Below are 56,419 nucleotides of genomic sequence, written 5' to 3' on the forward strand. Positions count from 1 at the left end.
GCCTATATCGGCAAATACGCCATCGATCGCGACCGGCCGGATTTCCTCACCTTCGCCAGCGCCAGCACGCCGTCTTTTCCCAGCGGTCATGCGACCGGCGCGATCGCCGTCTACGGCTTCATCGTCTATGCCATCGCCCGCGACATGCCCGGCGTGCGCCGGCGCTTCGAGCTGGGCTACTGGGGCTGTGCGCTCATCGCTTCGATCGCCGCCAGCCGGGCGATTCTGTCGGTGCATTTCGCCAGCGATATCGCCGCCGGGCTGCTGGTGGGCGGCTTCTGGCTATTGTCCGGTTTTGCGCTGACCGAATTCCTGCGTCAGCGCGAACATTGACCGCAAACGCTTATTTGCGCGCCTCGTCGTCGGCGTGATCGGCGGCATCGCGCTCGAACTGTTCCTCGAGCTCCTGGGCGGCTTCCATCACCAGCTTGGCATAGCGGGTATCGTCGTCGGCCGCTTCGTAATGCTCGAACAGCCGTTTTTCATCATGGCTGCGAAACATGCGTTTGGCGCGGTCGATTTCGTCGGACTTGAAGCCGAGCATGCGCATTGCGTCGCCCGCCAGTTCCAGACTGGATAGAAACGTTTCGCGCTGGAGCACGGTAATACCCAGATCCATCAGCTCGTAGGCATGGCGGCGATTGCGTGCCCGCGCAATGATCTTGAGATGCGGAAAATGCTCGCGCACGGTACGCGCGGTGGCCAGCGACGCCTCGCGATTGCCAATGGCCAGCACGAACACACTGGCCTCGTCGGCGCGGGCGGCACGCAACAGCTCCAGGCGCGATGCATCGCCGTAATAGACCTTGTTGCCGTACTTGCGCACGAAATCGACCTGATGGACATTGATTTCGAGCGCGGTAAAGCCGATATGCTTGGCCCGCAGCAAGCGGGCCACGATCTGGCCGACACGCCCGAAACCGGCGATGAGCACCGGATGCTCGGAGCCGTCCGGGGTATCGAAGGTCGGCTCGCTCTTGGGCGTACGCCAGTCGTTGTAATAGGCCACGAGTTTCACGAACAACGGCGTGAGCACCATCGACAGGGTCACCGTCGCCACCAGCAGATCGGCCTCGGCCTGCACGAACAGGCCGCCGGCCACGGCCGTCGACAGAATGACGAACGCGAATTCACCGCCCTGCGGCAGAAAGGCGGCCAGCCCGCGCGAGGCGCTCCAGCTCAGGCGGTGGCGGCGCCCCAGAATGAACAGAATGGCGGCCTTGACCGCGATCAGCCCCAGGGTCAGCCCGAGCAGGAACAACGGCTGGGCCGCGATCAGCCCCAGGTTGATCGACATGCCCACGGCAATGAAGAAAAGTCCCAGCAGCAGATCCTTGAACGGATCGACATTGGCTTCGAGCTCGTGGCGATATTCCGAATCGGCCAGCAGCACCCCGGCCACGAACGCGCCGAGCGCGACCGAAATACCGGTCGCATTCATCACCACGGCCGTGCCCACCACGATGAGCAGGGTCATGGCGGTGAATATCTCGGGCATGCGCGTAGCCGCGACCAGCCGGAAGATCGGGCGCAACAGATAGTGACCGCCAACCACCATCGCCGCCATCACCAGCGCGATCTTGCTGGTTTCCCACAGGGCACCGAGAAAGCTCACCGACTCGCTGCCCGACGACAGCAACGGCAAGAGCGCGAGAATGGGAATGACGGCCAGATCCTGAAACAACAGGATCGCGAATGCCGCACGCCCGTGCTTGGCGGTCAGTTCACCGCGCTCGGCCAGCAGTTGCAGGGCAAAGGCGGTCGAGGATAACGCCAGCGCCAGCCCGGCCACGATCGCCGGCGCGGGCGGCAGCGACAGCAGCAACGAGGCTGCCAGCGCCAGCGCGGCCGCGCTCAGACCGACCTGCAACCCGCCCAGACCGATGATGGCCTTGCGTAGCGCCCATAATCGTTTGGGCTGCATCTCCAGGCCGATGATGAACAACAACAGCACAACGCCGAATTCGGCAATATGCAGCACTTCCTCGACTTCGCTGATCAGCCCCAGACACCAGGGGCCAATGACCACGCCCGCGCCCAGATAGCCCAGCACCGAACCCAGGCCCAGGCGCTGGGCGATCGGCACGGCCACCACCGCCGCAGCCAGAAAAATCGCGATTTCCTCGAGTAACGGCTCCACCCTGTCTCCCGGTCGATCGCCAGTACGGCGTTACTTCAGGCATGATTCTAGCGGAAGCTCGACAAGAGAAAGACGCGATGCCGGCAACGAGAATTCATCACCTGAACTGCGCGAGCATGCATCCGCTGGGCCGGCCGTTACTGGAGCACCCGGGCCAACTGCAGGACTTCCATGGCCTGGTCTGTCATTGTCTGCTTATCGAAACCGAGGCCGGGCTGATTCTGGTCGATACCGGGCTCGGCGTGGCCGATGTCACGCAGGGGCGCAGCCGCCTCGGCGGCATGTTCTCGCATGTCGTACGCCCGGCGCTGCGCCACGAGGAAACCGCGCGCCACCAGATCGAGGCGCTCGGCTTTTCGGCCGACGACGTACGCCATATCGTACTCACCCATCTGGATGTCGATCATGCCGGCGGCATTGGCGATTTTCCGCAGGCACGCGTACACGTACTGGCCAGCGAATATGCCGCGGCGCAGGCACGTCGCCATATCAAGGAACGCGATCGCTACCGGCCAGCCCAATGGGCGGCAACCGACGACTGGAAACGCTACGAAGTCGATGGCGAGCGCTGGCAGGGTTTCGACGCGGTGCGTGCGATCGTCGATAGCGAGCCCGATATTCTGCTGGTGCCGTTGACCGGGCATACCCGCGGGCATGCCGCGATCGCCGTACGCGCCGAAACCGGCTGGCTGCTGCATGCCGGCGATGCCTATTTTCATCGCGACGAAATCGGCCAGCGCCCCTGTTGCCCGTTCGGACTCAAAATGTTCGAGCGCCTGATGGCCGTCGACAACCGTGACCGCGCCCGTAATCAGGCACGGCTGCGTGAACTCGCACTCAGCGCATCGGATATCGACATATTCTGTAGCCACGATCCGGTCGAATTCGCCCGCGCCAGCGGCAGCCGTTGAGTCGCAGTTGCTAAGCTCGTGGCCACGGCCCGACAACAACAATACCCATGAGCCAGCCCCCGCAACCCACCGGCGCGCTTGCCCGTCAGCAGGCGATCTATAGCAACGGCATGTCCGGCGCCCGGCCGACGGTGCCGACCGACTATGCCGCGCTGGAAGCCGCGGCCGAAAAGGCGATGTCGGAACAGGCCTATGCCTATATCGCCGGCGGCGCCGGGCGCGAATCCACCATGACCGCCAACCGGCGTGCCTTCGAGCGCTGGCGCATCGTGCCGCGCATGCTGCGCGATGTCGAAGCACGCGACACGACGACGACATTGTTCGGCCGGCGCCTGAATACCCCGTTCGTGCTGTGCCCGATCGGCGTGCTCGAAATGGCCCATGCCGATGCGGATATCGCGGTCGCGCGGGCCGCGGCCGCGCGCGGTGTGCCGATGCTGTTCTCCAATCAGGCCAGCCGCTCGATGGAGGAGTGCACCGCGGCCATGCAGGACATCAATCCCGATGCGCCGCGCTGGTTCCAGCTCTACTGGTCGAAATCCGACGCGCTGGTGGAATCGCTGGTGGCGCGGGCCGAGGCCTGCGGCTGCGAAGCGATCGTGGTGACCCTGGATACCACTTTGCTGGGCTGGCGCTCACGCGACCTGGATCTGGCCCATCTGCCGTTTCTGCTCGGTCAGGGCATCGCCCAGTACACATCGGACCCGGTATTTCGGGCCAGCCTCGCCGACGTGCCCGACGATGGCCCGCGCCCGAAGATCAACACGCGCACGCTGCGTAACGTCCTCGCCGCGGCCCGACATTATCCGGGCTCGAGCCTGCGCGCGCTGACCAGCGGACAGGCGCTGGCGGCCGTGCGTCAGTTCATCGCCACCTATTCACGCCCGAATATCACCTGGGCCGATCTGGCCTGGCTACGCCAGCGCACCAAGCTGCCGATCGTGCTCAAGGGCATTCTCGATGGCGAGGATGCGCGGCTCGCCGTCGAACACGGCGTGGACGGGCTGATTGTGTCCAATCACGGCGGCCGCCAGGTCGACGGCGCACGGGCCAGCCTGGATGCGCTGGTCGAAGTGGTGGCCGCCGCGCCCGAGCTGCCGGTCATCCTCGACTCGGGCGTGCGCGGCGGCGCCGACGTATTCAAGGCACTGGCGCTGGGCGCGAGCGCGGTAGGCATCGGCCGGCCCTATGCCTATGGTCTGGCCATCGACGGCGAAGCCGGCGTGGGCGCGGTGCTCGATAACCTGGCGGCCGATTTCGAACTGACCATGGCCCTGGCCGGCTGTCGCGATATCGATGCCATTCGCGCGGGCGCGAGCCGGCTGGTGCGCGACGACCACCGCGCGGACTGAGCCGGCCGGCGATGTTCGAGTTCTTTCCTTGGCTGATCGGCCTGGCGCTGGTCGCCCTGTTCTGGTGGCAATCGCTGGGCGCGCGCTCGGCGGCCCGGCGCGCTGCGCTCGCGGCCTGCGAACAGGCCGAGGTGACGTTTATCGACGAACTGGCCTTTCAGCGCATCTGGATCGGGCGCGGCGCGCTGCGGCGCCGCTATCGCTTCGAGTTCTATCGCCGCGGCGACCGACGCTATTCAGGCCATGTGGACATGCACGGCCAGCGCGTCGCCCATATCGAAATGGAACCCTACCCCGTTTGATCGCGGCGCCTATCCCGCCTGACGCGGATCGGTTTCGGCCACCATCGGCTTGTCCTTGAACCGATTCTTGAGCGCGAGGAGCGCGCCATGATCGGCGAAGTCGAACAACTCGCGCATTTCGGCCCAGTCGATCAGGCAATACAGACAGATGCTCGGATAATGCCATTCGTCGAATGCGCCGGCCGTGGCCATCTCCGACAGGGCATCAATACAGCGTTCGATGCGCTCATGCTGGAGGCGGTAGAACAGGATGTCGGGCCCGGTGGCCAGACCGGATTTCTTGGACAGCGCGATGGTCACCATGGAATCGTTGGCGCCGTCGATGAGGGTGAGCTGGTTTTCCTGGGCCCATGACAGCGCGGCAAACCCCATCTTCTCGGACAGATAGCGCGCAATCACCCGCGAGTCGTAGATTGAATGATCCGCGTCGATGAGCATCGGCACCTTGAGCGCGGGGTTGTTGCGACGCAGTTCGTCGCGATCGGCGCCATAGATATCCAGGGCCTCGAACGCATAGTCGCTGCCACCGAGCAGCAGGCGTATGCGGCGTACATAGGGCGAAGTCGAAGAACCAATGAGTTTCATGAGCGATGCCTCGTTTTCGCACAGGCGTTTGGGGTGTCCCAGTCTACAGCTTCGTCTGGATTGCGCGTGCGGCTCGGGAATCTCTGTGTCACCCCTCGCGGATCGCGTTCGAGTCCTCAAAATGCGTTGCGACAAGACGTGCGAGCGCAGCGCCTGCCTCATTGGCAGGTCAAGCCCGCACAACGCGGTGGCAGCGCATTTGAGGCCGAACCCCGTAGGGGCCGTCGGCGCGACCACGACAGGTTGTGCAGAGATTCCCTAAACTACGACCAAAGCCTTTAATCGCCATGCGCATGAACGACAGCCAGAACGGCCACGGGGACGTCAACGACAACACCGAGATCACGCTGCGTTTTCTCGCCGAACCATCCGACGTGAATTTCGGCGGCAACGTGCATGGCGGCAACGTCATGAAATGGATCGACCATGCCGGCTATACCTGTGCCGCCAACTGGAGTTCGGCCTATTGCGTGACCGTCTATGTCGGCGGCATCCGCTTTCTCAAGCCCATCAGCGTGGGAGACCTGGTCGAACTCAAGGCCGAACTCATGCATACCGGACGTACCAGCATGCATATCTCGGTCAGCGTGCATGCGCGTAACCCGCGCGACCGGCAGCGGCGCTTCACCACCCACTGTATTCTCGTGTTCGTGGCCCTCGACGATAGCGGCAAACCGCAACGCATACCCGCCTTCGAGCCCGCCAGCGAACGCGCGCATCACCTCAATGCCTATGCCCGACGCATGATCGAACTGCGCGAACAGCTACGCAGCGAGTCCGAATCCTTTCTCGGTGCAGTCAAGGCCTGAGGCGCGATTGGCGAGCGCGGGCCTGCGCCTGGCGCCAAACGCGATGGGGAACCCTCCCGGCCACTGCCTGTCTTGTCTTTCGAATTCATCACGAGCGACCCATGAATCGACGCAACCTGTTGAAGGCATCGCTGGCCTTGAGCGCCCTCGGCCTGCCCGCATTCCCGACATTCGCCCAGAACGTACGTACCGATGAGCACGGCGAACCCTTCGATTTCGATCGCCTGAAACAGCGCGCCAAGGCATTGGCCGCCAAGCCGTATCACGACAACGCAGAAACGCTGCCGCCGACGCTGGCCAATCTCGAACCGCTGAAATACCAGCAGATTCAGTACGATCCCAAATACGCGATCTGGCGCGACGCGCCCAACACCGACCTGAGCCTGCGTTTTTTCCATGTCGGCATGCAGTTCAACCTGCCGGTGCGCATGCACGTGATCGACCCGGACACGCAGCGCGCTCACGAGATTCATTTCGACCCGAAACGTTTCGACTACGACGGCTCCGGTGTCGATCAGGCCCAGCTCAAGGGCCACGATTTCGGCTATGCCGGCTTCAAGCTGATGCGCCGTGACGACGCCGACCATATCGGCGAGATCGGCGCCTTTCTCGGGGCGAGCTATTTCCGGTTTCTCGACAAGAACCAGCAGTACGGCCTGTCGGCCCGCGGGCTGGCGATTGATACCGCCACCGAGCAGACCGAGGAATTTCCGGATTTCACCGCCTTCTGGTTCGAGCAGCCGCACGACGGCCAGCAGGCCATCGTCTATGCCCTGCTGGACTCGCCAGGCGTGACCGGCGCCTATCGCTTCAAGATCGATCTGGTCGAAGACGGCACGGTCATGGACGTGGACATGCAGCTGCATACCCGCCATCAGATCGGTCGTCTGGGGATCGCGCCCATGACGAGCATGTTTCTCAAGGGCACCAGCCAGGCCCAGGCGCGCGATACCATTCATCCGCAGGTTCACGACTCCGACCGCCTGGAAATGTGGCGTGGCAACGGCGAATGGGTCTGCCGTCCGCTGTTCAACCCGAAGACTTTGCAATACAACGCGTTTCCGGACGAGAACCCCCGTGGTTTCGGACTCGTGCAGCACGATCACGATTTCGACAACTATCGCGACGACGTCGCCTGGTACAACCGCCGGCCCAGCCTGTGGGTGGAACCCACCAGCGATTGGGGCAAGGGTCAGATCGCGCTGTTCGAGCTGCCGACCGTGGGCGAAACGGTGGACAACATCGGCGCATTCTGGATTCCGGACGCCCCGGTCAAAGGCGGTCAACAACTCGACTTCAGCTACAAGCTCTACTGGCTGCCACTGCCGCCGGTTCAACCCACCCTGGCCCAGGTGGAAAAAACCTGGTCGGGCATGGGTAACGTGCCCGAGGGCTGGATTCCCGGCGACAAGTCACCGTCGGAATACGCCCGCCGCTTTGCGGTGGACTTCGTCGGCGACCCACTCGACAACTTGCCCGAAGATACACAGGTCGAAGTGGAGGTCGAGGTGTCGCGTGGCAAGCTCGGCATGGTTCAGGCGCGCCGCTTCGAGCCGATCAAGGGCTATCGCGCCATCTTCGACTGGGTGCCGGAGACCCATTCCGACGAAGCGGTATCGATTCGGCTGTATCTGCGCGCCGGCGATCGGGCGCTCACCGAAACCTGGCTGTATCAGTGGGTACCGCCCAAAGCCGACGAACGCTATTACTAGGGCCTGTTAACACTAACGCCAACCGTCGCGTTGCCTTCCAGAAATTCGCCAGGCGAGGCGCGAGGAGAGATGTTTGGTGAGCCAAATGAACGACGAGCAACGCTGCATGGTGGATTTCTGGACGCAACCCGTAGGGACGCGGGCCATTTTTGCGCAATCCGGCATTGCAGCTCGCTCGTGTCGCAAAGGCAGATCTCGCTCACCGCGCATTGTCTTGCACGAAAATGGGCCGCGGCGCGGCGATTTCGTTAGCGTTAACAGGTCCTAGCCAGCGGCATGCATGACAGCCCGACGCCGCCGACCGAGGCGCATCCGTTGCCGGCCCCAGTACCGACAGCACGCGATTCGGCGCGCTCTGCATGAATACGCTGTGGTTCCACCTGCTCTGGCAGGCGCCGCTCGCGCTGGGCGTGCTGTTGCTCGCTGTCTGGGGCGCGCTGGCTCTGTATTTTCGCGGTCCCGACGCGCAGATACTGCGTATGCTCATCATCGCCCTGTGGGGATTCGCGGCCGTGGCCGGGCTTGCCGGTATCGTGGGCATCCGTACCGGCACGCCGGCCATCGCGGCGCTGTCGTCGTTCGTGCTGGCGACGTGCATGCTCGCCCTCTGGTGGCATACGATCCAGCCGCGCCAGGATCGCGACTGGGCGCCGGATGTGGCCCGCCTGCTCCACGCACGCATGGACGGCGATATCGTCACCCTGGACAACGTGCGCAACTTCGCCTGGCGTAGCCGCGAGGATTTCGACGCGCACTGGGAAACGCGCCAATACGATCTATCGCAGCTGAGCAGTGCCGATCTGATCGTGTCCTACTGGATGGGCCCGGCCATTGCCCATACGCTGGTCAGCTTCGGCTTTCGCGATGGCCGCCATCTGGTGTTTTCGGTGGAGGTGCGGCGCACCCGCGGGCAGAAGTTTTCCGCTATTGGCGGTTTTTTTCGCCAATCCGAACTGGTGCTGGTGGCCGCCGACGAACGCGATATCGTGCGCACCCGCAGCAACGTGCGCGGCGAAACGGTGTATCTCTACTCGGTCGCACTCTCGAGGGCGGCCATGCGCTCGCTGTTCGAAGCCTATGTGGCCGAGGCCGACCAGCTCGAAGACGCGCCGCGTTTCTACAACACACTCACCTCCAACTGCACGACGCTGGTCTACGACATGGTCAAGCGCATCGTGCCGGGCCTGCCCTGGGACTACCGACTCCTGGCCTCGGGCCGGCTGCCGGACTATATCTACGACCTGGGCGCACTCAATACCGCCTACCCGCTGGCCGAGCTCAAGCGCCGCGGCTATATCAACGAGCGCGCACAGGCCAGCGATCGCGACGGCCGGTCCACGCCCGGATTTTCGCGCGCCATTCGCGAAACCGTGCCGCCCGCCCCCGAGCCGGGTACGACAAGCCAGGCCTCAGGCGCGTAGAAACGCCTCGATTTCGTCGCAGCGTTCATGGGCATCGCGATAGCCGATATCGATCAGCGCGCGGGTGTACTCGGGGTCGAATAGCAGATAGCTGGTCAGATCCGCGCTCTTCGGGTCGGGGCTGCCCAGCGTTTCCAGCATGAAACGCACCGAGCGCGGCATGCGCGAAACCAGCTGGCTGGCGATATCGGCGAAATCCTCGGAGGGCGAGACGACCAACGGCTCGACCACGCGCATGGGCTCGTGCACCTGCACGTCCACCGCCTGCGACTCGCTGCCGCCATAGGCACGTACCAGTTCGTTCATGCGCCGCAAATGGTCGAGATCGGCATCGAGATGATCGAGAAAGATCGCGTTCAGAAATACCCCGCAGATCTGCGACAGCGGCGGGCGCGGCGGCAAGCGACGGGCATCGAGGCTGTCGACATGGGTGGCGAGTTCGGCCTCGGTGAGTTCCTTTTCGCTGGCACTGCAGCGAATACCGATCGCCAGCACGCGCCGCGCGCCCAGGCGGATCGCCGGGCTCAAGGGATTGGTCAGACGCATGGCGCCGTCGCCGAACCAGGCCTGGGTGCCGCCGGTATTGAGCGCGACCGGGGCGAACACCAGCGGAATGGCCGCCGAAGCACAGACATGGTCGACCGTGATCGTCGCCGGCAGGGCGATACGCCGGCTCTTATGCCACAACGGATGGTGGGCCCGGCCTTCGATAAAGGTATAGGACTTGCCCGAGTGATAGCCGGTCGCGGTAATCGCCAGCGCATAGAGCCGGCCCTGGGCGATCGCGCGGCGAATACCGGCGACCGGCAGTTCGCGTTCGAGCAAGCGCTTGAGCGGTGCGGCATCGAGCAAGGACTGCATACGCCCGGCGCCCAGCCAGGGCCGCAGGGCGGCATCGCCCAACAGGCGCCCGACATTGCCGGCCAGGGCGCGCAGATCGGTGCGATAAACCTGATCGGCACTCAATGCCGACCATAGCGCAGCCAGATGCGAGGTGGCCTCGTGCAGGCGCTCGCCGCGGGCCGCGAGTGCCGCGCCGTTGATCGCCCCCGCCGAGGCGCCGGCAATGATATCGAACGGCGCGGGCGCCTCGCGCAGGGCCGGTATCTCGCCGATACGCTTGAGCACGCCGGCCTGATAGGCACCGCGTGCGCCGCCGGCCGTCAGGGCCAGCGCCGTGAGATTGGACGGCACACCGGACTGGCGAACCTCATGCGCACTCATGCCGACCCCGATCGCCATTCGTTATAACCGCGCATCGACACCCACACTCCAACCTGCAACGCGTTGAACGCCAGGCTTTGAACCAGAGTTCTGATCAAGCAAGTTGGATGCCAGAATGCTGCAGCGCGGCATAATCGTGGCAATAGGCGCGCGCAGGCAGGTTTCAGCCGCTGGTCATGGCGCGTTCAAACGTGGCCGCGTCCGGGCGCCGGCATCGGCAGCCACCGGACTGCGTTCGGCGCCATCCGGAATGCCGTGCACACGATCGCGCCCGGCCTGTTTGGCTTCGTAGAGCGCCTCGTCGGCATTCTGGATCAGCACATCGATATCCGGGGTCTGGCGCGCACCGGGCCGGTAGCTGGCCACGCCGATACTCACGGTCAGCGCCAGCGTGTGCGGTGCCTCGGGTAACCCCTCGAACGGCTTGTCGGCCACCGCACAACGCATGCGCTCAGCGGCCACGAGTGCGGCCCGATGCGAGGTTTCGGGCAGTAGCACCACGAATTCTTCACCGCCGTAACGCGCGATCAGGTCGCTTTTGCGCACATGGGGTTCGATTGCATCCACCACATGGCACAACGCGGCATCGCCGACGATATGGCCGTAGGTATCGTTGACCTGCTTGAAATGATCGATGTCGATGAACAGCAGACTCGCTCGACGCTGGCTGCGCCGGTGGCCTTCCAGAATACGCTCGCTTTCGATGAAGAAACGGCGCCGATTGGCCAGCCCGGTCAGCGCATCGGTCACCGCCAGCCGCTCGACGCGTCCGCGATAGACAAACACGCGCCAGTACAGGTATTCGCATAGCAGCTGAATACCCACCACCGGCACGAAACCCATCCACACATAGGCGTTATAGATGTCCCAGGGCAGCGCGGCCAGACCGAACGGCGCCAGCATGAGCGGAAACACACAGACACCGGTCATCACGGCCAGCGCGAAACGAATCGACTGGCCGACCAGCAAAAACGGCAGGAAGATGAAGAAGTAGAGATAACCGCCGATGCCGTATTGCGCGCCGTTATCGAGGCGCGACAGCACCATGATGAACGTCAGCGATACCAGCAGGGGCACGCAAACCGCCGCGATTTTCGCCAGCCGGGCATGGATATTGTTCCAGCTCGCCGCCAACCAGACGCATACCGACAGCGACTCGATCAGACGCAGCCCGATGGTATCGCGGGCATGCAGTGGATCGATCGCGTGATCCCAGATGATGGTCGTACACAGGAATGCCGCGGTGATCACCAGCGCCCCGCGGGCGAACATACGAAAATCGTTACGCTTGGCCGCGAGATAATCGCCACGATGGATACGGCCCAGCCAGAACATCACGTTCCTGAACTGTCCCGCCGTTTGTTCGGCTCGATGCTCCCGGCCCATGCACTCCCCTCGTGCCGCCCCACGCGCGTACGCGATCACCCCTGTTGATATCTTGTTATCGGCCGGACCGCGAAATTATCTTCACGCCCGCCCGGCTGCCACGCTCGGACTTATCGATCCGCCAGGTCGACGAGACGCTTGTACATGACCAGCGCATCCACCTCGCCCTCGATGGGATGACGAAACGCGCCCGGCAGCCGACCGGCGATGTCGAAGCCGTGCCGCTGCCATAGCCGAATCGCACCGGTATTGGTGGCCACCACAAGATTGTATTGCATGGCACGAAAGCCGAGCGCGATGGCCTCGCGTTGCGAATGCTCGCACAGGGCGCTGGCCACGCCACGACCGCGCGCGTCAGCGGCGACGATATAGCCGCAATTGCAGACGTGATTGCCGCCGCCGGGCTGATTGAACTTGAGAAAATAACTGCCAAGTATCGTACCGTCCGCCGCGTTCACGGCCACGAACGTTCGCAGCGGCGTATCCATCCAGAGCGTGCGGGCGTCGGCTTCTTCGATATCCACGGCCACTGCATAGGTTTCACCCGCGCGAAATACGGGCTCGATGATCGGCCATAGCGCGGGCCAGTCTTCGGCTCGGGCCTGTCGTATCGCAATCATTCGGGGCGTTCCGGACCGGCGTGATCGATCAGCACGTCCGGCGCGCCGCGTTCGAAGCGCTCGCGCAGGTCGTCGGGAATCGGCGTCTTGACCAGCGGCTCGGCCTGCATCATCACGTACACCGCTTCGGCCTGGCATACCGGCTTGGCATCGGCCGCGCGTACGATCGTGTAGCCGATGGTGAACGAGGTCCGGCCGAGTTTGATCACTTCGACCCGCGCTTCGAGCACGTCGTCGAAATGCGCCGGGCCCTGCCACTCGAGGGTGAGCTTGACCACCTGATTATCCAGCCCCCGGGCAAGCAGCGCACGATAGTCGCGCCCGAGTGCACGCATGAACTCGGTCATCGCAAGATCGACATAATCCGCATATCGCGCATTGAAGACCACACGCTGGGCGTCGCATTCGTTATAGCGCACGCGAAATCGGTAACGAAACGGCATCGAGGACATGGCATTCTGAGTGTTGACGTGAACATGCGCCGCGGCTCGCGGCCTGTACCGGCCGCAGTCTTTACGCGCACCGATACCGCCGCGCACATTAGCAGGCCGTGCCAATCGTCGCAGTTCGCCCCGACCTGTTTGCTGCCCATGAACGATTTCCAAGACGCCCCCACGCCCCCCACAGCAGCGAATGCGCCAGAGCGCCTGTGGTTCGAGGACGACGGCCGCACGCCGAACAGCCGTTACCCGGTACTGTGCTATCGCGGTCTGACACTGGCTGATGGCTCGCCGGCCGACGCGCTAGAAGCGCTGTTCGCCCACAACGGCTGGCCGCCGCAATGGCGTGGCGGCGTGTTCGATTACCACCACTACCACGCCCGCGCCCATGAAACTCTGGGCGTGGCGCGCGGCCAGGCCACCCTCGTGCTGGGCGGCGAGGGCGGACGCGCCATCGACCTCCGCGCCCGCGATGTGCTCGTACTGCCGGCCGGGACCGGCCATTGTCGGCACAGCGCGAGCGAGGACTTCGAACTGGTCGCTGCCTATCCACCCGACCAGCAGAACTGGGATCTGTGCCGACCGGGCGACACCGATATCGCCACCGCCCGGGCCACGATCGCCGCCCTGACCACGCCGGGAAACGACCCGGTCGGCGGACCACACGGCGCGCTGACCCGCGACTGGTGCGAAACCAACAAACCATGAGAGCTATGACATGAGCTGGCAAAGCGAATTGACCACCCGGCTGGGCATCGACCATCCGATCATCCAGGCGCCCATGGCCGGCGGCACGACCACCCCGGCCCTGGTGGCTGCCGTTTCCAATGCCGGCGCGCTGGGCGCGATCGGTGGCGGTTATATGGCCGCCGACGATCTGGCCGCGACCATCGCCGAAACGCAGACCGCCACGGATCGGCCCTTCGCTGTCAACCTGTTCATTCCACAGCCGTTTCAGATCGATAACACGCGCATCGAACAGGCCAACGCCCGGCTGAATATGTTCCGCAGCGAGCTGGGTATCGAACGGCCGGCCGCACCGCGACGCTACGCGCAGCCGTTTGCCGATCAGTTCGATGCCGTGCTCGAAGCCGGCGTGGCCGTTTTCAGCTCGACGTTCGGCCAGCTCGAGCGCACGCGCATCCAGGCGCTACAACAACGCGGCATCTGTGTGATGGGCACGGCCACGACCGTTGCCGAGGCCCAGGCCCTGGCCGAAGACGGGGTCGACATGATCGTCGCCCAGGGCAGCGATGCGGGCGGGCATCGTGGCAGCTTTCTCGCCAGCGCCGAACAGTCGATGATCGGCACCCTGTCGCTGGTGCCGCAGATCGTGGACCGCGTCGATGTGCCGGTGATCGCTTCCGGCGGCGTCATGGACGGACGCGGCATGGCCGCCTGCCGCATGCTCGGCGCGGCCGGCGTACAGATGGGCAGCTCGTTTCTGACCTGTGCCGAAAGCGGTGCCAAACCGGCCCACAAACAGGCGCTGCTCGAATCGGCCGACCGGCCGACCAGCGTCACGCGTGCGTTTTCGGGCAAAGCCGCACGCGGACTCACGAACCGCTTCATCCAGCATATGGCGCCGATCGAATCCGCCCTGCCGGATTATCCGGTGCTCAATGCCTGGACCAAGGATATTCGGGCTGCGGCCGGCCAAGCCGACCGCGACGAGTTCATGTCGCTATGGGCCGGCCAGGCCGCAAGCCTGGCGCGTACCATGAGCGCCGGCGAACTCGTGGACACCCTCATGCGCGAATACGACGCCTGTTTTTGACTATGTATGAACCGCCACGATTACTTAGGCAAGCAGGTTGTCCGCAAATGCACGCCAATAAGACGAAAGACAGATGGTTTGACGGCCACTTAGGCTGCTGCGCGCACCGCATGCTGAAAGCCATCCGCAGACGCGGCACGATAGGTGCGAATGTCGGTAATCGACTCTGTGATGGCTTCGTTCATTAAGAGGGACCGCAGATTTCGCCGATTACGCAGATGAACAAGCGCGACCTATGCGCCAGCACACAGCGAACGACCGTGATTGGCTTTCTTCGATCTATGTGATCTGTGTGATCTGTGTGATCTGCGGACCTTGGCTTACCGCGAGTGCCAACCCAGTCAATGCGGCAATGCAGTCGATCGCCCACCACGGCCGAATCAACAAATCGGTGTAATCTGCGTAATCTGCGGATAAAGGGCTTTTCTCGCGAGTAGATTGTCCGCCAATGAACGCAAATACACGCGAATAAAGCGAAAGACAGGTGGCTCGACGGCCAGGCGTAACGACTGCAACCTCCTGTCTTTGACCCGGGTGACCGGCGGACCTTTGCCTACCGCTAGTGCCACCCGAATCAAGGCGCCAATGCAGTCGATCGCCCAACACGGCCGAATCAACAAATCGGCGTAATCTGCGTAATCTGCGGATAAACGGCTTTCCCCGCGAGCAAGTTGTGGGCTCGACGGCCAGACGTGCCGTTCACGCCGCATGCGAAAGGCAGACCGCAGATGCAGCACGATGTCGGCGGATTTCAGTCATCGCGCGTGGATGGTTTCGTTCCTTAAGAGGAACCGCAGATTTCGCAGATTACACAGATGATCAAGCGCGGCCCATGGGTCAGACGACAGCGAACGACCGCGATGGCCTGTCTTCGATCTGTGTGATCTGCGTTGATCTGCGGACATTGGCTTACCGCTAGTGCCAACCCAGTCAACGCGCCAATGCAGTCGATCGCCCACCACGGCCGAATCAACAAATCGGCGTAATCTGCGTAATCTGCGTAATCTGTGGATAAATGGCTTTTCCCGCGAGCAGGTTGTCCGCCAATGAACGCGAATACACGCAAATAAGGCAAAGACAGAAGTCTCGACGGCCAGACGTGCTTTTACGCCGCATGCGCACCTGTTGGCCCAACCCACAGCTGCCAACATTTGCGTTTATTGGCGTGCATTCGCGGACGGTTTTTACCTTGTTTTAAGACGAAAGACAGCTCGTTCGAAGGCCGAGGGTGTGTTCGCTACGCATGATCAACGGCCTGTCTACGAAATAGCTGCCTTATATTCGCGTTCATTGGCGTGCATTCGCGGACCGTTTTCCTTGTTTCAAGACGAAGGATAGATGCTCGAAGGCCGGTGGCGCTGTGTTCGCGCCGCATGCGGGACTATGCCCATAATCCAGACCCTGTTTGCCCAACTGCACAGCAAGGTTTCACGAGAAACGTTATCCCGACAGTGCCTTACGCGAGACAACCATGATCGACGCCAACGACAGAAGCCATCTCGAGGGCTGTATCGCGCTCGCCGAGCAGGCCGTCGAGGCCGGCGACGAGCCCTTCGGCTCGGTGCTGGTGGACGGCCGTGGCCAGCTACGCGCCGAAGACCGCAACCGGATTGCCGAAGGCCCGGGCGATGCCACGCGCCATCCGGAATTCGCGCTCGCGCGCTGGGCCGCGGTCCACATGAGCCCGGCCGAGCGCGCAGCGAGCACCGTCTATACCTCCGGCGAACACTGCCCGATGTGTGCGGCCGCCCATGCCTGGGTCGGCCTCGCACGTATCGTCTACGCCAGCAGTTCGGCCCAACTCGTGGCCTGGCTGACCGAACTCGGCGCGGCGCAGCCGCCGGTCACGCCGCGACCGATTCACGAAATCGCTCCGGGCGTTGCCGTGGCCGGGCCCGTGCCCGATCTGGCCGAGCGTGTGCGTGCGCTACACATCCGCCGACATGCCGAGCGCCAGGGCACCCTATCGGCCAAACAACCAGAACAATAGCGATACCACCGCGCTGACCAGCACCATGGTGGTCAGCGGAAAATAGAACACGAAGCCCTCGCGCCGGACGACGATATCGCCCGGCAGGTGGCCGAGTCCGAGCCGGCCGAGCAGCGGCCATAGCAGGCCGGCCACCACCAATATCACGCCGAGGACAATGAGCGTACGCGCCACGATGTGTTGGAAAATCTCCGGCTCGTTCAGCCTTTTTCGTTGAACATCTGGATACGCCCGCCGTCGACCACCAGATCGTGGCCGTTGACGAATGCGGCCTCGTCGCTGGCCAGAAACACCGCCGCATTGGCGATATCCACCGCATAGCCCGAACGCGGCAAGGGCGTGGCGTGGGCGAGATTGCTCGTGAGCTTGTCCAGCTTGGCGGCGTTTTCTTCGTCCGAGAGGGTCTGTGCGCGCGCCGACCCGCCCCAGAAGATGGGGGTGGCGATCGCACCCGGCGAGATCGCATTCACGCGAATGCCGTGTTCACCCAGTTCCACGCTGGCGATGCGGGTGAAATGGGCCGCGGCAGCCTTGGCGCCGGAGTACAGATAACCGCCCTGATTGAGCCGATGCGCGGCGATACTGGCGTTGTTGATGATGCTGCCGCTGCCTTGATCCTTCATCACGCGCGCGGCGTGCTTGATGCCGAAGGCCACGCTGCCGGCCAGCAGGCGCATGAAGTGGTCGAAGCTGTCCTGGTCGATCGTCTCGGCGGTGCTGCGCTCGCCTGCGCCGGCATTGTTGAACAGACAATCGAGTCGGCCAAAGCGTTCGACCGTGGCATCCACGAGTGCGGCCATTTCGGCTTCCTGGCTGACATCGGTACGCATGAACGCGACCTTGTCGCCGAGTTCGGCGGCCAGGGCTTCGCCCTTGTCCACGCTGCGCGCGGCGAGCATGAGCGTGGCGCCTTCCTCGGCAAAACGGCGGGCCGTGGCCTCCCCGATGCCGCTGGTGGCGCCGGTGATGATGACGATCTTGTTTTCGAGTCGTGCGGTCATGGGTGATCTCCTGCAACGACGAAACGCCTGCTCGTGCCCAAGGGCAAGCAGGCGTTTCGTCCGGGCTGGGTTTGTCCCGTATCTATTGTTGTTCGAGTTCGGCCAGGGTCTGTTCGCGGCGCTTGTTCCACAGATCGACAAAGGCGTCTTCATCCATGTCCGAGGCCTGACCGACAATATCCTGCCAGGCCGCGCGCAGCGCCTTCAGACGCGCCAGACGGGCCTCGTTCCACTGCGCGGCGTCGTCGTTCCAGACGCCGATCTCCTTGAGATAGCGAATCGCCCCCGGATGGAACGGCGCATCGATCGGCGGTACCGCCGCGTCCTTGATGGCATAACGCGGCGCGGTGGCGGTGGCATTCTTGTAAATGCCGTAGGTTTCATCCAGCGCCTTGGTCACCGCATAGGCGGTATCGTCGTCCATGCCGGCGCGCACGGTCAGCACCGGGTAACGATAGGCCATCAGCTGAGCCGGCTTGTCTTCCGACAGGCCTGCGCCCTGGGTTTCCGAAACCGGCTTGAACAGCGGTGCGACGTTGTTCAAACGTTCCCAGCCGGCTTCGTCGTTCGGATCGAGATCGAGCCACTTGATACCGCGCGCCTCGGCGAGTTCGTACATCTGGCCGGTGGCGGTCACCGTGCAGGTCACATCGGCCTTGTTTTCCGACAACGAAGCCATGGTGGCGGCATAGGTCGGGAACGTCACCACCTCGACATCATCACGGGTCAGCCCGGCGAAGGCGAGCATGGCATCGCACTTGAGGCTGCTCGACGGGTTGGCCGCGGGATAGGCCACACGTCGGCCCTCGACATCGGCCACCGACTCGATCCCGGCATCGGCTGCGACCGCCATGCCGAAGGAATTGACCTTGCCCATGAGCACGCGCAGATCCTGCGGGCCGAAGCGCGGCGTGGCGAAATCGAACAGGCCTTCGGTGGCGAAGAAGGCTTCGTTACCGAGAAAGCCGATATCCGCGCGTTTGTTCAGGATCGGTTGCAGGCGCCCGATCGCCGAACCCGACGGCTGAATACGAACCCGCATGCCATATTCGCGGCCGAAGGCATCGGCAATCGCCGAGGCCTCGGCATAGCCGGATGCGCCCAGGTCATAGGCCGTCCATACCATCGTACGCGGTAGCCCATCGGATTGGGCCAGGGCGGCTGTGGTCGAAATCGTGGTCAGGGCCAGGCCCACCATCAGGCAACGCGCCAGTGATCGCAGCATCGGTTCTCCTCCGTTCGCTGTGGTTTTATTGAAATATCGTTTTGCGAACTTTTGCACGAACCGCGCACACACGCAATCGCATCGGTCGACCACGTGGCTCGCGAGCGGGCCGGTGCCGGCGCATTCGCGCCTGGAACCAGGGCTCTTAGGCGCTGGACGCCGGGGTAAGCAAAACCCAGGTCTGGGCGTGCAGGCCGGCAAAGAGCGGTACGCGCTCAACAATACGCAAACCGGCCTGTGCCACTTCCGCTTCGAACGCAGCGCGCGGAATCATCTTCACCCGCACTGTCCTGCCCTTGAGGCGCATCAGCGCGCGCTTGCTCCAATAATGCAGGCAGGCATCATCGTAATAGGTCAATACGATCTGGCGCCCGTCCCCGGCCAGCGTCTGCAAGGCACGCACGCGCAGCGCGCGCCGGGCCGAATGGGCCTGCTCGGGCAAGGCCTGGAGCACGTCTGCCTGCTGGGCGTGGTCGCGCTCACCGAAGTCCGTGTGATCCCGATAGATATCGACCATGGCCTGCGACTGATCCAGCGCGCTGACCTGAAAATTCATCTGCTTGAGCAATGGGTAGAAACGGCCATAGCCGCAGGGCAGATCCACGATATGGCCGTTGCAGTCAGCATGGGGTCGGGCCAGCAGGCGCGCGGCCAATCGTTGCTCACGCCAGGCCACGACGCGCTGGAAGAGGCCGCGATAACGGCGCTTGGCATAGCGCCGGCCGGCATCGGATTTTTGAAAAGGTCGGGTGGATTCAGCTTGGCGCACGGACACGTCTCGGTTAAGGCCCCGAGATGAGCCTACGCGATCGCGTTGGATGAGATATGAATCGCTATTATCGCGTCTTTTTGATCCGGCCGACCGGGCGTGTTCCACTCAAACAGAAAATAAGTAGACCCTTGTATTAGCTGAATTTAGTAATCTGACTTAGCCATTTGAAGAAAAACTCAAATCCTATTAACTGCATGCTGACTGCATTTTTATGGGGATTTCGATGCGCGCTTTGAGCTGCTGGCTCTAAATTCTGTTTTGCATCCCAGGCGCCGAGCCGGTACACACACTGCGCGGGTATTCAGTGCGGGTCGCGGCGGACGCTGTCGAGCTGACGACAGAGCGTGGTCGCGCCGTCGAGCACGCGTACCGTCGCCCGCTGAATGAGATCGGGCGGCACGAAAAACAGATGGTCGTTTTCGACTGCCTGCAGCCCGGGCCAATCGCGCCAGTCGTCCAGCCAGTCGGGGCGTTCCTCGCCCATGCCACTGGCCACGATCGCCTGTGGATCGCGTTCGAGCACCGATTCGATCCCCACCTTGGGTGCCAGCGAAACCGCATCGGCAAAGATGTTGCGCCCGCCGCACAGCCGGATCACCTGGCCAACGAGCTGGTTGCCGGCCAGCGTCTGGAGCGGGTCGTCCCAGACCTGGTAGAACACACGTACCGGCGCGCGCTCGCTGTAGCGTTCGCGCAGCGCCGACAATCGGCGAGTAAAACGTTGCGCGGTGGCATCGGCGGTGGCCGACGTAGCGCCCAGCACGCCCAAATCGCGAATGGCGCGGGCGATATCCGTGAGTTGGCGTGGCCGATCGACATACACCGGAATGCCCAGCGCGTCGAAGCGGGCCAGCGTGGCCGGATCGCCGCCCTGGCCCGAGGCCCAGGCCACCACCAGATCCGGATTTTTCGCGACCACGGCTTCCAGGCTGATATTGGTGTAGCCGCCGACTTCCGGGATCGCCCGCGCAGCGGGCGGGTAATCGCTGTACGACACCGCGCCCACGATACGATCACCCAGACCCGCGCTGTAGAGGTTTTCCACCAGATGCGGGGCGAGTGCAACAATGCGTTGCGCGGGTGCGTCCAGGCGAATGGTCTGTCCACGAAAATCGCGAACTTCGACCGCTGCCGCCGCCGCAGTGGTCACACCCAGCAAGGCAGCCAGCGCCGCGATAACAACGACACGCAAACGCGCGATGGCGCGATGATCCGACATCAGCACAATCCTCTTTCAGCCACCGTCTCGAGCGCGGCGCCGAGCCGTGTCTGCGCGGTACCATCGCCCGGCAGACCGAAGCGCAGCCAGCGGCCGTTATCGCCCAGACGGGTCCATATGGCCTGTTCGGCCAGCGCCGCGTGAATACGGCCTGCCTGTTCGTGGTCATCGAAAAACACGCTGGTGAATAGCCCGGCACTGACAACGGCCTGTTGTAAACACACCGTTTCCAGGCGTCTTGTCAGTGCGTGGGCCCCGGCCGCGATACGCGCCTGCTGGGCGGCCTGCCAAGCACGATCGGCCAGCGCATGACAGCCGATCCAGCGCGCCGGATGGCTCACGCCCCAGGGCCGTAACTGCGCCTGCAGGCAGGCTACCTCGGGCGCGCGCCCGATCAGGAATCCCAGCCGCACACCCGCCAGCCCAAAGAACTTGCCCACCGAACGCAGCACCAGCACATTGGCCGGCCACGCAGTGGTGTGGATGCCGGGATTACAATCGGCGAATGCGGCATCCACCAGCAACAGGCCGTCGCGCCGGGCGAGTTCATCGGCCAAGCCGGCCAGGGTGACGCTATCCGCCTGTTCGGCGGTCGGATTGTTGGGCTGGATGACCACCGCATGATCCAGGGCGACGGCGATGCCCTCCAACTCGGCCAGATCGTGGTAGCGCACGAGCTCGTGACCGGCCATGGCCCAGGCCTGGGCATGTTCGGTATAGCCCACCGCCGGCACGCCGATCCGTGCGGGCCCGCGCGTCGTGCGCACCGCCTTAGGCAGTGCCTGTATCGCGAACTGGCTGCCGGGCAGGGCGGCGATCTCGCCGGCCGGGGCCTGGTAATAGTCGGCCGCGGCCGCGATCAGGCCGTCGTCGGCCTCCGGCAGGCGTGCCCACACCCGGCTCGGCACTGCGGGCACCGGATACGACCAGGGCGCGATCCCGGTCGACAGATCCAGCCAGGCGTCGAGGGCAATGCCATAGCGCGCGCTCGCCACGCGCAATCGGCCGCCGTGGTTCAAGGCCATGCCCAATCCAGTATCGCGATGGTCACAATCCAGAGCCAGAGCGTACGCCCGACCAGCACGATCGCGCGTTCCATATCCGCACTGTCCGGCGGCGTATCGCCGCCAAACACCGGCCGCGACTGATAGGCGCCGTGATAATACGCGCCGCCGCCCAGGCGCAATCGCAACGCACCCGCCCCCGCACACATCACCGGTCCGGCGTTGGGGCTGGCCAGCGCCGACGCCTGGGCGTACCAGCTGCGCAGGCCCGCACGGGTATCACCCACGAGCGCAAACGACAGTGCGGTCAAACGCGCGCTCGGCCAGTTGGCCAGATCGTCGGCACGCGCCGCCGCCCAGCCGAACCGCCGGTAGCGCGGCGTACGATAGCCCCACATGGCATCCAGGGTATTGATCGCCCGATGTGCGATTGCTGCCGCCACGGCACCGGCCGGTCCGGCCGCCAGGCCGCCGACGGCAAACCAGAACAAGCTCGCATGCACGCCGTCACTGGCGTTTTCCAGCAGCGATTCGAGCGCGGCCCGGCGAATCGCAGCAGCGTCCATCGTTTGTGTATCGCGACTGACCAGCGCGGCGACCGCACGACGTGCAGCAGTGATATCGCCGCCCTGCAAGGCCGCTTCAACCGCACGCGTATGTATTTTGAGGCTGTGCCAGGCAATACACAGCCAGAGCCCGAACACCGCCACGATCCAGCCGACAGGCGTCGGCAACGGCGCAATCAGCAGGCCGGCTAGCACGGCCGGCGGTACGACCAGCGCCAACCAGGCGATGGCCCCCGCCCAGCGCCGGCGCGGCAGACGCCGATCAAGCGCCGCGGCCAGACGGCCAAAGCCGACCAGCGGATGGTAGGCCCGCGGCTCGCCCAGCCATGCGTCGAGGCCCAGGCCGGCGAGCACCGCCAGGGTCAGGCCCATAGGCCGCCCCCCAGCACGGCCGCGACCAGCGCGGCGATGACCAGCGCCGCCGCTTCCACCAGCTCGATCAACGCACCGATCACATCGCCGGTATAACCGCCGATCCGGCGCTGCCAGAGCGCGCGCCAGGTCAGGCCCACCACGAACGCCGCCAGTATCGTGGCCAGGCCCAGTGCGATACCGGCAAAAGCCAGCGTCAGCCCCATGACGATCGCGGCCACCACGGCCATATCGCGGCGCGACAGATTGAGCGCCATCGCGCTTGCCAGGCCCTGACGGCGCCGATAGCGCGTGGTGGCCATGAGCACCCCGGCCGCGGTGCGCGCGAGCATGGGGACGACGAGCACTACCACGCCGGCCTGGGGCCAGAGCGCAATCAGCGCCGCGCTCTTGAGCGCCAGCACCAGCACCAGCGCGACCACGGCCATGGGCCCCGCAGCCGGGTCCTTCATCACGGCCAGCGTACGCTCGGCGTCCGCCTGGCCGTGGCCGGCGAACAGGGCGTCCACACAATCGGCGAGCCCGTCCAGATGCAACGCGCCGGTGATCACGACCCACAACACGACCACCAGCGCCGCGCCGAGCATGGCATCGATGCCATGCAGCGCGCTGGCCAGTCCGGCCAGCAGCGCCCCGATCGCGAGCCCGACCAGCGGATAACACAGCACCGACCGGCCCGAATCGGCCGCCGACACGGGGCTCCTGATCAGGCGCGCCATCGGTAGCGTGGTCAACAGGCCGAAGGCCAGCCATAGCGGCTGAAAGAACGCGATCAGGCGCCGCATGTCTTGGCTGCACCGAAGTCGATATTGTGGGCGACCAGCTGGGTATTCGTACGCGCACCGTCCGCCACCACGCGCAGACGACTCAGGCAGGCATAGGGCACCTCGAGACGATGCATCGCCGCGCCAGGCATGGCGAGCAGATCGGCCAGCAGGGCCCGCATAAGCCCGCCATGGGCGACCAGTACCACATGGCCGCCGGCATGGGCGGCCACTGCGTCCTCGAAAGCCGCCCGGGCACGCGCACGCAGCGCCGCCAGCGATTCGCCGCCCGGCGGGCCGTTTTGTTCCGGGTCGTCGAACCAGGCCTGGGCCGCATCATGATCCTGATCCCAGACCTCGGCGACGGGCCGGCCTTCCCAGCGGCCGAAGTCGATTTCGCGCAGGCGCCTGTCGATCGTGCAGCCCAGCCCGCGCTCGGCCGCCAGTTTCTCTGCAAAGACCCGACAACGGCGCAGCGGCGAGGCAATGACGTGCTGCCAATGCGGCTGCGCATCGGCCTGGGCCTGCATGCGGGCCAGCCCGGCAGCGGACAGCGCCACATCCCGGCTGCCACGAAAGATCGCGCCGCCTTCACATTCGCCGTGGCGCAGCAGATCGACGAGCGTTGCCGTGGCTTCAACCATCGCTGCTTGTCACCCCGGCTTCGTCGAAGGTCGCCATGTCGGCATGCAGGGCGAGCGCGTCGGCGATCACACCCAATGCGAGTGCGGCGCCGCTGCCCTCGCCCAGACGCATATCCAGATCGAGCAGAGGCCGGGCCTCGAGCCGTGCGAGCACGCCTGCATGGCCAGTTTCGGCCGAGCGATGGCCGAACAGTTGCCAATGCCGACACGCGGGCGCGATCTCGACGGCACACAGGGCGGCCACACTGGCGATGAAACCATCCACGAGCACGGGCACGCCGGCCTGGGCCGCGGCCACGAACGCGCCGGTCAGTGCGGCAATTTCGAAACCGCCCACACAGCGCAGCACGGCCAGCGCATGGGCTGCGCCCGTCAGGCCCTGCCAACTGGAACCATGCCGCGCCAGCCCGGCCGCAACCACGGCCTGTTTACGGGCCAGCCCGGCGCTATCCACACCGGTCCCCCGGCCGACCACCTGGGCCGGCGTGGCACCGGTCAGGCCCGCCAGCACGGCCGCCGCGCTGGTGGTATTACCGATGCCCATCTCGCCACCAATAAACAGATGCGCCGATGCCCATACGCGCTCGCGACCGGCGCGTAACGCCTGTTCGAGTTCGTCGGCCTGCATCGCCGCACCGGTGGTGAAATCTGCCGTGCCGGGGCCGATACGGGCATCGATGACATCGGGGCAATCGGCCGGCGGGGCGACGGCGCCCAGATCGACGATCGCAAGCCGCGCGTGGTGGCGTCGCGCCAGTACACAAATGGCCGCGCCGCCTGCGGCGAAGTTGGCGATCATCTGCCCGGTCACGGCCTGATCGAAGGCCGATACCCCCTGCGCCGCCACACCGTGATCACCGGCGAAAACAACGATATCGATATCGCTGAGCACCGGCACCGCACGCCCCTGCCAGCCGGCGAAATCCGCGGCCAGCTGCTCCAGCCGGCCCAGCGAACCGGGCGGCTTGGTCAGCACGCCCTGGCGGGCCTGAGCGGCGGCGCGCGCTTCGAGATCAATCGGGGCAATCGGCTGCGTCAGCCAGTCGGTCATGCGTCGTTCTCCTTGAGCGTCAGCGGTAAACCGGCCACCACCAGCGTCACCCGATCGCAGCGCGCGGCCAGCGCCTGGTGCAGACGCCCGGCCTCGTCGGCAAAACGCCGCGACAACGCGCCGAGCGGCACGATGCCCGAGCCCACTTCGTTGGACACGAACAACAACCGGGCCCGGCTGGCGTCGACCGCGGCGAGCAGGGCATCGCGTTCCTCGGCCCAGCGCCCGGGGCGGGCCTCGTCGCCGAGACAATTGCTCAGCCACAGCGTCAGACAATCCACGAGAATACAGCGGTCGGGCGCATCCAGCCGGCGCAGGCACGCACCCAGCGCCTGCGGCGCTTCGACCGTCTGCCAGCGCGCGTCCCGCTGCGCGCGGTGGTGCTGGATACGGGCAGTCATTTGCGCGTCACCCGCAAGCGCCGTGGCCACATAGATCCAGCGTGACACGTCGAGCGACAGCGCCCGTGTTTCCGCGTGGCGACTCTTGCCGCTGCGCGTACCGCCGAGCACGAGTTCCTTCATCGCCTACTCCTGCGACAGACAGCCCGCTCACCCATGCAATACCACCGGTGTATGGCTATCGGGGTGGGTGATCACCCGCGTGTGCGTATCGAACAGACATTGCATGCGCTCGGCGGTAACCACTTCGGCCGGCGTGCCGGCGGCAATCGTACGCCCGTCGCGCAGGGCCAGCATGCGATCGGCATAGCGCGCGGCCAGGCTGATATCGTGCAACACACTCACGATCGCCACGCCCTGGGCGGCCAGCTCCGCGACTTGTTGCATAACCAGACGCTGGTGGCCGAGATCGAGCGCGGCTACCGGCTCGTCGAGCAGCAACAGCCGTTCGCCGGCGTCCTCGGCACGCCAGATCTGGCTCATTACCCGGGCCAGCTGCACGCGCTGTTTCTCGCCGCCGGACAGGCGCGTATAAGGCCGATCGCGCAGATGGGCGATATCGCAGGCCGCCAGCGTTTGCCCCACGATCCTGCGGTCCGCCACGCTGCCCGAGGCATGCGGGCCACGACCCAGGCGCACCACCTCGGCCACGGTAAACGGGAAATTCAGCGCACTGGCCTGCGGCAACAGCGCGACCCGGCAGGCACGCTCGCGTGCCGGCCAGTCGGCGAGGGTACGTCCGGACAGCCGAATCGCCCCGGCCGCGGGCGCCAAATCGCCGATCAGGGCATGAATCAGGGTCGACTTGCCGGCCCCGTTGGGCCCGATCACGGCCAGATGCTGGCCGGCCGCGAGTACGAATCCGGCGGCTTCGACGACAGTTCGCCCGCCCGCGCTCAGGCGCAAGGCCTCGACTTCGAGTATCGGCGTCGTCATAGCCCGTACTCGCGCCGCCGGCGCAACAGCGAGATGAAAAACGGCGCGCCGAGCAAGGCCGTCAGCAGGCCCACCGGCAGCTCGGTAGGCGCAACCACGATACGGGCCAGCGTATCGGCCAAAAGCAAAAGAATTGCCCCCGCCAGCGCCGAGGCCGGCAGCAACCAGCGATGATCGGGGCCGATGAGCATGCGCACGATATGCGGTACGACCAGCCCCACGAAGGTAATCGCCCCCGCGACCGCCACCGAAACACCCACGCCGGCCGCGGTGAGCAGCACCAGCCGACGCTTGATGCGATCCACCGCAATACCCAGATGCCGCGCCTCCGATTCGCCCAGTAACAGGGCATTGAGCGCATCGGCCTGGCGTGGCAGTACCCAGAACACGAGCGCGCTCACCCCGGCCACGATCGCGACCCGCGGCCAGTTGGCGCCGTCGAGCCCGCCCATGCGCCAGAGGCTGATCCGGCGCAGCATTTCGTTATCAGCATGAAACTCCAGCAGCGAGCCCACGCTGCCGGCCAGCGCGCCGATGGCAATGCCGGCCAACAGCATGGTCGCCACCGATGTACCGCCCGGCCCGGTGGCCAATCGATAGACCAGCAAAACTGCCGCGGTGCCGCCGACGAACGCGCCCAGCGACACCAGCGACAGGCCGATAAAGCCGGCCGCCCCGCCTGCGAATACGATGACCAGACTCGCGCCCACCGATGCGCCCGCGGTTACGCCGATCAGCGAGGGATCGGCCAGCGGATTGCGAAACAAGCCCTGCATGGCCGCCCCGCAAATCGCCAGCATCGCCCCGACCAGGGCGGTAAGCAGCGCACGCGGCAGGCGCAACTGACGCACGATCAGCGCCAGCCGGTCCACGCCGTCATCGCGGCCGACCAGCACCGCCAGCACATCCAGCGCCGGCAGGCGCACCGCGCCGAGCATCACCGCTGCCAGCAGACAGACCGGCAGGGCGAACGCGAGCAGCCAGACGAGCCGGCGCGGACTCATGCGCCAGCCTCGGCAAGTAGCGCGTCGAGATCGATCGCAGCTTCCACGGCATCGGCCAGCCGTTCGAACTGGCGCTCGCGCAGGCCCGCGAGATCTTCGGTGGCCGCGTTTTCCAAACCCGCCCAGGCGAGCACCGCCGCACAGCCGGCCGCGCTGTCGAACAGCCCGTGCAGATAGGTGCCGGCGACCTGGCCATCGGCGCTGATCGCGCCGTCGAAGCCGTTATCGAGTTCGACAAACGGACGCACCAGATCGGCGCCGCGGGTCACGCCACAATGAATTCGATAGCCGGCGACCGCTGCCTCGCCATTGCTCTGACTCTCCACCAGCCGGCCGCTGACGTTTTCGAGCCGTTTTTCGGTGCCGATTTCTGTCGCGATATCAAGCAGGCCCAGCCCAGCAACCACGCCCGGCGCGTCTTCCACACCGTGCGGGTCGTCGATCGCCTGCCCCAGCATCTGATAGCCGCCACAGATGCCGAGCACGTGTCCGCCGTAGCGCAGGTGCCGGGTGATATGCGTATCCCAGCCATTGGCCGCTAGCCATTGCCGATCCGCGCGCACGTTCTTGGAGCCCGGCAGCACGATGAGATCGGCCCCGCCCGGGCGCTGACCGGGCCCGACCCATTGCAGATCCACACCCGGCTGCAGACGCAGCGCGTCGAAATCGGTGTGATTGGAAATCCGCGGCAAGGCGGGCACCTGGACCACGAAACGGGCGTCGGCATCGACGCGCTGATCGCGGGCGATGGCATCCTCGGCGTCGAGATAGAGCCCATCCAGCCAGGGCAGCACGCCGAATACCGGCTTGCCGGTCTCGCGCTCCAGCCATTCCAGGCCGGGTTCGAGCAGGGCGATATCGCCGCGAAACCGGTTGATCACGAAACCGATGATGCGCGCCCGCTCGGATTCGGACAAAAGCGCCAGCGTGCCCACGATCTGGGCGAACACGCCGCCCTTGTCGATATCGGCCACCAGCACGACCGGACAATCCACTGCCTCGGCGAAGCCCATATTGGCAATATCGTTGGCCCGCAGATTGATCTCCGCCGGGCTGCCCGCGCCTTCCACGAGCACGAGCTCGTATTGTTCCACCAGACGCGCATGCGAGGCGCGCACCGCAGCCATCGCGGTCGGCTTGTAGTGGTGATAGTCGCTTGCCGACATGCCGGCCACCGCCCGGCCGTGGATGATGACCTGGGCGTTGTGATCGCTGGAGGGCTTGAGCAGCACCGGGCTCATGTCGATGGTGGGCGCGACCCCGCAGGCCGCCGCCTGCACGGCCTGGGCGCGGGCAATCTCGCCGCCGTCGCTGGACACGGCACTGTTCAAGGCCATGTTCTGCGGCTTGAACGGGGCGACCGACACACCGCGCCGATGCCAGGCCCGGCCCAGGCCGGCCACCAGCGTCGACTTGCCGGCATCGGTGGCCGTGCCCTGGATCATGAGCGTCCTAGCAGCCATCGGCCCAACCCGGTTGCGGGCAAATGGCATCGGTGAGGGCATCGATCACGAGCCGCGCGGCATATTCGCCAAACAGGGTGTGCTTGCCCGTGTAGCGTAACGGCTCGCCGGCGCTGGTACAGAATACGGCGGTGGCATCCGTGCCGGTACCGGTCGCGATGTCATTCGAAATCGGGCTGCGCGCATCGAGCGCTTGCAGCGCCGCAGCCTTGGCTTCGGTCAGCGTGGCCAGGGTTTCGACCTGTGCTGCCGGGGTCAGCGCGAGCGTGGTCGCTAGGGCGAGATTGATCGTGCCCGCCTCGCAGGGGCCGGGGCGCAGCGCAAGCCGATCCGCCCGATCGCCGGCCCGCCGGGCGTTGGCCAGGCCGGCGGTCACGACCACACACAGACGCTCGCCTTCGATATCGACCGTGGCGAACCGCAGACTGCGCATCGAAGCGGCGGTGAGCATGCCGACACAGGGCGCGGCGAGCCCGCGCTGGGCTGCGAAATCGGCGATGAGGGCCGCCGGCGTATTCAACGCGGCGCGATCGTCGTCGCCGACATGGCGGTTGGCAAAGCCCTGCGCCATGCTCCAGCCACCGCCCGCCACCGCTGAACTCAGACAATGCCAGGGCCGATCGAAAGCAATCGCCAGCCCGCTACCGGCCACGCCGGCCTGCCAGCCCGGCAGCAAACGCGCTGCGGGAATGGTCTGCACCGTAGCCGATGGCAGATCATCGCGTGCAGACCAGCGCCACCAGGTAGCCGGGGCTGGCGCCATTACCTAGTAGTCGACGCCCTTGCGCGCCTTGATGCCTGCCTTGAAGGCGTGCTTGATGTCCTTGATCTCGGAGACGGTATCCGCCAGTTCGCGCAGGGCCGACCCGCCGCCGCGACCGGTGACCACTACCGACTGTTCGCGTGGGCGGTTGGCCAGGGCGTCCAGCACTTTCTTCTCATCGAGATAGCTGTAGCCGATCATGTAGGTCAACTCGTCGAGTACGACCAGATCGAAGCTGTCGTCGGTGAGCATGGGCTCGACCTTGGCCCAGGTCGCCTCGGCGGCGGCGATATCGCCACTGCGATCCTGGGTGTTCCAGGTAAACCCGGTGCCCATCTGATGAAAAGCCACCTGCGGGCAATGATCGCGCACGTATATCTCTTCGCCGGAGAGCTGTTGGCCCTTGATGAACTGCACCACGCCCACGCGATGCCCGTAGCCGAGCGCCCGCATGACCATGCCGAACGCCGAGGAGGACTTGCCCTTGCCGTTGCCGGTGAGCAGCAATAACACGCCGCGTTCGGTATCGGCCGCCTCGATGGCGGCATCCACCCGGGCTTTTTGTTTCTGCATGGTCGCCTTGTGGCGTTCGGCCTTGGCGTCGTCGTCGCTGCGGGATTCGTCGCTCATGAGGGCTCCGTTGATAGCGCACGGCCCGGCCGGGCCGTGCGACTTAAGGCTACTGCGGCTGGTAGCGCAATGTGAAAAACACGTTGCGATCGGCCTGATTGTAGAAGCGGGCGGTCTGGTATTCCTCGTCGAACAGATTATTGAGGCTGGCCTGTACCAGCCAATCGCGGGCCAGCTCGACCGAGGCGCGCAGGTCGACGACCTGATAGCTGTCCAGTTCGTTTTCGTTGGCGGCATCGTCGTAGCTGGAATCGGCCACGGTCAGGCTCGCCCCGGCACTGTAGCGCCCGAAGGCGCGGTCGACATCGAACTGGCCCGTATGGCCGGGCCGGCGCGGCAGTTCGTTGCCCTGATTCGGGCCACGCGTACGGTTTTCGGCATCGAGCCAGGTGAACTGCGCATTGAGTTGCCACTCGGCAATCGCCGTGCCAATACCCGCTTCCACACCCCGAATCCGGGTTTTCTCGAGATTGGCCGGGGCGAAGGTGGACGAGTCGTAGGCAATCAGATCGTCGATCTCGGTCTGATAGGCATGCAGCGACCAGCGGCCCCAGTCGTGATCGCCGTCGAGGCCGATTTCGACGCTGTCCGATTCTTCCGGGTCCAGCTCGGGATTGCCATAGTTGGGAAAATACAGTTCGTTGAAAGTCGGTGCCTTGAAGGCGGTGCCATAGGAAATACTGGCGGTATAGGCGTCGGCGAAATCGATGCCGTAGGCCGCGCTGCCGGTAGCGTGCTCGCCGAACTGTTCGTTGTCGTCGCCACGTCCGGACAACTGCAGGTGATGGCGGCCCCAATCGCCCAGGTACTGAACGAACAGGCCCTTGTTATCACGGCTGTCTTCGCGCACGGCGCCGGTGAAGTCGTTCGCGCGATCGCCATCGGTGTCGCCATCGACGCTTTCATGCTCGTAGTCCAGGCCGAGCGTGAACAGATCGTCGTTGGGCAGGCTGATGTCGTTCTGCCAGATCAACTGGTGGCGCCGGGTTTTGAACGCCGTGACATAGCGCCCGTCGAGGAAGTTGTCCGAGTCATCCAGGCTATTGCCATAGGCGATTTTGGTACGCCACGCCGCCAGCGGCTGCCAGGCCAGCGAGGTACCGATGATCTGCTCGACGCTGTCGGTTTCATTCTGGGCGGTGCCGTCGAACTCGACATTCGCCTGCGATCGCAGAAAGTTCAGATCCCATTCGACCCCGTTATCGAAGATATACCCGTAGTCGAAGGCCACCGCGACCCGATCGTAGCCGTCGTCGTCGGGCTCGTCGGTAAAACAGCCGCCGGTGCCGGCCGCATCGGCGGTGCAGGCATCGAAGCCGTCGGTACGGCGCCCGCTCACGCTCAGGTTGTAGTGGGAATTGGCATCGCTGCCGGCCACGCCCACCTGGCCTTCATAGCTACTGTCGCTGCCCGCGCCGAGCTGAAAATAGGGTCGGGTACCGGCCACGCCACGCCCGTCGCGGGTAAAGATCTGGATCACCCCGCCGATCGCATCCGAGCCATACAACGACGAGCGCGGCCCGCGCACGATCTCGATACGTTCGATCTGTGATACCGGCAAATCCTCGATCGCGGCCGACCCGGCCGTGGCCGAGCGATACTCCACGCCATCGACCAGCACCAGCGTATGGTCGGACTCGGTACCGCGCAGAAAGATCGAGGTGGACTTGCCCGGCCCGCCGTTGTTGGCGATGGTCACCCCCGGCGTGCGTCGCAGCAGATCGCGTACCGACCGTGCCTGCAAGCGCTCGATCTCGGCGCGGTCGATGACCGTGGTCGCGGCCAGCGTGTTGCTCACCCGTTGCGGCGTACGCGTGGCGGTGACCTGAATATCCGCGAGCCGGTCGTTACTGGCCGCACTCTGAGCGAGTGCGGGCGCGGCTACGAACACGGCACACAGCACCACCGCCGGCGCTGCCACGCCGCAAAAAAGACGATCGATAAACATTATTTCCCCAATAACCCCTGGCGCACACGCCCGTGCGCCGCGATGGACACGGCCACGACCCGCCATGGGACAGATTGGAGAAACAGTCAGGGATACGACACGCGCGAATACGACGCCGTCGCTCTGCCGTCTCATCGCCCGCCGCGATGTCGTTGCCTCGTATCGCAGGCCGGTCTCCGGACTCACGAGCGCCTGTCATGGCCATTCGACACGCCTTCCCGGGCCAGGGCCCAGTGGCATGAAGTGTCGAAGTCGACTCGCCTACCGTTGCGGGGGCAGCGCCGGCCTTGTCGACACGAAACTTCGTGGCGACGCACCGGCTTCCCGTTTCACCCGAGCGTGTGAACACGCCCGGACACCTGCAATAACGCAAAGCCTAGCAGGCCCGCGGGTGCCGTCAAGCACGCCAACGCCGCGTCAAAGCGCTTGCGGCGGGCGATGGCAGGCCCGTTCGGCTTCCTGTATATCCGGATAAACGGATATACTGCGCCTCCATACACACATTCAAGGTATCCATGAGCGATCTGATAGCCGCGCTCGCGCAGCGCATCCTGGTACTCGACGGCGCCATGGGCACGATGATCCAGAACCACGATCCGGACGAAGCCGATTATCGCGGCCAGCGTTTCGCGGACTGGGAAAGCGATCTCAAGGGCAACAACGATCTGCTGACCCTCACCAAGCCGGAACTCATCCGCGAGATCACCGCGCAATATGCCGCGGCCGGCTCGGATATCCTCACCACCAACACCTTCTCGGCAACCACCATTGCCCAGGCCGACTACCACATGGAAGACCTGGCCGTGGAGATGAACCTCGAAGCCGCGAAGATCGCACGCAGCGTCGCCGAGGAATACGCCACGCCCGACAAGCCGCGCTGGGTGGCCGGCGTGATCGGACCGACCAACCGTACTGCCTCGATCTCGCCGGACGTAAACGACCCCGGCAAGCGCAATACCGATTTCAACCAGCTGGCCCAGGCCTACGGCGAAGCCGCCGAGGCGCTGCTGGATGGCGGTGTCGATATCATCCTGATGGAAACCATCTTCGATACGCTCAACGCCAAGGCCGCGATCTATGCCTATCGCAAGATCCTGCGCGCGCGAAACATCGACGTGCCGTTGATGATTTCAGGCACCATCACCGACGCCTCGGGGCGCACACTGTCCGGCCAGACCACCGAAGCCTTCTACAACTCGGTTGCCCACGGTCGACCGCTGACCATGGGCCTGAACTGTGCGCTGGGCCCGGACGCCCTGCGTACCTACGTGGCCGAAATGTCGCGTATCGCACCCTGCTATGTGCATGCCTATCCGAACGCCGGCCTGCCCAACGAATTCGGCGAATACGATCTCACCCCCGACGAAATGGCCGAGCATATCGGCGAGTGGGCCGAGTCCGGCCTGCTCAACATGGCCGGCGGCTGCTGCGGCTCCACGCCCGAACATATCGGCGCGATCGCCAAGGCCGTCGAAGGCAAAGCACCCCGCCGGCGCCCCGAGATCAAGCGTGCGATGCGCCTGTCGGGCCTGGAACCGTTCACTGCATCGGCTTAAGACATTTTTCCGCAGATCAACGCAGATCGACGCAGATGAAAAGCGAAGAACGAGATGCGCAGACCTATGGGATTCTGGGTGCCGCGTTCGAGGTTCATCGCTATTTGCGCAACGGCTTTCTCGAGGGCGTTTATCAAGATGCATTAGCAATCGAACTAGCCGAACGCGACATACCATTCATACGCGAAGCCGCACTCGATGTTCAGTACAAAGGACGTGCACTGAACAGCCAGTTTAGGGCCGATTTCGTTTGCTTTGGAAGCGTCGTCCTGGAGCTCAAGGCCGTATCGCGCCTCCTGCCACAACACGAGGCACAAGTAATCAATTACTTGAAGGTCACGGGCCTGACCCGCGGACTGCTACTCAACTTCGGAACGCCAGAATTACAACACCGGCGCCTAGTGCGAAGCAATCGCCAGCGTTAGCTAGTTTTCTTATCTGCGTTGATCTGCGTCGATCTGCGGACAAACAGAGGTTTCAATGACGTCAGCTACCAACTTCATCAACATCGGCGAGCGCACCAACGTTACCGGCAGTGCGCGCTTCAAGCGCCTGATCAAGGAAGAGGATTACGACACCGCACTGTCGGTGGCCCGCGAGCAGGTCGAAAACGGCGCCCAGATCATCGACGTGAACATGGACGAGGGCATGCTCGACTCGGTCGCGGCGATGCGCAAGTTCCTCAACCTGATGGCCGGCGAGCCGGATATCGCCCGCGTGCCGGTGATGGTGGATTCGTCCAAGTGGGAGGTCATCGAGGCCGGGCTGCAATGCATCCAGGGCAAGGGGATGGTCAACTCCATCTCGCTCAAGGAAGGCGAAGACAAGTTTCTGGAACAGGCCCAGGCCTGTCTGGACTACGGCGCGGCCGTCGTGGTCATGGCCTTCGACGAAGCCGGCCAGGCCGATACCGAGGATCGCAAGGTCGAGATCGCCGAGCGCGCTTACCAGCTGCTGATCGACAAACTCGACTTCCCGCCCGAAGACATCATCTTCGACCTCAACATCTTCGCTATCGCCACCGGCATCGAAGAGCACAACAACTACGCGGTGGACTTCATCAACGCCACGAAGCGCGTACGCGAATCCTGCCCCGGATGCCACGTCTCCGGCGGGCTGTCGAACGTGTCGTTCTCGTTTCGCGGCAACGAAACCGTGCGCCAGGCCATGCACTCGGTGTTTCTCTACCACGCGATCCCGGCCGGGCTGGATATGGCCATCGTCAACGCCGGCCAGCTGGAGGTCTATGACGACATCCCCGACAAGCTGCGCGAGGCCTGCGAGGATGTCGTACTCAACAAGCGCGACGACGCCACCGAACGCCTGCTGGACCTGGCCGAGGAATACAAAGGCAAAGGCAAGAAGAAGGATTCGAAAGAGGATCTGGCCTGGCGCGAATTCGAGGTCAACAAACGCCTCGAGCATGCGCTGGTCAAGGGTATCGATTCCTACGTGGAAGCCGACACCGAAGAGGCCCGCCAGAAGGCCGACAAGCCACTGGAAGTCATCGAAGGCCCGCTCATGGACGGCATGAACGTGGTCGGCGATCTGTTCGGCGCCGGCAAGATGTTTCTACCGCAGGTGGTGAAATCCGCGCGCGTGATGAAAAAGGCGGTGGCCTATCTGCTGCCTTTCATCGAGGAAGAAAAGGAAGAGGCCGACAAAGGCTCCAACAACGGCACCATCATCATGGCGACCGTGAAGGGCGACGTGCACGACATCGGCAAGAACATCGTCGGCGTGGTGCTTCAGTGCAACAACTTCGAGGTGATCGACCTTGGCGTGATGGTGCCGATGAACGACATCCTCGACGCTGCGGAAAAGCACAACGCCCATGTCATTGGCCTGTCCGGGCTGATTACGCCCTCGCTCGACGAAATGGTGAATGTCGCCGCCGAAATGCAGCGGCGCGGTATGAATACGCCGCTGTTGATCGGGGGCGCCACCACCTCGCGTGCGCATACCGCGGTCAAAATCGACCCGGCCTATGCGGGTGCGGTGATGTGGGTCAAGGATGCCAGCCGTTCGGTGCCGGTGGCCTCGCGCATGGTCAGCCCCGATGCCCGCGAAAAGCTCGTCGCCGAACTCAAGGACGACTACGACAAGCTGCGCGAGCGCCATGCCAACAAGAAAAAGGACAAGTTCCTCACCCTGGCGGACGCGCGTGCCAACGCGGTGAAGCTCGACTGGGACAACTACGAGCCGCCGCGCCCGAAGCTGCCCGAGACCACCGAATACGCCCTGCGCGAAGCGCCGCCGTATATCACCGGCGAGGCCAGCGACGAATCCGGCGTGTATGTGTTCGACGATTTTCCGCTGGAACAGCTCGTGGACACGATCGACTGGACGCCCTTCTTCATGTCGTGGGAGATGAAAGGGCGCTACCCGAATATTCTCAACGACCCGAACAAGGGCCCGGAGGCACGCAAGCTCTTCGACGAGGCGCAGATCATGCTCAAGCGCATCGTCGAAGAGAAATGGCTTACCGCCAAGGGTGTCGCCGGCATCTTCCCCGCGCACCGCGTTGGCGACGATATCCACGTGTTGAGCGACGATCGCAGCGAAACCGTGCACGTACTGCACAACCTGCGCCAGCAGACCGAGCATCGCGACGGCGTGCCCAACCGCTCACTGGCCGACTTCATCGCCCCCGAAGATTCGGGCAAGGCCGACTGGGTGGGCGCCTTCGCGGTGACCACGGGCCTGGGCTCGAAAGAGATCGTCGACCGCTTCAAGGCCCAGCACGACGACTACAACGCCATTCTGGTGGAGTCACTGGCCGACCGGCTGGCCGAATCCTTCGCCGAATGGCTGCACAAGTTCGTGCGTACCCAACTCTGGGGCCATTCACCCGATGAATCCCTGTCCAACGAGGATCTCATCGGCGAGAAGTATCACGGCATCCGGCCCGCGCCCGGCTATCCCGCCTGTCCGGAACATACCGAGAAGGACACCCTCTGGGAGATGCTCGACGTACAGGCACGTACCGGTATCGAGCTGACTGAATCGCGGGCGATGTGGCCGGGGGCCGCGGTATCCGGCTGGTATTTCAGCCACCCGGAATCGCGTTATTTCGTGGTCGGGCGCGTCGCCAAGGATCAGGTCAAGGACTACGCCGCGCGCAAGGGCTGGGATATTGCCACCGCCGAGAAATGGATCGGCACCAATCTGGGCTACGAGCCGGGCGGCGGCGAAGACTAAGGCCTGTCGTCGCGACAGGCCCTAGGCTTGTCTTGATGATGTATGAAAGCCGGCTGGCTTTTCTCAAGCAAGCAGGTTGTCCGCCAATGAACGCGAACACACCCGAATGAAGACGTAAAGCCAGATACCTGGAAGCCCAGGTGGTCTGATGTTCAGGCCCCGTGCCGAACTGTGGACGCTATCGAAAGCCCTGCTGATGCATCAGTCGGCGCCCGCCGCTTCGGCGAGGCGCTTGCGCACGTCGGCGGGCACATTGTCCGGTGTGTAGTCGGGCACGCGGCGCAACCGCTCGCCCACCGATGGGTGAAAGACATCGTCGCGTTGCGGGTGGCGCACATACCGGCCGAGCAACGGCCACAGGCCATCGTAGGAATCATGTAGACGGCCGGTGGCATCGTCGTCAATCGCGGCGATCGCGCCCGGCTTCAACGCCAGGCCCTGCGTCCGGGCCTGTTCGAGCATCCAGCCCAGGGTGATATCGGCCAGCCCGCGTTCGTCATAGCCGCCGCCAACATCGCTATGCACGCCGACAAACCAGCGCTGGCGTGCATGCTGGCCGGGTTTGAGCGCGCTTTCGTCCCAGGGCGTGGGCTCGAACTTGCGCCGCTTTTCGTCGATGGCCAGTGCATGCACGGCATGGCACACGCCGGGGCTGAGCTTGTTGTCGTGAAACCGGCGCAGGCGAATCAGTACGCCCAGCGCGCCGACGGTCTCCCAGACGCCCACAAAATGCGGGGCACAGCGGGTCAACGGCTGCTGATAGCGCGCCACGACCGATGTATTACCGTCGAGCCAGGCCTTGACGATTCCCTTGGCGCGATCGCGATCGTCCGGCGCGAGCACGCCCACCTGGTCGATCAATGCCGCGAGCGAGCGCGCCGCGAATGCCCCGCGGCTGAAGCCGAACAGGAATACGCGATCGCCGGGCGTGTAGGTTTCGATGAGAAAACGATAGGCCCGTACCAGGTTCTGGGTAATACCGTAGCCAAACGCCGCGCCCAGGCCCCTTGCCCAGCGTTTCGCCCACGTTCACGCCCAAAACGCGGGCACCGAAGGTCCCCACGCCGGGCTCGTAAAAGGCGCGCTGATCGGCGTCATCTGCAAGCGCCCGGTAGAGATGAACGACATTGGTGTCCGAGCTATCGAACTGGCTGTTGGTGCCGTCGCAGCACACCACGATGTTCTTGGCCATGGGCTATGTGCCCCCGGGAAATAACACCGCCACGGTCACAGCGATTACCGCGAACCACAATCCGGGTGTCTGCCTAGGTGATCGAAAACACACCGGGCGAACGCTAAAATAGCGCCCCGTTGTCCGCTCGCCGGCCCGGGCCGTTCCCCCAAAAAATGCAGGATCTCGGGTCGATGCTCGATCTACCGAAACTGTCCGTATTCGTTCCCACCTTCATGCTGGTGTCGCTGACCCCGGGCATGTGCATGATGCTCTCGCTGAGCCTGGGCATGAGTATCGGCGTACGTCGTACGCTATGGATGATGATCGGCGAGCTGGTAGGCGTGGCCCTGGTGGCGGTTCTGGCAGTGATCGGCGCGGCCACGCTCATGCTCAGCTACCCGACGCTGTTCACCGCCCTCAAGCTCGCAGGCGGCCTCTATCTGGTCTATCTGGGCATTTCGATGTGGCGCGCGAGCGGCGAATCGGCGCTGCCCGCGGCCAAACGCAACGACGGCGCCCTGCGCCCGGCGGGGCTGATCACCCAGGGCTTTGTCACCGCGGTGGCCAACCCCAAGGGCTGGGCCTTCTTCATCGCGCTGTTGCCGCCGTTTCTCGATCGCGACAATGCCCTGGCGCCCCAGCTTCTGGTACTGGTCGGCGCCATTCTGACCATCGAGTTCTGCTCGTTACTGGTCTACGCCGGCGGCGGCCACGCCGTGCGCAGCTTTCTGCGCGAGCCGCGTAACGTGGTGCGGCTCAATCGCGTGGCCGGCAGCCTGATGATGGCGGTCGGCGTTTGGCTGGCGCTGGGCTGAGCGCGCCAACCCGGCTCAGCCGGGCGTCGCACGCGCGATCAGCCAGATCGCCACGGTCTGGATGACCAGACCCGCCAGCAACAGCACCCAGGCCGAGGCCACCACCATCGACGCCAGGTAGAGCACGCCGGCCACCGCCGCCGGTACCAGCGCATAGGGAATCTGGGTGCGCACATGGGCGATATGATCCGAACCGGCAAAGATCGACGACATGACCGTGGTATCCGAAATCGGCGAGCAGTGATCACCGAAGATGGAGCCGGAGAAGATCGCGCCGATGGCCATGTGCACGAGGGTGATATCGCCAATGTTGTAAGCCAGCGGTACCGCCACGGGCGTGAGAATCGCCATCGCGCCCCAGGAGCTGCCGGTCGCAAACGAAATCACCATCGCGATAGCGAAGATCAACACCGGCAGCAACCCCGGCGAGAGCCAGTCGCGGGTGGCTTCGATGACGTGCTCACCGGTATCCAGCGCACCCGTGACGGTACCGATCGTCCAGGCCAGCACCATGATCACCAGCGCCGGCAGCATGGTCCGAAAACCCGCCAGCAGCGTGTTTTCGCAGTCCTCGAGGGTTTGTCGCTGCAGCAATGCCAGCGCCATGGCCGTACCGACCATCGCGAACGCGGCCCACGACAGTGATACGGCCACATCGGTATTGGCCAGGGCATCCATGAGCGGCTTGCCCTCGGCGCCGCCGCCGGTATACCACAGCGCCCAGCAGGCCACGCCGAGCAGTACGCCCAGCGGCAGCAAGAAGTGATAGAGCCGGCCGTTTTCGGTATCGGCTTCGCCGAGATCGTTTTCCACGGCCGATAGCGGCGTATCGCCCGGCGCGACCAGATCGCCATCGTCTTCGGCCCGTTTTTCGGCCGCGCGCATGGGCCCGAAGTCGCCCAGAATCACGATCGTGGGCACCGCCACCAGACACAGCAATGCATAGAAATTCCACGGAATCGACTGCAGGAAAGCCATATACGGTTTTTCCGTGGTCAGGCTCAGGGCGGTGAACGCCGCCGCGATCAGCGACACCTGGTAGCCGATCCAGTCCGAAACCGGGCCAAGCGTGGCCATGGGCGCCGAGGTGGAATCCAGCAGATAGGCCAGCTTTTCGCGTGACACGCGATGTTCACCGGTCAGATCGCGGGTGGCATTACCTACGATCACCGAATTGACGTAATCGTTGAAAAAGATCACCAGCCCCAGCAACCATGTGAGCAGCTGCGCGCTGCGCCCGGTGGTGATACGCGCGGACAACCAGCGCGATACCGCATAGGAGCCGCCGGTGCGATACATGAATGCCGCACCCGCGCCCAGCAGTGAAACGAGCACCAGGAAGCGAGCGTTCCATTCGTCGGTCATCACCTCCGCGAACCAGTCGAAGGTCTGACCGACCGCGGCCACCGGATTGCCGGCCACGAACCAGCCGCCGATCCAGATCGCCAGAAACAACGACAGATTGACGCGACGCGTTGCAAGCGCCAGCAGCACCGCAGCCAGTGGCGGGGTAAGAGAAATGATCAAATCCATGCAATAGCCGGCCTGCGGTTGCTCAACGCGCAGGCGCCCCCTTCAGATTGTATTTATGAGGGCGACATTTTATGCATGGTAAAAACATACGTGTAGCAAGCCGCGCGATAGCGACTACTGTGGTGTAATCGACTACAGATCATTTCAGCCGTCTTTACACACGAGCGCGCCATGCTGCAACGCCTCAAGCAATTCGGCCCCGGTCTTCTGGTCGCAGCCGCCTTCATCGGCCCCGGTACGGTCACCACGGCCAGCGTGGCCGGTGCCGAAACGGGCTATGCACTGCTCTGGGCGCTGGTGTTCTCGATCTTTGCCACGCTCGTGCTTCAGGAAATGAGCGCGCGACTCGGACTGGTCGCACGCCTGGGCCTGGGGGCCGCGCTGCGCCAAAGTATCGACACTCCGCTGCTGCGCTGGGCGGCGATCATCCTCGTGGTGGTCGCGATCGGCTTTGGCACCGCGGCTTTTGAAACCGGCAATATCACCGGCGCCGCGCTCGGGCTGGAAACCATTGCCGGGCTGTCCACACGCGTCTGGGCGTTGATCGTGGGTAGCGCGGCCCTGGCCCTGCTGGCGACCGGGCACTACAAACTCATCGAACGGGTGCTGGTGGCGCTGGTGCTGACCATGAGCGTGGTATTCATCCTGACCGCGATCATCGTGCGCCCGGACATGGGCGCGATACTGGCCGGTATATTCACGCCTGGCCTGCCCGACGGCTCGGTGCTGACCGTGATCGCGCTGGTGGGCACTACGGTGGTGACCTATAACTTCTTCCTGCATTCGGCCGCGGTCCAGGACAAATGGCCCCGCGATATGCCAACCGAGCGCGCGCTGGCCGAATCGCGTCTGGACAGCGGCTTGTCGATCGCGCTCGGCGGGCTGATCACACTCGCGATCGTCATCACCGCCGCGGCGGCGTTCTTCAACAGCCAGACAACGATCGAGGACGCCGGCCAGATGGCCGCGCAGCTGGAGCCATTGCTTGGCCCGGCCGCGAAATGGTTCTTTGCCATCGGGCTGTTTGCGGCCGGCATGACCAGCTCGGTGACCGCGCCACTGGCCGCCGCTTATGCGGTCACCGGCGCGCTCGGCGTCAAGCCGGATCTGGCCAGCAAGGGCTTTCGCGCAATCTGGGCTGCGATTATCGTCATCGGCATGGGCTTCGCCTGGTTCGGCGCCGAACCGGTACAGGCGATCGTGATCGCCCAGGCCGCCAACGGCATTCTGTTGCCACTGATCGCGGTATTTCTGCTCGTGGTGATGAACCGGCGCGAGCTGCTCGGCACCTATCGCAACGGCGTGCTGGGTAACCTGCTCGGCGCGATCGTCGTGCTCGTGGCCACGGGTCTGGGGCTGTATACGCTGCTGAGCGTATTCGGCGTGGTCGCCGGCTGAACTTGCTGTCGTCGACGCGGCTGGCCACAATCGTCGCCGGCATTCCTTCAGGACGCTGGCATGGCGCTATCGCCCTTTCATCTGGCCATTCCGGTTCACGATCTGCCCGCGGCCCGGCGTTTCTACGGTGAAACCTTCGCCTTGAGCGAGGGCCGCTCGAGCGCGCAGTGGGTGGATTTCGATTTCTATGGTCACCAGCTGGTCATTCACGAACACCCCAAAACCCCGTCGCAGGAAAACGCCCATACCAACCCGGTCGACGGCCACGACGTGCCGATTCCGCATTTCGGCATCGTGCTCGAATGGGACGAATGGCAAGCGCTGGCCGATCGCCTGCGCGAACGCGGCACCGATTTCGTGATCGAGCCGCATATCCGTTTTCAGGGCCAGCCCGGCGAACAGGCCACCATGTTTCTGCTCGACCCCTGTGGCAACGCACTGGAATTCAAGGCGTTTGCCGACCGCAGCCAGTTGTTCGCCAAGTAAACCACCGATACCGAACCCCATGACCGATCTGCATATTCGCGCCGCCGAACGCGCCGACACGCCGTTGATTCTGCGCTTCGTGCGCGAGCTGGCGATTTACGAAAAAGCCCCCGACGAAGTGGTCGCCAGCGAGCAAACGATCGAGCAATCCCTGTTCGATGAGGGCGCGCGGGCCTTTGCCTTCATCTGTGAAGATGCCGGCGAGCCGATCGGCTTTGCCGTGTGCTTCTACAGCTACTCGACGTGGCTGGCCCGCAATGGCCTGTATCTGGAAGATCTCTACGTAACCCCTGACGCCCGTGGGCGCGGTGCTGGCAAGGCGCTATTGCAGTATCTGGCTCGCCTGGCCGTCGATGAAGGCTGCCGGCGTTTCGAATGGAGCGTGCTCGACTGGAATACACCGGCGATCGAGTTCTATGAAGCTGCCGGCGCGCGCCCGCAGTCGGAATGGACTACCTACCGGCTGGCCGGCGACGCGCTCGTGCGATTCGCCGGCCGCTGAAGATTGGCCGGCGGCCTGTTCAGGCGCCCGCGATGGCCCAATGCTCGGTACGTGTACGCCAGACCACCGCCACCATGCGGGTGACCAGAAACATCGTCAGCCCCACCCAGATCCCGGTCAGCCCCCAGCCAAACGCCCAGGACAACCAGATCAGCGGCAGAAAGGCGCCCAGGGCACAGGCCAGCGTCGTGGTACGCAGAAAGCGTGTGTCTGCCGCGCCGAGCAATACGCCGTCGAGCGCGAATACGATACCGGCGACCGGCTGCTGGGCCACGAACAGCCACCAGGCATACGGAATCTGCGCAAGCACGTCCGCGTCATCCGTGAACAGCCGCGGGATAACCCCGGCCAGGGCAGCAAAGACCCCAGCCAGGCAGACGCCCAGACCGAACGAATAGCGCGTGATCTGCCAGGCCACGGCCCGGGCGCGTTCGACGCGGGCCGCGCCCAGCTCCGCGCCGATCAGCGCCTGGGCGGCGATCGCCAGCGAGTCGAGCACCAGCGAGAGAAACACCCAGAGCTGATAGACGATCTGATGCGCGCCCAGGGCCGCGGCCGACTCGCGTGCCGCCACCGCCGCCGCCGACAGGAAACAGATCTGAAACGAGGCACTGCGCAGGATCAGATCGCGGCCGAGCACCATCTGCGCTTTCATGATCGCCCAACGTGGGCGCACCAGCGCCCGCTCGCCGCGCAACGCGCGCACGAACAGAATGGCTGCGGTGTACTGGGCGAGCACATTGGCCATCGCCGAGCCTTCCAGCCCAAAACCCAGCGGGTAGACGAGTACCGGGCAGGCGATCGCCGACAGGATATTGCCCGCGAGGATATAGCGCAGCGGGCGCACCGTATCCTGGACGCCGCGCATCCAGCCATTGCCGGCGAGGGTGATCAGAATGGCCGGCGCGCCGATCAAGGCGATACGCAGCCACGAGACGGCCGCCTCGGCGACCGTCGGATTGCCGGCAAGCGCCGCGAGTATCGGGTCGGCGAACAAATGGCCGAGTACCAGTACGGTCAGGCCGACGAATATTGCCAGCCAGCTCGCCTGGCCGCCCTCGGCGACCGCATCCGCCCGCCGGCCGGCCCCGAACAGACGCGCAGTACGGGCCGTGGTGCCGTAGGACAGAAAGGTCAGCTGACTGGTGAGTACCGATAACACGGTGCCACCGAGAGCCAGGCCCGCCAGCGGCCGGGCGCCCAGATGACCGACAACGGCCGTATCCACCAGCACATAGAGCGGCTCGGCCGCGAGCACGCCCAGCGCCGGTACCGCCAGCCCCAGAATCCGCCGGGCGGTGACCGGTGTGGCGGTATCGTCGTCTGTCATCGCGCGGCCTGCCCGTCAGCATGATCGCGACGCATGCCAAAGGCGGTGGCATGCATCGCAAGGATCGCGCAATTTATCATTTCGTATCCAGCGCGCCAGCCCTGTTCGTATTGAATTCGCCGGCACGGGCACGCACCTTGTCGATGGACCCAGGAGAATACCCATGTCTGCCATGCCCACCGATCGACTACAGCGCTTTATCTTCGACGACACCCAGGTACGCGGCGAGATCGCGCAGCTACACAGCACGTACCGCGATGCCATCGCCAATCACGGCTATCCACTGGCCGTCGAACGCCTGCTGGGCGAGCTGCTGGCTGCCTGTGCACTGCTGACCGCCACGATCAAGTTCGACGGCACGTTGAGTATCGAATTTCGTGGCAAGGGCGCATTGAAACTGCTGATGGCCGAATCCAACCCCGGCGTGGGCGAACGTGCCCAGCGCCTGCGCGGCGTGGCACGTTTCGATGACGATGCCCTGGCCCGCATCGCCGAACCCACCCTGCAGGCACTGGCTGAAGGCGGCCATGTGGTCATCACGCTCGACCCGGAAGAAGGCCAGCGCTATCAGGGCATCGTCGCGCTGGACAAACCCGATATCGCCGGCTGCCTGGAGGAGTATTTCGCCCAGTCGGAACAGTTGCCGACCCGGCTATGGCTGGCCACGGACGCCGAGCATGCGGCCGGGCTGCTGATCCAGAAACTGCCCGAAGAAGTCGTGCACGACGCCGAGGCCGGCGATGACGACGCCTGGGATCGCATCAACCATCTGGCCGATACCATCACCGGCGAGGAACTCACCGGCCTGGGCGCGGAACAGGTATTGCACCGATTGTTCCACGAGGAACAGGCCCGGGTGTTCGACCCGGCGCCGGTCAAGTTCAGCTGTACCTGTACCCGCGAGCGCTTCGGCCGGGCCCTGCACCAGCTCGGCGCGGACGAGCTACGCAGCGTGCTCGAAGAACAGGGCCAGGTGGAAACCCAGTGCCACTTCTGCAACGCGGTCTATGTATTTACCCCGGCCGATGTGGAAGCACTGATCGACAATCCCGACGCCGAGCCGCCCACCGTGCATTGACTACACGCGCCGCTGGCCGCGCTTGGCCAGCGGCGTGCGCGATCCGGCTAGGCCGAGATGGCAGAATGACCGACGACCCGGTTGCGGCCGGCGTTCTTGGCGGCATACAGACAGGCGTCGGCGGCCGCGATCAACGCTTGCAGATCGTCGTTTTCGCCGGGCACCTTGACCCCGGCACTGAAGCTCGACGTAAACGACTCGCCCGCCGCGTTGAAGGTGAATTCGGCGAAGCTTTCGCGTAGTTCGTCGATAATCTCCACCGCCTTGGCTTCGCTACAGCCAGGCAAGGCCACCACGAACTCCTCGCCGCCATAGCGCCCGAGCAGATCCGAGGTGCGCAGACGTCGCCGCAGCAGGTTGGCCAGCGCGCGGATGACTTCGTCGCCCACGAGATGGCCGTAGGTGTCGTTCACGCGTTTGAAAAAGTCGATATCGAGCATGACCAACGCGATCGGCTCGCCCCGTCGGCGTGCCTGCGACATGGCACTCGCCACGCGTTCCTTGATATCGGCATGCTTGAGCAGACCGGTCAGACTGTCGCGCGACAAGGCCGCCGACAGTTCACGGGCACGGCGCGCGCGCGCCTGAACCGCGGCCACGAACGCGTTGGGCGTGATCGGTTTAATCAGAAAATCGTCGCCGGCCTTGGTCATGGCCTCGAGCTGGGCGTTGGCGTCTTCGGTGGCCGACAGATACATGATCGGCATCTGCAGCCAGCGCGCGTGATAGCGCACCATCTGGGCGAGCTCGGGGCCGCTGCAGCGCGGCATACGCACGTCGAGCACCAGCACATCGGGGCTGAAGTGCTCCATAACGGCCAGCGTTTGCTCCGGCGCGCTCAGGGTCTTGACCGTAAACCCGGCGCTTTCCAGCACCAGCCGGTGGTAATCGAGCATGGCCTGGTCGTCGTCGACCATGAGCACGCGCAGCGGTGTAGCGCGGTGCGCACGCATATGGCTTTCCAGCAGGCCGGCGACGCGCACCGGCTCCAGCGGCTGGGCCATGAAGCCGACCACGCCGGCACGCACGGCACGCAGTTGCATGGCGAATTCGCTGGACTGCTCGGTGGCGAACAACGGCAACGGCTTGTCCATCTCGGCCTGAATGGCCTCGCCGACTGCCAGACCGCCGATTTCGCTGGCGTCGGCGAAATGCAGATCCAGAATCAGCGCATCGGGGCGCTGGCGACGACAGGCCGCGCGCAGCATCTGGCCATCGTCGAACATTTCGGCGCGATAATCGAAGCTTTCCAGAATCCGTATCAGCTGGGCGCCGGTTTCCGGTTCGTCCTCGAGGATATAGATGAGCGGTTCATGGGCCTCGACCACTCCAGGCTGCGGTTCGGTGACCGCAGCCGCCTCGGCTTCGGCTGGATCGTCGTCGCCGAGCAGGTCCGGCAGTGCGGCCACGCGCGCGATTACGCTGGCATAGTCGACTGGTGCTCGGCCACACAGCATGGCATCCAGTTCGCGCTCGCTGGCGCGACAGCTGTTGCCGATCTCGAGATAACCGAACGTCGACGCGCCACCGGCGAGCTTGTGCAGCCGATCGCGAATCTGCTGCCAGTCGTCGACACTGGCATTCGCGCTGTCCTGCTGCTGGGCCCAGACAGCGAGATCGGCCAGCTCGCGCGCCAGACCCACGCCGTAGTCCCGACGCATCTGGGCGAGCTTTTGAGCAACATCAATCGTCGGGGTCGGCATCGAACTGTTCCCATATCTGCCGAATTTGATCGCTGAGCGTGAGCGGGTCGAACGGCTTGACGATCACCGCCGCCGCGCCCAGCGCATAGTAGTTCGCATGATCGGCCGGCTGGGTCTTGGCGGTCATGAACACCACCGGCACGCGCCCGAAATCGAGCACATCGGCGAGTGCCGCCAACGTGGTCGGCCCGTCCATGCCCGGCATCATGACGTCGAGCAATACCAACTCGGGATCGAAATCTACCGCCTTTTCCAGTGCTTCGAAACCGCTGCAGCAACTGAGCACTGTCAATCCGCCCACGTTTTCCAACGCTACACGCGCGATCGCGATAATCGATTCATCGTCCTCGACATGCAGCACCCGTTGCAAAGCCACTATTACTTCACCTGTCACTGCGTTAATCCTCGTGGGTTATTCTTTTACAGGGTTTTAAGCGGTAAGGTCACCTGAAAGGTGGTACCTACACCTTCAACGCTTTCGAAATCGATCGTGCCGTGCATCTGTTCGACCAGTTGTTTTGTGATCGCAAGCCCCAGACCGGTGCCGCCCTGGCGGCGGGTATTGCCGCCATCGGCCTGCGCGAACAGCTGGAAAACCTTGTCGCGAAACGACACCGGAATACCCGGGCCGTTATCGGCAATAGAAATGACCGCCTGGCCATCGCGGGCCGCATACGACAACGTCACCCGGCCGGCAGCGGGCGAAAATTTGATCGCGTTGGACAAAAGATTGGCCAACACCTGGGCAAAGCGCAGGGCATCGACCGAAACCTGTAGCGATTCGTCGCCGACGAGCTGCAGCCCGACATCGAAGCTATCGGCATAGCCTTTATTACTATCCATCGCCTCGACGAGCAGACCGCGCAGATCGTGGATATGGAAATCGAAGGCCACCCGGTCGGCGGCGAGTTTCTCCCAATCCAGCAGATCGTCGACGAGCAGCCCCAGGCGCTCGGAATTCTTCTGTGCCACCGCCAGCATTTCCTCGAACCCGGGTGGCACCGCGCCGAGCGCGCCCGACTTGAGCAATCCCAGCGCGCCCTTGATGGAGGTGATCGGCGTACGCAGCTCGTGACTGACCACGGCCACGAACTCGCTTTTCATGCGATCGAGCTCGCGCTCGGCGGTAATATCCTGAATCTGGGCCACATAATTGAGCGGCGCACCATCGCTATCGCGGGTCACACCGACCGACAGCTGTGCCCATATGCATTCACCGGAACGCGAGAAATAGCGTTTGGCGATCTGGTAGGAGCCGATCTCCCCTTCGACGAGCCTGCTTAGATGGCCCAGATCGTTGTGCAGATCGTCAGGATGGGTGAGCGTCTGAAAATCGGTCTTGAGCAGATCTTCGCGCGCATAATCAAGCATGTCGCAAAGCGACTGGTTGACTTCGACAAAGCGCCCCTCGAGCGAGACCAGCGCCATACCCTGGGGCGCGCTGTCGAACGCGATGCGAAACCGCGCTTGGCTGGTATACAAAGCCTGCTCCATAGCCAGTAGCTGGGTGCGGTCGATCGCGATGCCCAGAAAACCGATGACCGCGTCAGCATGATCGCGAATGGCGCTGAGTACCAGCCTGAGCATGCGCTGGCTGTGATCGGCACACACGAAATGCCAGTCGCGACTTTCGATCTGCCCACGCAGCGGGCGTGCGGTAATAGCCTCGATAGGCGTGAGTTCACGCCCCGCTTCAGCCTGCACCTCGGCGACGAAAGCCGCCAGTTCGTCGCGATCGTACAGGTCGAGCAGACTCATACGGGCGACCGCATCGGACCACGAATAGCCAAGCAGGCGTTCCGCGCCGGGATTGAACAGCGTGATGGTGCCCGCGTTATCGGTCGCCATGATGGCGACTTCGGTCGAGGCATCGACCACTGCCTGCAGATACTGGCGTACCTGGGCAATTTCGCGTGCATGTGCCTTGCGCGCGGTGATATCGAACATCGCCGCGACCGCACCGATCAAGCGCCCCTGAGAGTCGAAGAATGGCCGCCCACTGCACACCACCGATCGCGGCGCCAGGTCATGTGTTTTGATACACATTTCGACATCGCGTACCGATTCACCCCCCAGCGCGCGAATCAACGGCACGCGTTCGGGCACGAGCAGGGTTTCGCCATCGGCCTCGTATAAATTGAAGTATTCGGCCCACTGCGCCTGCGGAATATGCATCGGGTCGCTCTGGTGCCAGGTACGCGCTCTGGAATTGAATAGCGTGAGTTCGCCCTGGGCGTCGCAGGCCACCACACCGCCCGGCAGCGCTTCCAGCAGGCTGCCAAGCATCGCTTCGCGGGTTTCGGCATTCCGCTTGGCCAGGCGTTGTTCGATCAGGGCCACGGCCAGGTCGGCCAGATCTTGCAGCCCCTCGCGCTGGCGCTCGTCGAGCGGTCCGGGCAAAGAGTCGAATACACACAACGAACCCAGCCGGTGACCAGCGCCAACCTTGAGAATGATGCTGCTATAAAAGCGTACATGCGGTTCGCCGGTCACCATCGGGTTGTCGGCAAAGCGGGCATCGTCGCGTGCATCGGGCACTTCGATCAGCCCGTCTTCGCCAAGCACGGCCGCACACATCGAAATATTGCGCGGCGCTTCGGTGGCCTCGACCCCGAAGCGGCTCTTGAACCATTGTCGGTCGGCGTCGATAAATGTGATCAACGCGTGTGGGACGTTGCACAGCCGGGCCGCCAGGCGCGCGATGGCATCGAACTCGGCTTCGGGCTCGGTATCGAGCAACGCATAGTCGTCGAGCACGCGCAGGCGCTCGAGTTCCATATCGTTCGAATACATGTGTTCGGTTACAGCCATCGTTGCCGCCACAAGCGGTGATTTTGGATCATATCGGTCGATATCGGCCGTTCTGTACTGTTTCTGTAAATATGGCGCAAAGGATAAACACCCGACCGACGCAAACCCGCGCGCCAAAAATGAGACGAGCTGGCGGCCGCTGACCGCTACTGTATGGCCGCAGATGCGCGCAGCCAAAATGTCTTTTCCAATCAGCCGATTGGGTCAGTTTTCGAGAGTATCCGAATTACCCCCCAAAAACAGGTTATTGGCGCAAAAAGGTGGCCGCTGAAATGATTGCCTGCACGATAATGATGCGCACGCCGGCTACGATGCATAAACTCGCGCCCTTGTTACCCTTGCGAACAAGAAAGCCTCGATGAGTAAAAAGACGATCGGCATCGCCGTCGTAGCGATCCTATTGGTGTTGGTTGCCGGCGTTGCGCCCTACTGGATCGGTACCAAGGTGGAAAACGAGTTCCGTGACGGCATTGCCCAGGCACGCACCGAATTCGGCTACCCCATCGAGGTGACCGGTTATGAGCGCGGCTGGCTGCATTCGCATGCAGTCACACAGCTACGTATCGAGGACAAGACCTTCGATATCGAGCACGACATCACCCACGGCCCGCTGCTCGTTTTCGGCTGGGCTCGCATCCACAGCACGCTGCCGCTCGATGTGGCCCCCAAGCTCGACCACTTTTTCGACGGCCCGCCGCTGGTGGCGGACACGCGACTCGGCTTCGGCGGCGGTTACCGTATCGATATCCACTCGCCGGCGTTCGACAAGGATGTGCCGGACTATCCGGATGCGCATGTCCGCTGGGACGGCCTTGAAGGCCATTACGCGCGCGACGACAACCAAGTGGATTTCCAGCTCGGCGGCGGCGGTCTGCAAATCGACGCTGGCGATCGCCATGTTCTGGTCGAGGATATCGCCCTGAGCGGTTCGGGCAGTGCCATGGCCAACCTCGGCAACGATGATGCCGCGCTGGACTGGGGCAGCCAGTTCGAAGCCAGCGTGGGCAATTACCGTGTCTACGAGAAACCCGGGCTATTCGATATCAGCTACGGCATGCGCCTGAAGGCCAACAGCACGCAGGCCGAAGACGACACGGTCGAACTGCATGCCGGTTACGACATCACCGATCTGCGCGTTAAAGGCACCCCGAGCGACGGCGAACCGGTCGATATCGACATCGACAACGCCGCCATCAAACTCGACCTGACCGGCTTGCAGGCCGATCCGCTGGAGCAGTTGATCGTGGCAATGCGCGATCTCGACCCGGCCAATCTGTCGCCCGAACAGATCCAGGCACGTACCGGTCGCGCGCTGATCGAGCTGGGGCCAGAGATCCTGTCGGGCACGCCCAAGCTCAGCGTGGCGATCCCGGCCATCGACACCGGCCACGGCCAGGCACGTGCGCTCGCCAGTGTGGGGCTGTTTTCGCCCGACGAGTTACCACAGCAGCTCAAGGAAATGGCGCGCGAAATGCCCCTGATGGCGCTGGCCCAGCGGCTGACGCTCGATGCGGATGTATTCGTCGACCAGCAACTTATCGACTGGACCGCGACAAAGCTGGCCAGCGAAAAGCCGGCCATGGCACGCGATCTGCGCACGCAGCTCGACGCCCTGGTGCAACAGGGGCTGCTCATGCGCGAAGACGGCGCCGTGGGTTTGAAGCTGCATACGGATGTGAACACCGTGGTGCTCAACGGGCGCACCATCCCGGCGCAACAGCTCAAGCCCCTGTTCGACAGCCTGTTTCAGTAGGCCAACTCGCGGTAAGGCCGGCCATCTCGCCAGCTGGCCTTACCGCTGTTCGAGATACGACCACAGCGTCCGGGCCCGGGCGCGCACCAGCGCGTTGCGGGCCTGGCCGACATCCAGCGCGGCCGAGGTGCCATGGCTTTCGCGCGTGAACAGCCGGTTCAAGAACTCGAACTCGGCGTCGAGGAAGGCCAACCAGCGGCGCTGACTGGCCCGTAAGCCCGCTTGCTGGGCCGGGGTCAGGCGGGTCATCAGCTGCTTATAGGCAGTATTGAGCTCGTCGTCCAAGGCCTGGGCCATGTCGGTGCTGGCCTGATTCATGGCCCGCGTCGTCGACGCATTGGCAAGCCGTGCGTCATAGGCGGCCATGCGCGCCTGGAAGTCGTCGACATAAGCCGGCGCATCCGGATTGGTGATTGCGCCGGCGCTGGCGGCCACGCAGAGTAAGAGCATTGCCAGATATTTCATTATCCACTCGGCTTACGCGCTAGGATGAAGCGAATGCATCGACGCTGTCGCGCCTGAGCTCGCCTATCATGACCCAGATCGCCGCCTTTGTTCGCTCACGACCCACCATACCGCCGGTGCTGCTCGCCGCGGTCGTGCTGTTGTTGCTCAGCGGCTGTGCCGTACTCGACCGGCAAGGCGATAAATCCTCGCCGGCCGACGGCGAGACCCAGAGCACGCGCGCCCAGCTCAATGCCGGCTATAGCGATCTGTATTCCAACGCGAGCGGGCTGGCGAAGGTCGACACCCTGTTGTACGTGAAATTCGAATCCGACGACGTGGAGCGCGTTGTCACCGAGATGACCGACTACTGCGCCGCGCTCGCGCAACGCCTGGAAGCGCTCGCGGCCGATTATCCCGCGCTCGATCTGCACCAGCAGGTTGACCCGCCGATCATCAAGGCCGCACGCGACGCCCAGAAGAAAGCCAATCTCAAACGCTTCGCACCGGTGGTCGGCGATTCCGGCACCGCCTTCGAGCGCGGCCTGCTCATCCGCCTGCTGGGCGCGGCCGACCAGCAACACTATATGGCCGCGACACTGGCCGAACGCGAACCCAACCCCGCGCTGTCGAAAATCATGGCCGAGACGGGCGAACGCTTCGCCGGTTTCTATGACGAAATCGACCGTCTGCTCAAGGCGCGTTTTTATCGTTAGCGCGGCGTAGCGGCGCCAGCAACGGTTTCAGGCCGTTGTGGTCGATTTCGTGCATGAGCGCGAGCAGCCGACCAATCTCGCCCCGGGGAAAGCCGCTGCGGGCGAACCAGTTGAGATAATGGCCGGGCAGGTCGGCGATCACACGGCCTTCGTACTTGCCGAAGGGCATGGTGCGGGTGACCAGTTTTTGCAGATCCGCCGTATCCATTGGGCTTTTCAGGCCGGGGCGCCGAGCGCGGCGATAAAACGATCATAAGCGTCGAAGAACGCGTCCGGCTGCTGAAAATAGGGCAAGGCGCCCGCATCAAAGGATGTCACACGCGACTGGGTATGCGCCTCGACGATATCGCGGGCAGCGGCATCGGAGAAATCACTGCGTTTACCGTAGGCTAACCAGACCGGCTGGCTCAGGCCGCGGTACAGTCCGGCCGCGTCGGCACTGAACAGATAACCGGAAAGAAACGACCATGGCGCATGGCGCGCGCCCGGCTGGTGGGCGCTGCGATAGGCATAGTCGATAAGGCCCGGGTCTACATCCTTGCCGCCAAAGGTTTTTTCCAGAAAGTAACGAATACTGGCCCGGCTCGAAAGCGCGCTGAAAAGCCCGCGTGACAGCGCGTTCGAGGCCGTGATCGCGCCGTACAGCCAGCGCTTGCCCCGCGTTGCATCGCCATGCGGGCGCGCCGATGCCCGGGTGTCGACACCTGCCGGGCTGACCAGCGCGATACTGCGATAGCGCCCGGGTCGCTGCTGGGCCGCGCGGGCCAGATACTGGCAAGCGACCGAACAGGCCATCGCATCGACCTGGTCTGCCCCGGTATCGGCCGCAATCTGCTCGATCCAGGCATGGATGGCATCGGTCATCACGCCTGGCGTGTAGCGTATCGCCGCTCGCGTGCTGAAACCGTAGCCGGGCAGATCGATCGCGGCGACCGGTCGTCTGCCGCGATAGCGATCGTAAACCGGCTTGACCTCGTAGGCCGACGCCGCCGCGTTGATACTGTGTACCAGCACCAGCGGCACTCCGCCCGCGCCATCGCCCTTGTCGAAATAATAGCTGATCGTGCCGACATCGGTTTCGAACGTGCGCCGTTCGCCCGCCAGGGCCGCCGGTAGGTTATCACTTGTGTTCATGGCAGCTCGCTGCTCGAAAAAGGAATGGCCGCGCCTGTGCATGCTACGCCATGGCCGGTTGCAGCGCGTCTAGAGTCTGGCCAGCAGTTCCTGTTTCTTGGCCGCGAACTCGGCTTCGCTGAGCACGCCCTGTCGCTTGAGCTCGCCCAGGCGCTCCAGTGCATCGAGAATGGCGTCGTGCGGCGAGCCAGTCGCACCCGCTCGCGCTGCGGGCGCCGAATCGCCCGCGTCGTGGTCGGCGATACATGCCAGATCGGCGAGCACGACTTCACCGATCTGGCTGGTGAAAACGATCTCGCCTGTCTCGGCGGTCTGCGCCTGAGCCACGCCGGTAATATGATGCGCACCCGTGGCATAAAGCGTGACCCGCCCCGCGCGACGAATCGCCAGCCGCGCCGGGCCGTCGAAATAGGCATAGGCCAGGCTGGCATTTTCGCCACGCGCGGCCGGCTCGCCCAAATCGGCCGGCCACCAGCGCTCGTGCGCGGGCACCACGGTATCCCAGCCACGCGCATTCGGATTGATTCGCCAGGGTTCGTGACGCCGGTCTGCGGCCTGTTCGCGAAACAGGCGCGACAGGGCATTACACAAGGCATCGATACGATTTTTGAGCACCTGATTGGCCGGCTCGGTGATCATGATCAAACCGCCGCGCATCCACTGGCCCGGGCCCGCGAACTCCGGGTGATCGAACATCGCCATATCGCCGCCGCCTTGGACCACGGCAGACCACAGATGCGCCACCGCGGCCACGCTAAAGCCAAAGCGTTCGGCATGATCGGCAAGCTGAGCCGGGCTGGCGGAATCGTTCATGGCGAGATAACGGGCGAATGCATGAGGTGGCCTATTCTAGGGTCTGTCGCGGCATTCGCGTGCCGCAGGTTTGTGTTGCAATACAGGCTTCGGTCCACACCGGTTATCAAGCCGGCAGCCAACAGCCGGGCCGGTCAGCGGTTTTCAATGGCGTCGCAGCCGGCGGCCGCGGCAACGGTTTGCCCGTGAGGAGTTTCCATGCGCTTTCGCATGCCGCGCGCGTCGCTCGATGCCCCCTATAGCGTCAGTCTCGAGATCAAGAAGAGCCAGTTCATCGGCTGGTGCGCGGCCATCGATCGCGCCGAGGAGGCACAGCGACTGGTCGCGCTTGCCCGTGAGCGCTATCCCGATGCCACGCATCATTGTTCGGCGTTTATCGCCGGCGCGCCGGGCGAGTATCAGGCCATCGGTTTTGCCGATGATGGCGAGCCCGGCGGCACCGCGGGCCGGCCGATGTACCAGGTGCTCGAGGGTAGCGGTCTGGGCCGGATCGCCTGTGTGGTGATTCGTTATTTCGGCGGCATCAAGCTGGGCACCGGCGGTCTGGCGCGGGCCTATGCACAGACCGTGAGCGCGCTGCTGGCCGATCTGCCCACCTGCGAATACATACCGCGCCGCCCGCTCGTGCTCGAGCTCGGCTTTGCCGACGAACAGCCCGCCCGTGCCTGGCTTGCCGAGCACGAGGGCGATATCGTCGATGCTGCCTACCATGCGGCGGGCGTTAGGCTGACCGTGGCCTGGCCGTTAGACGCAGGCGTCACACTGGCCGAACTCGACGCCCGCCTGGGCGGGCGCCTGGTCTGTTGCGAGTAGCTCAACCGCGCTCGGTGACTTCTAGCAGGTGATAGCCGAACTGGGTTTTCACCGGGCCCTGTACTTCGTTGAGCGGCGCGCTGAAGACCACTTCGTCGAACGCCGGCACCATCTGGCCACGACCGAAGGTGCCCAACTCGCCACCCTTGCGGCCAGACGGGCAGGATGAATGCTCACGCGCGACCTCGGCGAAGTCACGACCGTTTTCGATGTCTTTCTTGAGCTCGAGGCACTTGTCTTCGCTGTCGACGAGAATATGACGGGCGCTGGCTTTGGTCATGGCAGATACTCCTGCTTTGAAAGATAGGCCCGCCATATTACGGCAATTTCTGCCCAAACGACCGCCGATACCGACCCACGAACCGGGCCCGGCCGGAACTGACCCAAAACCGCGACGCGTCCGCTTAATCGGACAGGGCGTTGATGTCGTTGATCAGCTGTCGAAGAATGTCATCGAGCGCGGCCTTGGTGGATTGCTGAACGGCATTTTTCTGGCCGAATGCGCCGGCGAGCATCATCTTGCCCATCTGCGATTTGCCGCTCGATTCGTACACTTTCGACAACCGTTCGCGCCCGCCCGCTTGCAAGGTCACATGCATGGAGATCTGGGCGGCAAAATCGTTGAACGAATACGTTTGCAACGCGAATGTCAGCAAGCCGTCGCTTGCCGCGTTGGCATCGGCTACCTTGCGAAGCCCATTGAAGGCGGTCTGTACATCACGCGACT

53 protein-coding genes, 4 pseudogenes and 1 riboswitch (2 of these 58 only partly in view) are annotated in these 56,419 nt (G+C 64.1%); of the genes and pseudogenes, 21 read left to right on the forward strand and 36 right to left on the reverse strand.

Annotated features, from left to right (window positions below):
* Positions 1-333 carry the 3' portion of a phosphatase PAP2 family protein gene (locus T5B8_RS12655; protein WP_353179257.1) on the forward strand. Its footprint begins 525 nt before the window's first position, so 333 of the gene's 858 nt are visible here — the last part of the coding sequence; its start codon lies off the left edge, out of view; its stop codon occupies positions 331-333.
* Between the two features lie 10 nt (positions 334-343).
* Here T5B8_RS12655 and T5B8_RS12660 read toward each other — a convergent pair whose 3' ends face one another.
* The gene (locus T5B8_RS12660) at positions 344-2,140 is read right to left on the reverse strand and encodes a monovalent cation:proton antiporter-2 (CPA2) family protein (RefSeq protein ID WP_353179259.1); all 1,797 of its coding nucleotides are present in this window, start codon (positions 2,138-2,140) and stop codon (positions 344-346) included.
* A gap of 77 nt (positions 2,141-2,217) precedes the next feature.
* Between T5B8_RS12660 and T5B8_RS12665 the strand changes: the two genes are divergently transcribed.
* From T5B8_RS12665 to T5B8_RS12675, 3 genes are read left to right on the forward strand one after another with little or no spacing between them, the layout of a single operon-like run.
* Positions 2,218-3,051: an MBL fold metallo-hydrolase gene (locus T5B8_RS12665; RefSeq protein ID WP_353179260.1), complete on the forward strand. Its 834-nt coding sequence runs from the start codon at positions 2,218-2,220 to the stop codon at positions 3,049-3,051.
* 47 nt (positions 3,052-3,098) lie between these two features.
* On the forward strand, positions 3,099-4,403 hold the full coding sequence (locus tag T5B8_RS12670; RefSeq protein WP_353179262.1) for an alpha-hydroxy-acid oxidizing protein: 1,305 nt from the start codon (positions 3,099-3,101) through the stop codon (positions 4,401-4,403).
* Positions 4,404-4,414: 11 nt separating this feature from the next.
* Positions 4,415-4,705 carry a DUF3301 domain-containing protein gene (locus tag T5B8_RS12675; protein ID WP_353179263.1) on the forward strand — a complete coding sequence of 97 codons (291 nt, stop codon included), beginning with the start codon at positions 4,415-4,417 and terminating at the stop codon, positions 4,703-4,705.
* A 9-nt stretch (positions 4,706-4,714) separates the two neighbouring features.
* Here T5B8_RS12675 and T5B8_RS12680 read toward each other — a convergent pair whose 3' ends face one another.
* The gene (locus T5B8_RS12680) at positions 4,715-5,290 is read right to left on the reverse strand and encodes a glutathione S-transferase family protein (RefSeq protein ID WP_353179264.1); all 576 of its coding nucleotides are present in this window, start codon (positions 5,288-5,290) and stop codon (positions 4,715-4,717) included.
* A gap of 287 nt (positions 5,291-5,577) precedes the next feature.
* On the opposite strand from T5B8_RS12680, the gene T5B8_RS12685 reads away from it, so the two are divergent.
* The 3 genes from T5B8_RS12685 (at position 5,578) to T5B8_RS12695 (ending at position 9,232) form a co-directional block, all read left to right on the forward strand.
* Complete coding sequence (locus tag T5B8_RS12685) at positions 5,578-6,099, forward strand: acyl-CoA thioesterase (protein WP_353179266.1); 522 nt, start codon at positions 5,578-5,580, stop codon at positions 6,097-6,099.
* 101 nt (positions 6,100-6,200) lie between these two features.
* The gene (locus tag T5B8_RS12690) at positions 6,201-7,811 is read left to right on the forward strand and encodes an OpgD/OpgG family glucan biosynthesis protein (protein ID WP_353179268.1); all 1,611 of its coding nucleotides are present in this window, start codon (positions 6,201-6,203) and stop codon (positions 7,809-7,811) included.
* Between the two features lie 359 nt (positions 7,812-8,170).
* Positions 8,171-9,232 carry an Lnb N-terminal periplasmic domain-containing protein gene (locus tag T5B8_RS12695; RefSeq protein ID WP_353179270.1) on the forward strand — a complete coding sequence of 354 codons (1,062 nt, stop codon included), beginning with the start codon at positions 8,171-8,173 and terminating at the stop codon, positions 9,230-9,232.
* Here T5B8_RS12695 and T5B8_RS12700 read toward each other — a convergent pair.
* From T5B8_RS12700 to T5B8_RS12715, 4 genes are all read right to left on the reverse strand, one after another.
* Positions 9,221-10,456: a patatin-like phospholipase family protein gene (locus tag T5B8_RS12700; RefSeq protein ID WP_353179271.1), complete on the reverse strand. Its 1,236-nt coding sequence runs from the start codon at positions 10,454-10,456 to the stop codon at positions 9,221-9,223. The genes T5B8_RS12695 and T5B8_RS12700 overlap by 12 nt on opposite strands.
* Positions 10,457-10,630: 174 nt before the next feature.
* Complete coding sequence (locus T5B8_RS12705; RefSeq protein ID WP_353179272.1) at positions 10,631-11,791, reverse strand: GGDEF domain-containing protein; 1,161 nt, start codon at positions 11,789-11,791, stop codon at positions 10,631-10,633.
* Between the two features lie 161 nt (positions 11,792-11,952).
* Positions 11,953-12,462: a GNAT family N-acetyltransferase gene (locus T5B8_RS12710; RefSeq protein ID WP_353179274.1), complete on the reverse strand. Its 510-nt coding sequence runs from the start codon at positions 12,460-12,462 to the stop codon at positions 11,953-11,955.
* On the reverse strand, positions 12,459-12,914 hold the full coding sequence (locus tag T5B8_RS12715) for an acyl-CoA thioesterase (RefSeq protein ID WP_353179276.1): 456 nt from the start codon (positions 12,912-12,914) through the stop codon (positions 12,459-12,461). The genes T5B8_RS12710 and T5B8_RS12715 overlap by 4 nt, the downstream gene beginning before the upstream one ends.
* A gap of 138 nt (positions 12,915-13,052) precedes the next feature.
* Here T5B8_RS12715 and T5B8_RS12720 point away from each other — a divergent pair, with 138 nt between their 5' ends.
* The 3 genes from T5B8_RS12720 to T5B8_RS12730 all read left to right on the forward strand — a co-directional run bounded on the left by T5B8_RS12720 (position 13,053) and on the right by T5B8_RS12730 (position 16,669).
* The gene (locus tag T5B8_RS12720; protein WP_353179277.1) at positions 13,053-13,610 is read left to right on the forward strand and encodes a cupin; all 558 of its coding nucleotides are present in this window, start codon (positions 13,053-13,055) and stop codon (positions 13,608-13,610) included.
* A gap of 10 nt (positions 13,611-13,620) precedes the next feature.
* Complete coding sequence (locus tag T5B8_RS12725; RefSeq protein WP_353179279.1) at positions 13,621-14,679, forward strand: NAD(P)H-dependent flavin oxidoreductase; 1,059 nt, start codon at positions 13,621-13,623, stop codon at positions 14,677-14,679.
* Between the two features lie 1,471 nt (positions 14,680-16,150).
* The gene (locus T5B8_RS12730) at positions 16,151-16,669 is read left to right on the forward strand and encodes a nucleoside deaminase (protein WP_353179280.1); all 519 of its coding nucleotides are present in this window, start codon (positions 16,151-16,153) and stop codon (positions 16,667-16,669) included.
* Here T5B8_RS12730 and T5B8_RS12735 read toward each other — a convergent pair.
* From T5B8_RS12735 to btuB, 17 genes are all read right to left on the reverse strand, one after another.
* On the reverse strand, positions 16,643-16,843 hold the full coding sequence (locus T5B8_RS12735) for a DUF2905 domain-containing protein (protein ID WP_353179281.1): 201 nt from the start codon (positions 16,841-16,843) through the stop codon (positions 16,643-16,645). The genes T5B8_RS12730 and T5B8_RS12735 overlap by 27 nt on opposite strands.
* A gap of 26 nt (positions 16,844-16,869) precedes the next feature.
* Positions 16,870-17,670 carry an SDR family NAD(P)-dependent oxidoreductase gene (locus T5B8_RS12740; RefSeq protein ID WP_353179283.1) on the reverse strand — a complete coding sequence of 267 codons (801 nt, stop codon included), beginning with the start codon at positions 17,668-17,670 and terminating at the stop codon, positions 16,870-16,872.
* A gap of 82 nt (positions 17,671-17,752) precedes the next feature.
* The gene (locus T5B8_RS12745; protein ID WP_353179284.1) at positions 17,753-18,895 is read right to left on the reverse strand and encodes a TAXI family TRAP transporter solute-binding subunit; all 1,143 of its coding nucleotides are present in this window, start codon (positions 18,893-18,895) and stop codon (positions 17,753-17,755) included.
* Between the two features lie 145 nt (positions 18,896-19,040).
* Positions 19,041-19,664, reverse strand: coding sequence for a class I SAM-dependent methyltransferase (locus T5B8_RS12750; protein ID WP_353179285.1), 624 nt, complete (start codon positions 19,662-19,664; stop codon positions 19,041-19,043).
* Positions 19,665-19,968: 304 nt separating this feature from the next.
* Positions 19,969-20,886 carry a cobalamin-binding protein gene (locus tag T5B8_RS12755; protein ID WP_353179287.1) on the reverse strand — a complete coding sequence of 306 codons (918 nt, stop codon included), beginning with the start codon at positions 20,884-20,886 and terminating at the stop codon, positions 19,969-19,971.
* On the reverse strand, positions 20,886-21,911 hold the full coding sequence (cobD, locus tag T5B8_RS12760) for a threonine-phosphate decarboxylase CobD (protein WP_353179288.1): 1,026 nt from the start codon (positions 21,909-21,911) through the stop codon (positions 20,886-20,888). Before cobD ends, T5B8_RS12755 begins: the two co-directional genes overlap by 1 nt.
* The gene (gene cbiB / locus T5B8_RS12765) at positions 21,902-22,828 is read right to left on the reverse strand and encodes an adenosylcobinamide-phosphate synthase CbiB (protein WP_353179290.1); all 927 of its coding nucleotides are present in this window, start codon (positions 22,826-22,828) and stop codon (positions 21,902-21,904) included. Before cbiB ends, cobD begins: the two co-directional genes overlap by 10 nt.
* Positions 22,819-23,613, reverse strand: a complete 795-nt coding sequence (gene cobS, locus T5B8_RS12770) for an adenosylcobinamide-GDP ribazoletransferase (RefSeq protein ID WP_353179292.1) — start codon at positions 23,611-23,613, stop codon at positions 22,819-22,821. The genes cbiB and cobS overlap by 10 nt, the downstream gene beginning before the upstream one ends.
* Complete coding sequence (locus tag T5B8_RS12775) at positions 23,601-24,236, reverse strand: histidine phosphatase family protein (RefSeq protein WP_353179294.1); 636 nt, start codon at positions 24,234-24,236, stop codon at positions 23,601-23,603. Before T5B8_RS12775 ends, cobS begins: the two co-directional genes overlap by 13 nt.
* Positions 24,229-25,287 carry a nicotinate-nucleotide--dimethylbenzimidazole phosphoribosyltransferase gene (gene cobT / locus T5B8_RS12780; RefSeq protein WP_353179296.1) on the reverse strand — a complete coding sequence of 353 codons (1,059 nt, stop codon included), beginning with the start codon at positions 25,285-25,287 and terminating at the stop codon, positions 24,229-24,231. Before cobT ends, T5B8_RS12775 begins: the two co-directional genes overlap by 8 nt.
* Positions 25,284-25,811, reverse strand: a complete 528-nt coding sequence (cobU, locus tag T5B8_RS12785) for a bifunctional adenosylcobinamide kinase/adenosylcobinamide-phosphate guanylyltransferase (protein ID WP_353179297.1) — start codon at positions 25,809-25,811, stop codon at positions 25,284-25,286. The genes cobT and cobU overlap by 4 nt, the downstream gene beginning before the upstream one ends.
* A 27-nt stretch (positions 25,812-25,838) precedes the next feature.
* Positions 25,839-26,624, reverse strand: a complete 786-nt coding sequence (locus T5B8_RS12790) for a heme ABC transporter ATP-binding protein (RefSeq protein WP_353179299.1) — start codon at positions 26,622-26,624, stop codon at positions 25,839-25,841.
* Positions 26,621-27,628 carry a FecCD family ABC transporter permease gene (locus tag T5B8_RS12795; RefSeq protein ID WP_353179301.1) on the reverse strand — a complete coding sequence of 336 codons (1,008 nt, stop codon included), beginning with the start codon at positions 27,626-27,628 and terminating at the stop codon, positions 26,621-26,623. The genes T5B8_RS12790 and T5B8_RS12795 overlap by 4 nt, the downstream gene beginning before the upstream one ends.
* Complete coding sequence (locus T5B8_RS12800) at positions 27,625-29,091, reverse strand: cobyric acid synthase (RefSeq protein ID WP_353179303.1); 1,467 nt, start codon at positions 29,089-29,091, stop codon at positions 27,625-27,627. The genes T5B8_RS12795 and T5B8_RS12800 overlap by 4 nt, the downstream gene beginning before the upstream one ends.
* Complete coding sequence (locus tag T5B8_RS12805) at positions 29,081-29,854, reverse strand: adenosylcobinamide amidohydrolase (protein WP_353179305.1); 774 nt, start codon at positions 29,852-29,854, stop codon at positions 29,081-29,083. Before T5B8_RS12805 ends, T5B8_RS12800 begins: the two co-directional genes overlap by 11 nt.
* A 3-nt stretch (positions 29,855-29,857) precedes the next feature.
* A complete protein-coding gene (gene cobO, locus T5B8_RS12810; RefSeq protein ID WP_353179307.1) occupies positions 29,858-30,484 on the reverse strand; it encodes a cob(I)yrinic acid a,c-diamide adenosyltransferase in 627 nt (208 codons plus the stop codon).
* Positions 30,485-30,533: 49 nt separating this feature from the next.
* A complete protein-coding gene (gene btuB, locus T5B8_RS12815) occupies positions 30,534-32,432 on the reverse strand; it encodes a TonB-dependent vitamin B12 receptor (RefSeq protein ID WP_353179308.1) in 1,899 nt (632 codons plus the stop codon).
* Between the two features lie 150 nt (positions 32,433-32,582).
* Positions 32,583-32,810, reverse strand: a riboswitch (cobalamin riboswitch).
* A 137-nt stretch (positions 32,811-32,947) separates the two neighbouring features.
* On the opposite strand from btuB, the pseudogene T5B8_RS12820 reads away from it, so the two are divergent.
* From T5B8_RS12820 to metH, 3 genes and pseudogenes are all read left to right on the forward strand, one after another.
* A pseudogene (locus T5B8_RS12820) lies at positions 32,948-33,985 on the forward strand (homocysteine S-methyltransferase family protein); the annotation flags it as partial.
* Positions 33,986-34,023: 38 nt separating this feature from the next.
* Positions 34,024-34,413 carry a GxxExxY protein gene (locus T5B8_RS12825; protein WP_353179310.1) on the forward strand — a complete coding sequence of 130 codons (390 nt, stop codon included), beginning with the start codon at positions 34,024-34,026 and terminating at the stop codon, positions 34,411-34,413.
* A gap of 31 nt (positions 34,414-34,444) precedes the next feature.
* Positions 34,445-37,189, forward strand: a pseudogene (gene metH, locus T5B8_RS12830) (methionine synthase); the annotation flags it as partial.
* Between the two features lie 201 nt (positions 37,190-37,390).
* On the opposite strand, the pseudogene T5B8_RS12835 reads toward metH, so the two are convergent.
* Both T5B8_RS12835 and T5B8_RS12840 read right to left on the reverse strand, forming a co-directional pair.
* A pseudogene (locus T5B8_RS12835) lies at positions 37,391-38,197 on the reverse strand (T6SS phospholipase effector Tle1-like catalytic domain-containing protein); the annotation flags it as partial.
* Positions 38,198-38,249: 52 nt separating this feature from the next.
* A pseudogene (locus tag T5B8_RS12840) lies at positions 38,250-38,381 on the reverse strand (phospholipase effector Tle1 domain-containing protein); the annotation flags it as partial.
* Between the two features lie 173 nt (positions 38,382-38,554).
* Between T5B8_RS12840 and T5B8_RS12845 the strand changes: the two are divergent.
* Positions 38,555-39,178, forward strand: a complete 624-nt coding sequence (locus T5B8_RS12845) for a LysE family translocator (RefSeq protein WP_353179312.1) — start codon at positions 38,555-38,557, stop codon at positions 39,176-39,178.
* Positions 39,179-39,193: 15 nt separating this feature from the next.
* On the opposite strand, the gene T5B8_RS12850 is transcribed toward T5B8_RS12845, so the two are convergent.
* Positions 39,194-40,711, reverse strand: a complete 1,518-nt coding sequence (locus tag T5B8_RS12850) for a Na+/H+ antiporter NhaC family protein (RefSeq protein WP_353179313.1) — start codon at positions 40,709-40,711, stop codon at positions 39,194-39,196.
* A 171-nt stretch (positions 40,712-40,882) separates the two neighbouring features.
* On the opposite strand from T5B8_RS12850, the gene T5B8_RS12855 reads away from it, so the two are divergent.
* Genes T5B8_RS12855 through T5B8_RS12865 form a run of 3 tightly spaced genes read left to right on the forward strand, consistent with a single transcriptional unit; the run spans position 40,883 to position 43,097 of the window.
* The gene (locus tag T5B8_RS12855) at positions 40,883-42,109 is read left to right on the forward strand and encodes an Nramp family divalent metal transporter (protein ID WP_353179314.1); all 1,227 of its coding nucleotides are present in this window, start codon (positions 40,883-40,885) and stop codon (positions 42,107-42,109) included.
* Positions 42,110-42,169: 60 nt separating this feature from the next.
* A complete protein-coding gene (locus T5B8_RS12860) occupies positions 42,170-42,595 on the forward strand; it encodes a VOC family protein (RefSeq protein WP_353179316.1) in 426 nt (141 codons plus the stop codon).
* A gap of 19 nt (positions 42,596-42,614) precedes the next feature.
* Positions 42,615-43,097, forward strand: a complete 483-nt coding sequence (locus T5B8_RS12865) for a GNAT family N-acetyltransferase (RefSeq protein ID WP_353179318.1) — start codon at positions 42,615-42,617, stop codon at positions 43,095-43,097.
* Positions 43,098-43,116: 19 nt separating this feature from the next.
* On the opposite strand, the gene T5B8_RS12870 is transcribed toward T5B8_RS12865, so the two are convergent.
* Complete coding sequence (locus T5B8_RS12870; protein ID WP_353179320.1) at positions 43,117-44,427, reverse strand: MATE family efflux transporter; 1,311 nt, start codon at positions 44,425-44,427, stop codon at positions 43,117-43,119.
* 163 nt (positions 44,428-44,590) lie between these two features.
* Here T5B8_RS12870 and hslO point away from each other — a divergent pair, with 163 nt between their 5' ends.
* Positions 44,591-45,505, forward strand: coding sequence for an Hsp33 family molecular chaperone HslO (gene hslO, locus T5B8_RS12875; protein ID WP_353179322.1), 915 nt, complete (start codon positions 44,591-44,593; stop codon positions 45,503-45,505).
* Positions 45,506-45,552: 47 nt separating this feature from the next.
* On the opposite strand, the gene T5B8_RS12880 is transcribed toward hslO, so the two are convergent.
* Genes T5B8_RS12880 through T5B8_RS12890 form a run of 3 tightly spaced genes read right to left on the reverse strand, consistent with a single transcriptional unit; the run spans position 45,553 to position 50,019 of the window.
* Positions 45,553-47,208, reverse strand: a complete 1,656-nt coding sequence (locus tag T5B8_RS12880; protein ID WP_353179323.1) for a diguanylate cyclase — start codon at positions 47,206-47,208, stop codon at positions 45,553-45,555.
* The gene (locus tag T5B8_RS12885; RefSeq protein WP_353179375.1) at positions 47,189-47,587 is read right to left on the reverse strand and encodes a response regulator; all 399 of its coding nucleotides are present in this window, start codon (positions 47,585-47,587) and stop codon (positions 47,189-47,191) included. Before T5B8_RS12885 ends, T5B8_RS12880 begins: the two co-directional genes overlap by 20 nt.
* A 41-nt stretch (positions 47,588-47,628) precedes the next feature.
* Positions 47,629-50,019, reverse strand: a complete 2,391-nt coding sequence (locus T5B8_RS12890) for a PAS domain S-box protein (protein WP_353179325.1) — start codon at positions 50,017-50,019, stop codon at positions 47,629-47,631.
* A 358-nt stretch (positions 50,020-50,377) separates the two neighbouring features.
* On the opposite strand from T5B8_RS12890, the gene T5B8_RS12895 reads away from it, so the two are divergent.
* Entirely contained in the window at positions 50,378-51,772 is a 1,395-nt protein-coding gene (locus T5B8_RS12895; RefSeq protein WP_353179327.1) for a DUF945 family protein, read from the forward strand.
* 39 nt (positions 51,773-51,811) lie between these two features.
* On the opposite strand, the gene T5B8_RS12900 is transcribed toward T5B8_RS12895, so the two are convergent.
* On the reverse strand, positions 51,812-52,237 hold the full coding sequence (locus tag T5B8_RS12900; RefSeq protein WP_353179328.1) for a lysozyme inhibitor LprI family protein: 426 nt from the start codon (positions 52,235-52,237) through the stop codon (positions 51,812-51,814).
* Positions 52,238-52,305: 68 nt separating this feature from the next.
* Here T5B8_RS12900 and T5B8_RS12905 point away from each other — a divergent pair, with 68 nt between their 5' ends.
* The gene (locus T5B8_RS12905) at positions 52,306-52,932 is read left to right on the forward strand and encodes a hypothetical protein (protein ID WP_353179330.1); all 627 of its coding nucleotides are present in this window, start codon (positions 52,306-52,308) and stop codon (positions 52,930-52,932) included.
* Here T5B8_RS12905 and T5B8_RS12910 read toward each other — a convergent pair.
* From T5B8_RS12910 to T5B8_RS12920, 3 genes are all read right to left on the reverse strand, one after another.
* On the reverse strand, positions 52,910-53,140 hold the full coding sequence (locus T5B8_RS12910) for a DUF3820 family protein (protein WP_353179332.1): 231 nt from the start codon (positions 53,138-53,140) through the stop codon (positions 52,910-52,912). The two genes, T5B8_RS12905 and T5B8_RS12910, sit on opposite strands and share 23 nt — an antisense overlap.
* A gap of 8 nt (positions 53,141-53,148) precedes the next feature.
* Positions 53,149-54,066, reverse strand: a complete 918-nt coding sequence (locus T5B8_RS12915) for an alpha/beta fold hydrolase (RefSeq protein ID WP_353179334.1) — start codon at positions 54,064-54,066, stop codon at positions 53,149-53,151.
* 69 nt (positions 54,067-54,135) lie between these two features.
* Positions 54,136-54,879, reverse strand: a complete 744-nt coding sequence (locus T5B8_RS12920) for an SHOCT domain-containing protein (protein ID WP_353179336.1) — start codon at positions 54,877-54,879, stop codon at positions 54,136-54,138.
* Positions 54,880-55,077: 198 nt separating this feature from the next.
* Here T5B8_RS12920 and T5B8_RS12925 point away from each other — a divergent pair, with 198 nt between their 5' ends.
* Positions 55,078-55,692 (forward strand): IMPACT family protein, encoded by a 615-nt coding sequence (locus tag T5B8_RS12925; RefSeq protein WP_353179338.1) that lies wholly within the window; start codon positions 55,078-55,080, stop codon positions 55,690-55,692.
* Position 55,693: 1 nt separating this feature from the next.
* Here T5B8_RS12925 and T5B8_RS12930 read toward each other — a convergent pair whose 3' ends face one another.
* Together T5B8_RS12930 and T5B8_RS12935 are read right to left on the reverse strand one after the other, a co-directional pair.
* Complete coding sequence (locus T5B8_RS12930) at positions 55,694-55,972, reverse strand: peptidylprolyl isomerase (protein WP_353179340.1); 279 nt, start codon at positions 55,970-55,972, stop codon at positions 55,694-55,696.
* 124 nt (positions 55,973-56,096) lie between these two features.
* Positions 56,097-56,419, reverse strand: partial view of a hypothetical protein gene (locus tag T5B8_RS12935; protein WP_353179341.1) — the 3' end only. It continues 436 nt past the right edge of the window; only the last 323 of its 759 coding nucleotides appear in the window; its start codon lies off the right edge, out of view; its stop codon occupies positions 56,097-56,099.

This window comes from Salinisphaera sp. T5B8, from assembly GCF_040361255.1.
Taxonomy (GTDB): domain Bacteria; phylum Pseudomonadota; class Gammaproteobacteria; order Nevskiales; family Salinisphaeraceae; genus Salinisphaera.

Coding starts and splice junctions, on each gene's coding strand:
- T5B8_RS12665 (WP_353179260.1), top strand. CDS start 2,218: ATGCCGGCAACGAGAATTCATCACCTGAACTGCGCGAGCATGCATCCG.
- T5B8_RS12670 (WP_353179262.1), top strand. CDS start 3,099: ATGAGCCAGCCCCCGCAACCCACCGGCGCGCTTGCCCGTCAGCAGGCG.
- T5B8_RS12675 (WP_353179263.1), top strand. CDS start 4,415: ATGTTCGAGTTCTTTCCTTGGCTGATCGGCCTGGCGCTGGTCGCCCTG.
- T5B8_RS12680 (WP_353179264.1), bottom strand. CDS start 5,290: ATGAAACTCATTGGTTCTTCGACTTCGCCCTATGTACGCCGCATACGC.
- T5B8_RS12685 (WP_353179266.1), top strand. CDS start 5,578: ATGCGCATGAACGACAGCCAGAACGGCCACGGGGACGTCAACGACAAC.
- T5B8_RS12690 (WP_353179268.1), top strand. CDS start 6,201: ATGAATCGACGCAACCTGTTGAAGGCATCGCTGGCCTTGAGCGCCCTC.
- T5B8_RS12695 (WP_353179270.1), top strand. CDS start 8,171: ATGAATACGCTGTGGTTCCACCTGCTCTGGCAGGCGCCGCTCGCGCTG.
- T5B8_RS12700 (WP_353179271.1), bottom strand. CDS start 10,456: ATGAGTGCGCATGAGGTTCGCCAGTCCGGTGTGCCGTCCAATCTCACG.
- T5B8_RS12705 (WP_353179272.1), bottom strand. CDS start 11,791: ATGTTCTGGCTGGGCCGTATCCATCGTGGCGATTATCTCGCGGCCAAG.
- T5B8_RS12710 (WP_353179274.1), bottom strand. CDS start 12,462: ATGATTGCGATACGACAGGCCCGAGCCGAAGACTGGCCCGCGCTATGG.
- T5B8_RS12715 (WP_353179276.1), bottom strand. CDS start 12,914: ATGTCCTCGATGCCGTTTCGTTACCGATTTCGCGTGCGCTATAACGAA.
- T5B8_RS12720 (WP_353179277.1), top strand. CDS start 13,053: ATGAACGATTTCCAAGACGCCCCCACGCCCCCCACAGCAGCGAATGCG.
- T5B8_RS12725 (WP_353179279.1), top strand. CDS start 13,621: ATGAGCTGGCAAAGCGAATTGACCACCCGGCTGGGCATCGACCATCCG.
- T5B8_RS12730 (WP_353179280.1), top strand. CDS start 16,151: ATGATCGACGCCAACGACAGAAGCCATCTCGAGGGCTGTATCGCGCTC.
- T5B8_RS12740 (WP_353179283.1), bottom strand. CDS start 17,670: ATGACCGCACGACTCGAAAACAAGATCGTCATCATCACCGGCGCCACC.
- T5B8_RS12745 (WP_353179284.1), bottom strand. CDS start 18,895: ATGCTGCGATCACTGGCGCGTTGCCTGATGGTGGGCCTGGCCCTGACC.
- T5B8_RS12755 (WP_353179287.1), bottom strand. CDS start 20,886: ATGTCGGATCATCGCGCCATCGCGCGTTTGCGTGTCGTTGTTATCGCG.
- cobD (WP_353179288.1), bottom strand. CDS start 21,911: ATGGCCTTGAACCACGGCGGCCGATTGCGCGTGGCGAGCGCGCGCTAT.
- cbiB (WP_353179290.1), bottom strand. CDS start 22,828: ATGGGCCTGACCCTGGCGGTGCTCGCCGGCCTGGGCCTCGACGCATGG.
- cobS (WP_353179292.1), bottom strand. CDS start 23,613: ATGCGGCGCCTGATCGCGTTCTTTCAGCCGCTATGGCTGGCCTTCGGC.
- T5B8_RS12775 (WP_353179294.1), bottom strand. CDS start 24,236: ATGGTTGAAGCCACGGCAACGCTCGTCGATCTGCTGCGCCACGGCGAA.
- cobT (WP_353179296.1), bottom strand. CDS start 25,287: ATGACCGACTGGCTGACGCAGCCGATTGCCCCGATTGATCTCGAAGCG.
- cobU (WP_353179297.1), bottom strand. CDS start 25,811: ATGAAGGAACTCGTGCTCGGCGGTACGCGCAGCGGCAAGAGTCGCCAC.
- T5B8_RS12790 (WP_353179299.1), bottom strand. CDS start 26,624: ATGACGACGCCGATACTCGAAGTCGAGGCCTTGCGCCTGAGCGCGGGC.
- T5B8_RS12795 (WP_353179301.1), bottom strand. CDS start 27,628: ATGAGTCCGCGCCGGCTCGTCTGGCTGCTCGCGTTCGCCCTGCCGGTC.
- T5B8_RS12800 (WP_353179303.1), bottom strand. CDS start 29,091: ATGGCTGCTAGGACGCTCATGATCCAGGGCACGGCCACCGATGCCGGC.
- T5B8_RS12805 (WP_353179305.1), bottom strand. CDS start 29,854: ATGGCGCCAGCCCCGGCTACCTGGTGGCGCTGGTCTGCACGCGATGAT.
- cobO (WP_353179307.1), bottom strand. CDS start 30,484: ATGAGCGACGAATCCCGCAGCGACGACGACGCCAAGGCCGAACGCCAC.
- btuB (WP_353179308.1), bottom strand. CDS start 32,432: ATGTTTATCGATCGTCTTTTTTGCGGCGTGGCAGCGCCGGCGGTGGTG.
- T5B8_RS12825 (WP_353179310.1), top strand. CDS start 34,024: ATGAAAAGCGAAGAACGAGATGCGCAGACCTATGGGATTCTGGGTGCC.
- T5B8_RS12845 (WP_353179312.1), top strand. CDS start 38,555: ATGCTCGATCTACCGAAACTGTCCGTATTCGTTCCCACCTTCATGCTG.
- T5B8_RS12850 (WP_353179313.1), bottom strand. CDS start 40,711: ATGGATTTGATCATTTCTCTTACCCCGCCACTGGCTGCGGTGCTGCTG.
- T5B8_RS12855 (WP_353179314.1), top strand. CDS start 40,883: ATGCTGCAACGCCTCAAGCAATTCGGCCCCGGTCTTCTGGTCGCAGCC.
- T5B8_RS12860 (WP_353179316.1), top strand. CDS start 42,170: ATGGCGCTATCGCCCTTTCATCTGGCCATTCCGGTTCACGATCTGCCC.
- T5B8_RS12865 (WP_353179318.1), top strand. CDS start 42,615: ATGACCGATCTGCATATTCGCGCCGCCGAACGCGCCGACACGCCGTTG.
- T5B8_RS12870 (WP_353179320.1), bottom strand. CDS start 44,427: ATGACAGACGACGATACCGCCACACCGGTCACCGCCCGGCGGATTCTG.
- hslO (WP_353179322.1), top strand. CDS start 44,591: ATGTCTGCCATGCCCACCGATCGACTACAGCGCTTTATCTTCGACGAC.
- T5B8_RS12880 (WP_353179323.1), bottom strand. CDS start 47,208: ATGCCGACCCCGACGATTGATGTTGCTCAAAAGCTCGCCCAGATGCGT.
- T5B8_RS12890 (WP_353179325.1), bottom strand. CDS start 50,019: ATGGCTGTAACCGAACACATGTATTCGAACGATATGGAACTCGAGCGC.
- T5B8_RS12895 (WP_353179327.1), top strand. CDS start 50,378: ATGAGTAAAAAGACGATCGGCATCGCCGTCGTAGCGATCCTATTGGTG.
- T5B8_RS12900 (WP_353179328.1), bottom strand. CDS start 52,237: ATGAAATATCTGGCAATGCTCTTACTCTGCGTGGCCGCCAGCGCCGGC.
- T5B8_RS12905 (WP_353179330.1), top strand. CDS start 52,306: ATGACCCAGATCGCCGCCTTTGTTCGCTCACGACCCACCATACCGCCG.
- T5B8_RS12910 (WP_353179332.1), bottom strand. CDS start 53,140: ATGGATACGGCGGATCTGCAAAAACTGGTCACCCGCACCATGCCCTTC.
- T5B8_RS12915 (WP_353179334.1), bottom strand. CDS start 54,066: ATGAACACAAGTGATAACCTACCGGCGGCCCTGGCGGGCGAACGGCGC.
- T5B8_RS12920 (WP_353179336.1), bottom strand. CDS start 54,879: ATGAACGATTCCGCCAGCCCGGCTCAGCTTGCCGATCATGCCGAACGC.
- T5B8_RS12925 (WP_353179338.1), top strand. CDS start 55,078: ATGCGCTTTCGCATGCCGCGCGCGTCGCTCGATGCCCCCTATAGCGTC.
- T5B8_RS12930 (WP_353179340.1), bottom strand. CDS start 55,972: ATGACCAAAGCCAGCGCCCGTCATATTCTCGTCGACAGCGAAGACAAG.